This window comes from Fusibacter sp. A1, from assembly GCF_004125825.1.
Lineage (GTDB): Bacteria > Bacillota > Clostridia > Peptostreptococcales > Acidaminobacteraceae > QQWI01.
Genome location: NZ_QQWI01000004.1, coordinates 288,358 through 346,028, shown reverse-complemented (window position 1 = coordinate 346,028; position 57,671 = coordinate 288,358). Strand labels below are relative to the sequence as shown.

Here is a 57,671-nt window from a genome sequence, read left to right as displayed (position 1 = left end):
ATCTTGAATGCGATCAAGACAACCGGTAAGATCGACGATAAACTTGAAGCTGAGCTTAAATCTGTCGTTGAGGCATTTAAAGTCATCTTTAAAGAGCGCGAGGAAAAACGTACGGATATTGCGTAAGTTTCCCAACCTGATTTTAGGAGGTACTAAATGGCTGGAATGGGTGCGCGCGATATAAAGCGTAAAATCAAAAGTGTCAATAGTACCAAGCAGATTACTAAGGCGATGGAGCTGGTTTCAACGGCTAAGCTGAAGCGCAACAAGGACATACTCGAACACACAAAACCTTATTTTGAAAAGGTGCTCGGTACGGTTCAACACATTCTGACGAATGAGAAGAACATAAAACACGAGTATCTGGAATCACGCCCTGTGAAGCATACGCTTTACATCGTGGTGACAGCTGATAGAGGGCTTTGCGGTGGCTACAATGTCAATGCGATCAAGCAAGTCGTCACTGATATCGACGATGCTTCAAAAGCTAAAATAATTAGTATTGGTAAAAAGGCGACGGATTTCTTTAATAGACGTGAAGCGGACGTAGTTGATTCCTTTATCTATATTTCTGAAAAACCGACGTATCAAGACGCTCAAGATATTGCCAACAAGGCACTTCGCTTGTACGCGCAAGAAAAAGTAGACGAGATCAAATTCGTCTATACAAAAATGGAGTCCACAATTTCACAGGTTCCTACGATGATCCAGCTTTTGCCGGTTGTCATTGAAGAGACCGAGGTTGTCGAACTTGAAGAATTTATCACTTATGAGCCATCGCCGGAAGCGGTGCTTGGCTACTTGATACCAAAATATATTGAAAGTACGATTTATGGTGGTTTAGTTGAATCAGCAGCTTCAGAGCAGGCTGCTAGAAGACTTGCGATGGAAAGTGCAACTGATAACGCACAAGAAATGATTGATGACTTATCACTGACATACAACCAGGCAAGACAGGCAGCAATCACACAAGAGATCTCAGAAATTGTCGGTGGAGCGAATGCCCTCGAATAATCAATTTTCCGAAGGGAGTGTAACTAGATGGCGCAGAATAAAGGTAAAGTCGTTCAGATTATCGGTGCGGTTATTGACGTCCGATTTGAAGCGGGCGAACTTCCGAATATCTACGACGCAGTACGTGTAGATTATAACGATATTCACGTCGTTGCAGAAGTTGCCCAACATACAGGTGACAACACTGTACGTTGTGTAGCTATGTCGTCGACAGATGGTTTGGTAAGAGGTATTGATGCCATCAATACCGGCAAACCGATTTCAGTACCGGTCGGACCTAAGGTTTTAGGAAGACTGCTTAATGTATTAGGTGAGGCTGTTGATGAAAAGCCGATGGAAGGTGTGGAAGAACGCTGGTCCATTCACCGTGAGGCACCTGCATTTGATGAACAGCAAACTACAACCGAAATCTTTGAAACAGGGATCAAGGTTATCGATCTGCTTTGCCCTTATGTTAAGGGTGGTAAGATCGGCCTATTCGGCGGTGCCGGCGTAGGTAAGACGGTTCTTATCCAGGAACTGATCAACAATATCGCAAAAGAACACGGTGGTCTTTCTGTATTTGCCGGTGTTGGTGAACGTACTCGTGAGGGTAACGACCTTTATCATGAGATGATAGAGTCAGGCGTTATCGACAAGACTTGTATGGTGTTCGGTCAAATGAACGAACCGCCGGGAGCTCGTATGCGTGTTGGTCTTACAGGACTTACAATGGCCGAGTACTTCCGCGACAGAGAAGGAAAAGACGTACTTCTATTTGTAGATAATATCTTTAGATTCACTCAAGCGGGTTCTGAGGTATCGGCGCTACTTGGCCGTATGCCGTCAGCGGTTGGTTACCAACCAACGCTTGCTACTGACATGGGTGCTCTTCAGGAGCGTATCACGTCAACTAAGAAAGGGTCGATCACTTCGGTTCAAGCGGTTTATGTTCCTGCCGATGACCTGACAGACCCAGCACCAGCGACTACGTTCTCTCACCTTGATGCTACGACAGTACTTTCTCGTAAGATCACTGAGATGGGCATCTACCCTGCGGTTGACCCGCTTGATTCTTCTTCAAGAATCCTGTCGCCAGCTGTAGTCGGTGAAGAGCACTACAAAGTCGCACGTGACGTTCAAGTAATCCTTCAGCGTTACAAAGAACTACAGGATATCATTGCGATACTTGGTATGGATGAGCTTTCTGATGAAGATAAAGTCGTCGTTGCACGTGCAAGACGTATTCAAAGATTCCTATCTCAACCCTTCCACGTTGCTGAGCAATTTACAGGATTTAGCGGCAAATACTGCGCACTAAAAGATACTGTACGTAGCTTTAAAGAAATCCTTGATGGTAAACATGATAACTTGCCTGAATCAGCGTTCCTGTTTGTTGGTGCGATTGAGGAAGCAGTTGAAAAGGCTAGAAACCTTTAGGGGGGAAGTCAATGAGCAAACAACTTAAGCTTGACATTGTAGCCCCGGATCAAAACTTATTTAGCGACTTGGTGGATATGGTAATCGTAAGAACTACAGAAGGCGATGTCGGAATCATGTATGACCATGAACCGACGGTCGCTCCACTCGCGATTGGTGCCCTCAGAATCATTCAAGGGGAAACTCAAAAGGTGGCTGCATGTTCCGGTGGCTTTATCAACGTTGAAGAAGATAAAATCACCATTATCACCGATGCTGCGGAATGGGCTGAGGGTATCGACAAGGCAAGGGCCGAAGCTGCGAAAAGCAGAGCGGAAAACAGACTTGTGCACGAAGACAAGGAAATCGACGTCAACCGTGCCAGAGTTTCCTTGAGAAGAGCGATCAACCGCATCCACGCTGCAGACACACACATACGTCACGAAAATCTATAACAATCAAAAGGCCTTCGGGTCTTTTTTTGTTTGGTGAGAAAGGCTTATTTTTAAAAACCACACTAAGGGTTCTTTTTATGCAACTTTTCTAATACCTGGCGCGTAGTCATTTAATACAAAGCTGGTACTTTTCATTTGAACATGTACTTTTAAGGCGCTGCGCTTCAAATGCAAGGAAAGATAGGTAGGTGAGGAATGTTTGCCTTGCTTTTGGAGCGGAGCGTCTTAAAGAAAGTGCGAAGGAAGATGGGGTTTATTGAATGGCGGTTAGTTGATTAGGTGAATAAAGAGTTGTTATGACCAACCCTTAGTGTGGTTTTATAGATAGCACCTCTCTTAATACTCTGATGAAGAGATTGGAGAGCAATGCATATTTGGAAAACCACACTAAGGGTTCTTATTATGCAACTCTTTTACTACCTAGCGCTTGTTCATTTGATGCCAACTGACATTTTTCAATTGTACATGTATTTTTAAGGCGCTTCGCTTGAAATGCAAGGAAGGATAGGTAGGTGAGGAATGTTTGACTTGCTTTTGGAGCGGAGCGTCTTAAAGAAAGTGCGAAGGAAGATGGGATTTATTGAATGGCGGTTAGTTGATTAGGTGAATAAAGAGTTGTTATGACCAACCCTTAGTGTGGTTTTATAGATAGCACCTCTCTTAATACTCTGATGAAGAGATTGGAGAGCAATGCAATTTTGGAAAACCACACTAAGGGTTCTTTTTATGCAACTCTTTTACTACCTAGCGGTTGTTCATTTGGTGCCAACTGACATTTTTCAATTGGACATGCATTTTTAAGGCGCTGTGCTTGAAATGCAAGGAAGGATAGGTAGGTGAGGAATGTTTGCCTTGCTTTTGGAGCGGAGCGTCTTAAAGAAAGTGCGAAGGAAGATGGGATTTATTGAATGGCGGTTAGTTGATTAGGTGAATAAAGAGTTGTTATGACCAACACTTAGTGTGGTTTTATAAATAGAATCTCTCTGAACAAGAAATTACAATCGACCTCATTAGACTTTCATTTTATTAATCGTAAAATTGTGTTATAATGCTTTGGTAGTCTGTCTATAAATAAAACATAAATTTAATATTACAATAAATTGATAGATATGAGAGCATAATTCGTTGAGGGAGGCCTATTCAAGTGGCAAAGTATATTGTTGAACCTGTAAAAAAACTAAGAGGCGAAATTCGTGTGGACGGTGCGAAGAACGGTGTTTTACCACTGATGGCCGCAGCGCTTCTTACGGATGAGATGTGTGAAATCCATGATGTTCCAAACTTAAGGGATGTGGGTGTCATGTCTGAAGTGTTGAGATCGCTAGGTGCCGAGGTGAATCGAAACGGATCCTCCATGCAAATCACCACACCTAAAATCACCTCGAATGAAGCACCTTATGAATATGTCTCTCAAATGAGGTCGTCATTTGATGTTATGGGACCGCTTCTTGCAAGAACAGGACTGGCAAGGGTTCCGATGCCAGGAGGATGTGCGATTGGGGAAAGACCGATCGATCTTCATATCAAAGGATTCAAAGCGCTTGGCGCAGAGGTTTCTTTCGGGCACGGATTTGTGGAAGCCAAGGCGAAAAAACTTGTTGGCGCTTCTATCTATCTGGATTTTCCGAGTGTGGGCGCTACAAAAAACATCATGATGGCTGCGACGCTTGCAGAGGGAGTGACACATATCGAAAATGCGGCTAAGGAGCCTGAAATCGTCGATATCGCGAATTTTTTAAATAAGCTTGGCGCCAAAGTACAAGGTGCCGGTACCGATACGATTAGAATTACGGGTGTGGACGTCTTAAAAGGCGCCGCACATACGGTTTTACCGGATAGGATCGAGGCTGGAACTTATCTTATCATGGCTGGAATGCTCGATAGCGATCTTAAGATCAACAATATCGAACCAAGCCATTTAAAGCCTGTCATCGCTAAGCTTAGAGAATGCGGAGTGACTCTTGAAGAGGACGAGGACTGCATTTATGTGAAGAGCTCGGGTAAGCTTAAAGCCGTGGATATCACGACACTTCCTTATCCAGGTTTTCCAACAGACCTTCAGGCGCAGTTTATGGCGCTTCTCACTAGAGCAGAGGGTAGCAGTGTTGTGATGGAAACCGTTTTTGAAAACAGATTCATGCACGTCAGCGAACTTAACCGAATGGGCGCCAATATAAAAATCGAGGGTCACAGTGCTATCTTGAGCGGTGACTGCAACCTTCAGGGGGCACAGGTTAAGGCGACTGACTTAAGAGCGGGAGCTGCGCTGATCATGGCGGGACTTGTGGCGGAAGGAAACACTGAGATTCACGATATCTACCATATTGACCGTGGATACAACGATCTTGTAAATAAACTTCGTGGAATCGGCATCAAGATCACACGAGTAGAAGAATAAAAGGAGGCCCTAAAATGTTTGGACTAGGAACTGAAATTGGAATAGATCTTGGAACTGCGAATGTTCTTGTATACATTAAGGGTAAGGGCATTGTTTTGCAGGAACCGTCTGTAGTCGCGATCGACAAGGATACGGACAGGGTCTTAGCCGTGGGTAATGATGCCAGAAAAATGTTAGGCCGTACTCCTGGCAATATCGTAGCAATCAGACCCTTGAAAGACGGTGTGATTTCGGATTATGATGTAACAGAGAGAATGTTAAGATACTTCATCAATAAGACGTGTGGCAAAAGAAGATTCTTCAGGCCAAGACTGATGGTCTGTGTTCCGAGCGGCGTGACAGAAGTCGAAAGAAGAGCGGTTATCGACGCTTCTACAGAGGCTGGCGGCGCAAAGACCTTCTTGATTGAAGAACCTATCGCAGCTGCTATCGGTGCGGGACTTGATATTTATAAACCGGATGGAAACATGATTATCGATATCGGCGGCGGTACGACGGATATCGCTGTCATCTCTCTGGGTGGCGTAGTGGTAAGTAAATCGATTAAAGTCGCCGGCGACAAGTTCGATGAGGCAATCATCCGCTATATGAGAAAGAACCACAACCTTTTGATCGGTGAGCGTACTGCTGAAGAGATGAAAATGAACATCGGGACTGCTTCACCTAGAGTGAAGTCGCTGATGATGGACTGCAGGGGCCGTGACTTGATCACAGGGCTTCCTAAAAACAAGACGATCAGCTCCGAGGAGATGATGGAAGCCCTGCAGGAGACAGTGAACGCCATCAGCGACGCTGTTCACGCGGTACTCGAGAAAACACCGCCAGAGCTTGCTTCTGACATCAGTACCCGTGGTATTGTCATGACTGGTGGAGGCGCGTTACTTCACGGGCTCAACAAGCTTCTTGAAAAAAGAACCGGCATCCCTGTGTATATCGCAGAAGACGCTGTGAGCTGTGTCGCTATCGGCACGGGTATGTCTCTTGAGCATATGGATCTTTTAGAAAGCGCCCAAAGCATGCACCGCGCAAGAAAATACAAGTAATCTAAAAGACTCCCATAGGAGTCTTTTTTTTAGTTGAACTATATAGGATATGTGCGAACCGACAGGTGAATATTCATAAAAAAAACGTTAAGTTATACGGAGTTCCTGCCGATAACTTACTTAGCAAATTACTAGTGTTGGAGGGTGTTATGTTAAGAGGACTATATTCGGTATCGACGGTGTTAGAACAAAATACGAGATCCATCAACGTGATGTCGAATAACCTAGCAAACGTGAACACCCATGGTTATAAGAGAGACCTTGCCCTTTACGAGGAATTCAGCGCCAAGCTTCTCACGAAAATGGGTGGCAATTACCCGACAACCAGTGGCGGTAACGCGACTGTGAGTGTGAAAGATACCGCCGAGACAAAGATCGCAACGACTTCAAACGGCTACTTCAGGGTTGAATCGGACGGAGGCATTTCGCACAACACTTCAGTAGAGTTTAGAGTTGGAGATGACGGATTTTTACGTACAGTATATAGAAACGGTTATCAGAACATCATCAAGGATGCGGGACAAAAGGTGCTAGGCGCTAACGGACCCATCCAAGTAGGCGATCAGGATTTTGAAGTGGATGAGTCCGGTAATGTGCTCGTCGGCGGTCAAGTGATCGACTCGCTTGTCTATCAGGCACCAAAAGGCGTGATCGGAACCTTAAGCGGTGGTATCAAGTTCAACCGCGTAGTGACAGATCTGGAACAGTCCGATCTTCAAAGGACTGAAAGTACGCTTGATTTCGGTCTTAATGACAAGGGCTTCTTTAAGGTTCAGACTCCACAGGGCGAAATGTATACCCGAAACGGACAGTTTAAGATCAACAGCAATATGGAGCTTGTCACGGATGAAGGATTCAACGTGATCGGCATAGACGGACCGATCGTTCTGAACGACAGGGACATCAGCGTCAACAAGTTCGGTGAGATCGCCGCAGGCGGCGAATTAATAGATAAGTTTAAGATTGTGAATCCTACCAATGTGGAACGACTAAAGAAAATCGGTGCTTCTGTCTACCGTTTTGACGGAGAAATGACAGAAGAGCCTTACGGCGGAGAGATACTTCAAGGTTTTCTAGAGGGATCCAACGTGGATTCGCTTAAGGAAATGATTCAGATTATGGAAACGTACAGATCGTACGAAAGCGCACAACGTGTAGTCAAGTCATATGACGAGACACTTGACAAGGCCGTGAACGAAGTGGCACGTGTTTAGTAGGGAGGAAGTAAAATGAGAGCGTTATGGTCAGCAGCAACTGGGATGAAAGGCTTGCAATTAGCTATCGATACAATTTCAAATAACCTTGCTAACGTAAACACAACAGGTTATAAGAAGCAGAGAATTGAGTTTAAGGACTTATTATATGAAAAATTGGATAACAAGGACGGTTCTGACGGACTGGGCGCACCGGTCAACCTAGAAGTGGGTCATGGTGTCATGTCGTCGGCAACTGTTAGAAATTTTGGTCAGGGTAACATTCAGGCGACGGACAATCAACTCGATGTTGCGATTCAGGGACCTGGTTTTTTTGAGATCATCGACGAGAACGACAATGTGTTCTATTCGAAGGACGGCTCTTTCAAGCTGGGACTCACAGAACAGGGCAAGCGACTGGTCACTTCTGAAGGCTTTATCGTAAATGGAGTGGACGGACCCATTGATCTTGAAGGTGATATCGCAGATCTTAAGATCGAACAGAACGGTGATATCACGGTTAAGTATGCTGATGCCGAAGAGGGTGAATATATCTTGGTCGGAACCATCAAGGTAGTGAAAATTCCGAATCCTCCAGGACTTGAAAGTAAGGGTCTTAACCTATTTAAAACATCCGAGGCATCGGGTGAGGCGCTGCTTGTGGACGACGGCACCGCGGGAACGCTGATGCAAGGATTTTTAGAAACATCGAACGTACAGGTGGTCGAAGAGATGATCAACTTGATTTCGATGCAGCGCGCTTATGAAATCAACTCAAAAACAATCCAGACATCCGACCAGATGTTAGAACTTGCCAACAACCTCAAGCGATAGCATTTGAGTGACAAAGCCCAAGAGGTGAAACCATGAACATATCAAGCATCAATCCGACCGTTCAAGCGGAACAGTTAAAAGCGGAAATGAATGGCGAAGCAAAAGCCGCAGAAGGTTTTCAAGAGGCGCTGCAAAAGGCTGCCGAAAGCGGAGACGTCGAGAAATTAAAAAAAGTCGCCACAGATTTTGAAGAAGTGTTTGTCAATATGCTGTTAAAAGCCATGAGAAGCACCGTTGTGGACAGCGGACTAACTGAAAAGAGCAACCAGAGAGATATTTTCCAGGGCATGCTCGACGAGTCCTTTGCAAAAGAAATGGCAGAGGCTGGCGGAATAGGCATTGCTGACATGATGGTAAAACAGCTTGAAAAATATATCGCTCATGAAGCCGATGAAACTAGAGAACCCTTTGATCTTAAAGGCTAAGACTGCGAAAGCGGTCTTTTTTTATTGTGCGGATTATTAGATGAGATAGATGGTAGTGATAATTTTAAAAACCACACTAAGGGTTCGTACTTACAACGCTTCATTCACCCAAAATCCTTCCTTGTATTTCAAGCGCAGCGCCTTAAAAGTACATGTCCAGATGAAAAGTGCCAGCCAACACCAAATGAACAACCGCTAGGTAGTAAAAGAGTTGCATAAAAAGAACCCTTAGTGTGGTTTTAAAAATAAGCATTGCCCTCCAACCTCTTCATCAGAGTATAAAGAGAAGTGCCATCTATAAAACCACACTAAGGTTTGGTCATAACAACTCTTTATTCACCTAATCAACTAACCGCCATTCAATAAATCCCATCTTCCCTCGTACTTTCTTTAAGACGCTGCGCTCCAAAAGCAAGGCAAACATTCCTCACCTACCTATCTTTCCTTGTATTTCAAGCGAAGCGCCTTAAAAATACATGTACAAGTGAAAAATGTCAGTTGGCACCAAATGATCAAACGCTAGGTAGTGAAAGTGTTGCATAAAAAGAAACCTTAGTGTGGTTTTAAAATAATCCCTACCTTTAGCCTTCTACAATCTCTTAGCACTAGCTACTAATATGTGATATAATAATTTTGAAAACGATTATGATGATAATGAGGTGACTTATGATTTTAGAAGCTAAAGATATTCAAAAGATAATTCCGCACAGGTATCCTTTTTTGCTAGTGGACAGGATCATCGAGCTTGAAGCGGGTGTGAAGGCTGTGGGAATCAAGAATGTTACGGTGAATGAGCCGTTTTTTCCAGGTCATTTTCCGGGTAATCCGATCATGCCTGGTGTCTTGCAGGTTGAGGCCCTTGCTCAGGTAGGTGCTGTGGCTTTACTTTCTCAAGATGAGTTTAAGGGAAAACTTGCTGTGTTTGCAGGGATCGACAACTTAAGATTTAAAAAACAGGTGCTGCCTGGCGACACCTTGAGACTTGAAGTTGAAATCGTTTCGATTAGAAGAAATATCGGTAAGGGCAATGCTGTCGCTTATGTAGGAGACAAAGTCGCTTGTAAAGGCGAGATCATGTTTGGAATCACAGATGTAGAATAAAGGCCATGCTGGCCTCAGACTGTTGACAAAGCCCAATTTCTGCGTCATTTCAAAAAAGCAGCACGCTTATGTATGTCTAGATACACTGCGCCCGCTGCTTTTTCTTATTCCTTGAACTTGAACTTTGTCAACAGTCTGCGATTTTGTTGACTTTGTAAACAACCTCAGGCCATGCTGGCCTTTTTTTGTTTGTCAGATTCTTTTAGCACAGTGTGAGACGATAGGTCTTTTAGTGTTAGAATAATGGGGTATACTATTAGAAGGTTTATAAAGGATAATTTTGAAGAATAAGAAGGTGGCTTATGAGGGCATTAGTACTGGAGGGCGGCGGTGCCAAAGGCGCTTACCATGTGGGCGCGTGGAAAGCGCTTGATGAACGCGGCGAAAAATTTGATATTGTGACAGGCACATCGATAGGGGCCCTCAACGGATCGCTTTACGCCCAAGGCGATTTGGAACTTGCCATTGACCTTTGGAGCAATCTTTCTGCAGAACAGGTCGTTGCAGGTGACACTGAGTTGTTGGAAAAACTGATTAATTTTAATGTGACATCTGAGGATTTTTTACCCGCCATCTACTATTTACGTAGTGTTATTGGTAAAATGGGACTTGATATATCGCCGCTGAGAAAACTTGTCAAGGATACGATTGACGAGGAAAAGGTGAGAAATTCCAAAACAAAGCTTGGAATCGTGACGGTATCCCTTACGGATTTCAAACCGATTGAAGTAGGAATCGACGAGATTCCAAAAGACCTTTTACATGAGTATCTGCTTGCGAGTGCCAACCTGCCGATATTCAAGATGAACCGAACCCAAGGCAAGATCTATATCGACGGTGGGTTTTATGACAACCTGCCCATCAATCTTGCAAAACGGATGGGGGCGACTTCCTTTACCACGATAGAACTTGGCGCGATCGGTATCAAACGTATTCCAAAAAATATCGAAAGGCGAAGAATTGTTCCTGTAGACAATGTAGGTAAAATTCTGGAATTCACCACCGACAACGCAAAGAAGAATTTGAAGCTTGGATATTTTGATGCGATAAAAGTGATGGACGAGCAGCTAGGCATTAGGTACTATATTGAAAAGGCAGTCGATGATAAGCATGTGTTTGAGTCGCTGATGGGACTGGATAAGATGGCGCTTTCGAATCTGGCACGTGTGATGGGATATGACGGGATGGATCCGAGAAGGTTCACCTTTGAAAAACTGACCCCGCATCTTGCGGAGATGCTTGGACTGGATTCTAAATCGAGCTATACGGAGATCCTGATCGCTCTTCTTGAAAATATCGGAGACAGCGTGGGGATGGAAAGATTCAAGGTAAGAAAAATGAGTGACTGGATACAGGAGATTCACAATTTGTACAAACCTGGCGGTATCCGGACAAATGAACTCAACCTATTTGAAAAAATGTTCTTTCAAGTGAATGTCATGTCCGACGCACAACGGAACATATTTTATAAAACAGTCTATGAAAAATTGATGTATGAGGTGAAATTATGACTTACAAAGAGATTTATGCTGCATGGCTTAAGGATGAGAGCTTTGACGAGGCTTTCAGATTGGAACTTGAAGGTCTGAGCGATGAAACTGAGATTGAAGATAGGTTTTACAAGGACTTGTCTTTCGGTACGGCGGGAATGCGCGGTATCATCGGCGCGGGAAGAAATAGAATCAACAAATACATTGTAAGAAAAGCGACTCAGGGATATGCCAATTACCTGCTTTCTAAAGATCCCGATGCGACATGTGTGATCGCCTATGACAACAGACGTATGTCGATTGAATTCAGTGAAGAGACGGCTGCTGTATTTGCCGCCAACGGTATCAAGACTTACCTTTTTGACTCGCTAAGAACGACGCCGGAGCTGTCATTTGCCATCAGAGAGCTGGAAACCACAGGCGGTGTAGTGATCACTGCCAGCCATAATCCTCCAGAATACAACGGCTACAAGGTATATGGACCGGACGGCGCGCAGCTGATTCCTGTCGAGGCGGATAAGGTGGCTGATGCTGTGAATGCGGTGACTGACTTTAGTGAGGTCAAGTACATGGACTTCGACCAGGCGATTGCTTCCGGTAAAATAGTAATGATCGGACAGAAGATCGACGACTTGTTCCTTCATGCCGTAAAGAAACAGATTGTAAACAAAGAGGCTTATCAGACTCCGATGACCATCGCCTATTCACCGCTTCACGGCACAGGTGGCATGATCATTGAAAAGCTGATGGGAGAACTTGGTGTTGACGATATCCGATTTGTCAAAGAGCAAATGGTCGTGGATACTGAATTTACGACTTGCAAGCAACCGAATCCCGAAAACCTGGAGGCTTTTGAAGTGTCCATGGCCTTCGGTGAAACAGTGGATGCCAAGCTTCTGATCGCGACAGATCCTGATGCGGACCGTGTGGGCGTCGTCGTAAGAGATAGAGACGGAGTTTATGTGCCGCTAAACGGCAATCAGATAGGCGCTTTGCTGACGAATTATGTTCTAAGCACCAAAAAGAACCTGCCTGAAAACGGTATTATCGTAAAGACTGTGGTCACAAGTGATCTGGGTCCTAAAATCGCTAAGGATTTCGGGGTGGATTTCGTTGAGACACTGACAGGATTCAAGTTCATCGGTGAGAAGATCAGAGGCTACGAAGAGGATGGAACCAAGAACTTCATCTTAGGATTCGAAGAGAGTTACGGCTACCTGATCGGCACACATGCCCGCGACAAGGACGCCGTCGTCGCGACGATGTTAGTCGTTGAAATGGCCAAGTACTTTGAAGCAAAGGGTAAGAACCTGCTTGAAGTACTGGACGAACTATATCAGAAGTATGGCTACCATCTTGACCATATGGTTTCTAAGACCCTTGCAGGTAAAGCGGGTATGGAACAGATCACAGAGATCATGGCAGGCTTCAGGACGGGTGCGAAGGCTTACTTTGGCGACTTGAACCTGGTTAAGTTCGACGATTTTGAAAAACGGGAAGCCACAGACCTGAACACTGGTGCTGTGACTCAGCTTGAACAGCCGAACTCGGATGTGCTCAAGTATTACCTTGAAGACGGTTCGTGGTTTGCAGTAAGACCATCCGGTACAGAGCCGAAAATCAAGTTCTACTGCTCGGTACAAGGCGAGACAAAAGAAAAGGCCGAAACGCTGATTGAGAAGCTCGAAAAGACGATTCTAGCGTTTGTTGACCATATTATTGAATAAGTTGTTGAGTAAGGGCGCCTATTATGGGCGCTCTTTTTAGATGAAGGGAGGAGACATCTATAAAACCACACTAAGGGTTGTTACTTGCAAACCTTTATTCACTTAATCAACTATCCACCACCCACTTGAACTCACACACTCCTGCATTTTCTTTAAGACGCTCCGCTCCAAAAGCAAGGCAATAATCACTCACCTACCAATTTTTCCTTGCATTTCAAGCGAAGCGCCTTAAAAATACATGTCCAAATGAAATGTTGCAACCAGCACCGAATGATCAACCGCTAGCTAATAAAAGAGTTGCATAAAAAGAACCCTTAGTGTGGTTTTCAAAATATGCACTGCTCTTTAAACTCAACATCAGAGGATAAATGAGAAAAGCTATCTATAAAACCACACTAAGGGTTGTTACTTGCAAACCTTTATTCACTTAATCAACTATCCACCACCCACTTGAACTCACACACTCCTGCATTTTCTTTAAGACGCTCCGCTCCAAAAGCAAGGCAATAATCACTCACCTACCAATCTTTCCTTGCATTTCAAGCGAAGCGCATTAAAAATACATGTCCAAGTGTAATGTTGCAACCAGCACCGAATGATCAACCGCTAGCTAATAGAAGAGTTGCATAAAAAGAACACTTAGTGTGGTTTTCAAAATATGCACTGCTCTTTAAACTCAACATCAGAGGATAAATGAGAAATGCTATCTATAAAACCACACTAAGGGTTGTTACTTGCAAACCTTTATTCACTTAATCAACTATCCACCACCCACTTGAACTCACACACTCCTGTATTTTCTTTAAGACGCTCCGCTCCAAAAGCAAGGCAATAATCACTCACCTACCTGTTTTTCCTTGCATTTCAAGCGAAGCGCCTTAAAAATACATGTCCAAGTGAAATGTTGCAACCAGCACCGAATGATCAACCGCTAGCTAATAGAAGAGTTGCATAAAAAGAACCCTTAGTGTGGTTTTAAAATAATCATTTCTCTCAATTCAAACCGAAAATCACCCCAGGGACTTTTAGTGTAGGGGATATTCTGATACAATGAAGTGCTTGAAGGAGGTGTGTTATGAGAGTTAAACATTGTTTTATGACGAAGACCAGACTGATGGGTGTGGTTGCTGGATATATTGTATATGAGATGGACGAGGTGGAGATTGCGGAGTTTTACCATATCGAGTTTGAAGAGTATGGTATCGACCGGTTTGAGAAACTTGAAAACCCGAGCGAGTTTCAGATGAAACAGATGAAACTGGAGATATTCGGTGGACTCGGCGGACCGCTTGTGGAACTGTCGGAACCGATGTTCAGACAGGTGCTGCTTGCAGGACACTTGGTCAACAAGGAATCCGAGGACCATGAGATGGCCTACTGCGAATCCCCATGGTACAGGCAGAAAACAGGCTTTGACAGTGAAACCTTCAAGGAAGGCATCTTGCTTGTCACGGAGAATCTTAGAAGTCCCCATGAGCTGATCCATTATTTTTTGATGAGATATGTCGGTATTGATCTGATCTATCTAAGGTACTGCACCAATCAATATAATTTTTTGGATAAGCGTTATTCGCTGCTACGCAATCATATTGAAAAAATCGAAGGGGAAAAATACAGTTTTTCAGCCCTTCTTTTAGAGGAATCCTATACGATCATCGAAGGCGAGATTATGCTTGATGATGGTGTCGTGGTCGACTTTGAAATAAAGGCACAGCTTAAAATCAGCGACTTAGAAGCGGCGCTCATGCTGAGAAAAACCGAATACATCTATCTATACGATGTGGATACTGAACTTGTCGAGCAGATGCTCGTGCTGGAGCATAAGTATCTGGCTACGACCTTGTATCCCCACGGAAGGTTATATACTTGTTATCATGCCAACAACAATCACGTGAACAAGCGGACCTTCTATTTGAGTGGAGACGTGGAAGCTTACTTTTATTTTACGGACTCGGATCAGCTGCTGCTTGCAAGCAGCGACCTTAAGGCCATGCTCAAATGGGACGATAAGCTGACAAGTCGGTTTGGCGGAGACATCGAAAAGTATGAGGAATGGGATTTTGAAGAATCCATTTTATATGATTTTATCGATAGTGATTTTGTGGACTTTGATGATTTTTTAGCATACCAGGATTAGGAGTCGGATATGAGTGTGATGGGTCAGATTTTTGTGCTGTTCATGTTGATCATGATCGGTTTTGCTATTAGGAAGCTTGGAATCGTAAGCAGTGCGATGAACAAGGAAGTAAGCAGTTTTGTGCTGAATGTGGCACTGCCTGCGTTTTTGATCTCGTCGATGGATTTTCCATTTTCGATGGATGTGTTGATCGATAGCGGTCTTTTGATACTAGTTTCTTTTGCAGTATATGGGGTTTCGATCCTTATATCGAAGATTTATTCAAAAGTAATGGGAAACACGGGCAAGTCAAAGGATGTGATGGAGTATGTCATCATCTTTTCCAACTGCGGATACATGGGTTACCCCGTGGTTTATGAGATTTTCGGTGAAAAAGGAGTCTTTTACGCCGCGCTTTACAATCTGTCGTTTAGCATTCTGATCTGGAGCTATGGTGTATACCTTCTAAAATCGGATGACGCGGTGAAGAAGATATCGATAAGGGCTAGACTCAAGCGGGTCGTGAGTCCCGGACTTGTGGCGATTGTAATCGGCTATTTCATGTTTTTAACTGGTCTTTCCTTCCCGGAGCCTGTCAAAGTGATCTTGGAAATGGTTGGTGATACCACAACTCCGCTTTCGATGATGTTCATCGGATTTATCCTTACGGAAGTGAAGTTTAAAGAAGCGATGCAAAATACACAGGTATGGTGGATCTCCTTGCTGCGCCTTGTGGTGATTCCGGTGCTTACTTATACCGCGCTTACACTTTTAGGATTTAAAGGGTTGACATTATATATTCCTGTGATCATTTCTGCAATGCCAGCTGCCGCCAACACGGCCATATTCGCTTCGCAGTTTAACAGCGACTACAAATTTGGTTCGCTCCTTATCTTTGCCACTACACTGCTAAGCTTGGGTACGATACCGCTTTTGATGATGTTCATCAGATGAATTAATTTTTGAAAAAATGATATAAAAAAACGCTTGCAATCTTAAATGACAAGTGATATAGTTTATCTTGCATTTACAATTGAATGAACTTTTATGTGTTAACCTAATGGTTTAGGGTATTACATAAAAGGACCTTATGAAGAGTGACTGAGGGATAGGCCCGATGACGTCCGGCAACCGGTTTTTAACACGGTGCTAAATCCTACAGATTAAATTCTGGAAGATGAGGAGAAGCGACTGCGCCTTATCTTTATGAAGCGCATTTTTTTATGCGAAAATTAACTTACTGAACATTCTCACCACCCAAAGATGACTTCAAGGGCTACGAGATTGGGATAGAAAAACATCTACCTGATTCGTCAGGACACAACACTAGGAGGTTTTACAATGAGAAAAAGATTTTTTACTTCTGAGTCTGTGACTGAAGGCCATCCAGATAAAATCTGTGATCAAATTTCTGACTCAATTCTTGATGCGATTTTTGCACAAGATCCAAACGCAAGAGTTGCTTGCGAAACATCGGTTACTACAGGTCTTGTACTTGTAAGTGGTGAGATTACTACTGACTGCTATGTTGATATTCAAAAAACAGTAAGAGAAACTATTGCTGGAATCGGATATGACAGAGCTAAGTTCGGCTTTGACGCGCACACTTGCGGTGTTCTTGTCGCTCTTGACGGTCAATCGCCTGATATCGCACAAGGTGTCGACAACGACCTTGAACATAGAACAGGTGAGGAATCTGATGCTGAGTCCAACACGGGTGCCGGAGACCAAGGTTTGATGTTCGGTTTCGCATGTAATGAAACACCTGAACTTATGCCTTTACCGATCTCTCTTGCACACAAACTTGCTAAAAGACTGACTGATGTAAGAAAGAATAATACACTTGACTACTTGAGACCAGACGGTAAAACACAGGTTACTGTGGAGTACCTAGGTGACAAGCCTGTTAGAATCGACACAATCGTAATCTCAACTCAGCACGGTCCAGAAGTCGAGCACGCTCAGATCGTTGCAGATCTTAAGAAGCACGTTGTTGCTCCTATCGTTCCGGCTGAACTTCTAGATGAGAAAACAAAATACTTTATCAATCCTACTGGCCGTTTTGTTATTGGCGGACCACAGGGTGATGCAGGTCTTACAGGTAGAAAAATCATCGTTGACACTTACGGCGGCTACGCTCGTCACGGCGGTGGTGCTTTCTCTGGTAAAGATCCTACAAAAGTTGACCGTTCTGCTGCATACGCTGCAAGATACGTCGCTAAGAACATTGTTGCAGCAGGCCTTGCAGACAAATGTGAGATCGAACTTGCATATGCTATCGGTGTGGCTCATCCTGTTTCTGTTCTTGTAGAAACACACGGAACTGGCAAAATCACTGAGGAAAGAATCGAAGAGCTTGTTGCAAAACACTTCGACCTTCGTCCGGCTGCAATCATCAGAGACCTTGACCTAAGAAGACCTATCTACAAACAGACAGCGGCTTACGGCCACTTCGGTAGAACAGATATCGATCTTCCATGGGAAAAAACAGACAAAGCGGACATCCTTAGAGCTGAAGCTGGATTATAATAAATCAAAAAACGCCTTCGGGCGTTTTTTTGTTTTTATTGGCGCAAATTAAGAAATACTATCTAATTTGACATATCCTATTTATGATGCTTACCCAACGCTTTTGCGGGTATGCCCACGTGAACGTCGTGTGTATGGATATCCTTTGTGACGACAGCTCCCGCGCCGATGGTGTTGTATCCGCTTATCGTCAAGTTAGGCAGGATCGCCGCATGGATGCCTAAGAAGCAATGCTCACCCACGATGACGTTTGAACCAGTTGTCGCTTTGGGTCCGATATGTGCATAACGTCCGATGATATTGTCATGCTCGATCAAGGCACCTGTGTTGACGATCGCGTGTTTTCCGATGATGGAGTTGGCGTTGATGATCGCTCCTGCTGACACGAAGGATCCTACTCCGAGTGTGACATTGCTCCCGAAAATCGCGCTTGGGTGGATGATGGTTGCATAGTGGATGTCATATCCGTCGGCGATTTCCTGTCTGATCCTGTTGCTGCCGATTGCGATGATAAAGTGTGCGTCAGGGTACTTACGGATCGTGGAGTAGTCACCTAAGTAGGGTAGAGGCAGCTCTTCGCCTGTGTAGTCGGTCTGCAGGTCGATAAAACCGATAGGTCTGTAATCTCCTGCGGCGATCACTGCGTCATAAACAACCCTAGCGTGACCTCCGGTTCCTAGTATGATTAATTCTTTTGACATAAGGCACCACCTTTCTCGTATTTAGTATAATTTTATCATACATAATGCGATAGGTGTAGTTACGTTGCTACATTTAAAGGGCATTATATGCTATCATTAAGGCATACAAAATTTACTAGTCCGAATTGGAGTATTTATGATCATTACAGGTGAAATCGTTACTGTCATTTATCAGAACGAAGAAAATCATTATCATATATTGGTCGTCGACACAGGCGAGGAAGAAGTGACTGTCACAGGTACTTTTACAAAGCTTGCGATGGATATGCAATATGAGTTTCATGTGGTTGAGAAAGAACATGCGCTCTACGGTAAGCAGTACCAGGCAGAGGCATACAAGCTACTGCTCCCAAGCGGCAGCAATAAGATCAAGGACTTCTTGGCATCAGGTCTGTTTGAAGGTATCGGAGAATCCACCGCCGAGCGTATTGTCGCGAAATTCGGAGAGGACACCCTCGATATCATGCGCTATAATCCCGATAGGCTCAAGGAGATCAGCGGTATCGGTGACTCTAAATTCGAGAAGATCCACGCCTCTTTTCAGTCACACCTTGAGGCAGAGGAGATCCTGTTCTTCTTGAACCAGCTGGGACTCAGTGTCAAGCAATCCTTTAAAATCTACGAGGCTTACGGCACCCACACGATAGAAAAACTCAAGAGGAATCCGTATTATATCTTGAAGGATGTCAAACGCATCGGGTTTAAGACGGTGGATGAGGTCGCAAAGAAACTTGGATTTGACGATCATGCCGCGGAACGTATCGAATCGATCATCGTCTATCTGCTTGACCAGGAGGCGATGAACGGTCATATGTTTCTCAGTAGGTCTGAACTTTTAAGGCTCCTAAGGAGCATGGCAAACGTGCCTGAGGACCTGTTTGATGTGGCGGTTTCTGATCTTGCGGTTGGTGGGGATATCCACGTCGAGAAGGTGGAAACCGAAATCAGAATTTATGCGATGAACATGCATAAGACCGAGATAGGAATCATCAGGGAGATCGCAAGACTTCAGCACGGAATGCCCAAGGATCTGTCCTATAAAGGCAATTTCAGCAAACTGGACCTGACGATGGAACAGCAGATTGCTGTCGATCAGGCATTTATAGAACCCATGTATATACTCACAGGTGGTCCGGGAACAGGAAAAACCACGATACTTAAGGAACTGGTCCTGAGGATGGAGGCAAGTGAGATAAAATATGCGCTCGCGGCACCTACTGGAAGGGCTGCGAGCAGAATGGAAGAGGTTATCGAGAGACCTGCTTCGACAATCCACCGGCTGCTTGAATACATGTATCAGGAAGATACGAGCTTCTTGCACTTTCAAAGGAACTACGAAAATCCGCTGGAGGTCGATGCGATTGTCATCGACGAGGTGTCGATGATGGACGCCCCTTTGTTCTTAAAGCTTCTGGACGCCGCAAAGACGGGGACTAGGATCATTTTGATCGGGGACGTGAACCAGCTCCCTGCCGTGGGACCCGGCAACATACTTAGGGATCTGATCGATTCTGGTGTGATACCGACAAGCGAGCTGTCGCAGATCCACAGACAGGCGGCGGGAAGTCTTATCTTGACCAATGCCCATGCGATCTTACATGACGGTGAGCTTGGGGTGAACCAAAAGGGAAAGGATTTCTTTTTCATTCAGGAATCCAGGCAGAACAAGATTCTCGATACCCTTCTTGATGTGATTTCGTTGAGACTGCCGAAGTACTATCATATAGATCCGATAGAGTCGGTTACCATTTTGACTCCGATAAGAAGTGGAGCATTGGGCGCTGAGGGCCTTAATATCGCTTTGCAGGCCAGGCTTAATCCCCAGAGAGGGGACAAGGTCTTCGGTCGATTTTTGGTTGGGGACAAGGTCATGCAGAACAGGAACAACTACAGCATCAAATGGACAAGAATCGGAACCCTTGAAGATGGAGACGGTGTTTTCAACGGTGAGATCGGCAAGGTGGAGACGGCGGATAAGAGAGGCATGGTCGTCGTGTTTTCTGACGGCAAGCGGGTGGAATACTCTAAGGAACTAAGCGATGACCTGGTGCTTGCCTATGCGATGACCATTCACAAAAGTCAGGGCAATGAGTTTGACTATGTCATCATCCCGATGTTTCATATGCCTGAACCCCTTAAGTCTATCAATCTGATCTACACTGCGATCACAAGGGCGAAAAAGCAATTGACGCTCATCGGAGACACCAGGGTCTTTCAGGACCTTGTTCATTCCCAGCGAGTGGTGATTAGAAGATCAAGTCTTGCAGAAAGGTTGAAAAAAGTATATGAAGGAGCATTTAAGGACGATAAAGAATAATATACTCGATCTGTTTTTTCCGCTCGATGAGCAGTGCATGTTATGTGAAAAAGAAGAGAAACTCGATGCGCCCTACCTTTGTAAGACTTGTCTTAGCAAGCTTGAGGAGATGCCTTTTTCCCATAATAGGGAGATTCCTGTTTATAAACAGGTAATTAGTGGGTATCTACTTAATGAAACAGCTAAAAAAATCATCTATAAACATAAATACGGTCATAAAAGATATATGAGCCATGTGCTTGCCCATCTTCTGGCAGAAAAAATAGTAGAGGAAGGGTTGGAGTTCGAAGTGATCACCTCCATCCCATCCGGAAAAAAAAGAAACCGGATGCGCGGATGCGATCATGCCTATGACATCGCTGTGGAACTTGGACATATTGTGAAAAAACCTGTGAGGAGGATGCTCAAACGTGTGCATCACGAGTCTACCCAGTCCGAGCTGTCAAAACTTGAGCGATACGGGAACATGGCGGACGCCTTTAAGCTGATTAATGGCACCATCACTGAAACCGAGATACTTGTGATAGACGATATCTATACGACAGGTGCGACAATGGAAGCTGCGGCAAGGCTGTTAAGTTCTGAGGACAGGAAGCTCATCGGTGCTACTGTTTTTTATACACCTATTCAGAAGTGACGTTGAAAGGAGCGGCAGTATGGAAGCTAAAATCATAAATTGCAAGGAGTGTGGGCGATTATTCAGTTCTGTGGGCGGAATCAAGGTCTGCACAAGGTGTCGCGACACCCACGAGAAGGAGTTTCAGACCGTGAGGGAGTATCTTTACGATAATCCCGATGCAAGTTTAAAGGATGTGGAAGACGATACTGGCGTTTCTCACGAGTCGCTGATGACATTTTTAAGGGATGGAAGACTGGAGTTTAAGGGCGAGAATCTGCTGTTAAACTGCGAACGCTGTGACAAGCCTATCGCGACCGGACGCTACTGCGAAGAGTGTCAGGCGCAAATGGCAAAAGCGCTTGGCGCCGCCGGAAAAGAGATCGCAAGTTCGATTGATGCATCCTCAAAAAAGGAGCATAAAACCTCGTTCCACTCGAAAAAATAAATTAAATCATAAAAAGTGTAAAGTCACCCCCTGATATGCCGATATAATTAGTAAGAAATCGGAGTAAACGGGGGTGTTCTTATGAAGATCTATGGTAATGTAAATGTACAAAATGCCATGAAGACGTATGTTAAACCAGTGAACAAGACTGAAAAAGCGACTGGAATCAAGGTTACAAAAGACAAAATCGAAATATCTGACGCTGCAAGAGAAGTACAAGTCGCTACTAAGGCGATCAAGAATCTTCCAGACATTCGAGAAGACTTAGTGCAAGAACTGAAAGCTGCTATCAAGGACGGTACGTACAAGCCATCCAGTGAAGACATTGCGAAGAAAATCTTAGGTAAATAGCACGCGGCACGGCGATTTGAAGGATCAGGTCGTTGTGCTGGCTATGAGCCTATGACTTTGCATCGAGGTGAAAAATGAAGAATTATTTTAATGATCTGATAGAGATTATTCAGAAAGAAGTCAAACTTTATTCTGAGCTTAAAAAATTAGAGGAAACAAAAAAGAATGTGATCATCAACAACGATGTAAAGGCATTGGACGCCATCACCAAACAAGAACAAGGATTTGTTAAGACCATCGTACAGTTGGAAACGTTAAGAACTCAAGCTGTAGATGGTCTTTGTCGTGAAAAGGGTTATAAGAAAATCGACAAGCTCTCAGAACTGTATGATATGCTAAACAGCTTTGAGGCGCAGCAGCTTAGGGTCTTTGAAAACAAGTTGGTCGATGTGATAGAGGATATTAGGGATGTAAATCAGTTGAATGAAAAATTGATCACCCAATCCCTCGAATACATCGACGTTACACTAAGCTTAGCCAAATCCTTAGGTGTCGAAGAAGCGGGATACGGAAAAGGTGCCAAGGATCGCGAAGTTAAGGCAGGCAAAGGTTTATTTGATGCAAAAATTTAAGGTGGGGATACTATGTCGTCAACATTTTTTGGTTTAAATATTGCAAAATCAGGACTATTCGCTTCGCAGAAAGCGTTAAATGTGGTGTCACACAATATCGCCAATGCAAATACCGAAGGCTATTCCCGTCAAAGGGTAACCATGAAGGCGGACCGTCCGGACGAACTACCTGGAATTCAGGGATCGCTTGGAACCGGAGTGGACACCGAACAGATCATTCAAATTAGGGATGAGTTTTTAGATTTCAAGTTCCGTGGTGAAAGTGAAAAGTTGGGTGAATGGGAAGCTCGAATGGATGGCATGGAGACTATCGAGTCCATATTCAATGAGCCTTCTGATTCTGGTATCAGGGAACTGATGGATCAGTTCTATTCTTCCTTGCATGAGCTCAATAAGAACCCTGAGAGTTTGACTACAAGAGCTTTAGTACGACAAAGGGCCATCGCGCTGACAGGTGGACTGAACAGCATGAGCGAATCCCTTAAGAAGTTCCAAAAAGATACGGATTTTAATGTTCAAGTTACGGCTACCCAGGTAAATAGTTATGCGCAGCAGATCGTAGACCTGAACCGTGTGATCTACAATTCAGAACTCTCAGGCGGTACGGCAAATGACCTTAGGGACCAAAGAAATCTGCTAGTCGACAAGCTGTCAGAACTTATCGACATCGATTACTTTGAAGACGACATGGGAAGATTTTTCATCAATGCATCCGGAACAGCGCTTGTTTCGCACTACCGCTACGATGAGTTGATTACTGTTACGCGGACTGAGCTGCTAAATGAAGGCGATGCGCCATACCTTAATGATATCGCGTGGAAATCTGGAAGCACCTTTATCAGAAACGGTGGAAAATTAAAAGCCTTGCTCGATTTACAATCCAACGCCTCTGGAGATTCAAAAGGTGTTCCTTACTATATTGAAAAATTGAATGAGTTTGCAGATACCATGACAAATGAGTTGAATAGGATCCATAGTTCTGGCTTTGCCTTAAGTGGTGATTCAGGGATTAACCTGTTTACCATCGATGGCATGTCGACGGATGAATACAATGATTATTTATTGCAATTCGGCCTAAATGGAGGTAATGCGATTGATGTTACCGATTCGGTGATTGTAGGAGTCTCTGAGGACAATACAGAAACAGAAAACGATTTGATTGTCGTTCGAAATATGAGCGCTGTGCTTAAAAACACAGCCGGATACGAAAAAAAATCGATCAAATACATTGATGGACGGTATTATATCACCGATAGGATGGATACAACGTCCTTGACAATTTCAAAAGAAGTGGATGAGGATTTAGATTCACTCGCTACTGCAGAATATCAAGAAGGCTTACCAGGTGATGGAACCAACGCCTTACGACTGGCTGAATCGAGACATAATGTTGAGTTATTCGCATGGGGTTCACCAGACGATTTTGTCAAATCCTTAGTCGCAAACCTTGGTGTGGACACCCAAGAAGCGATTCGAATGAGTGACAACACCTCAAACCTAAGAACGCAGATAGATATCAACAGACAGTCGATTGCAGGGGTATCCTTAGATGAGGAAATGAGTGAAATGATCAAGTTTCAGCATACCTATAATGCCAGTGCGAGGTTGATGACTACGATAGACAGCATGCTAGACACAATCATCAACCGATTGGGATTGGTCGGTAGATAATTTTTTTAGGAGGTGAAATGATGCGTGTTACAAACAATATGATGGTTGACCAGTTGAGACGGAATTTAATCTTGAACCAGCGAAGCATGTACACGAAGCAAGATCAGTTGGCGACCGGTAAACGGATTCAACGTGCTTCGGATGATCCAATTTTATCGTCAAAAATATTAAAATTCACTTCGGATATATCTGAGTTAAATCAATACGATAGAAACACCACGGATGCACTTGCTTGGCTTGAAGTCACTGAATCAGCTGTCTATGATAACGTTGGGTTGCTTCAGCGGGCGAGAGAACTTGCGGTACAAGCAGCAAATGGTACCAATACCACTGAAGATAGACAGAAACTTTCTAATGAAATAAATGGGTTAAAAGAGCAATTGATTACGAATGGTAATGCTAATTTTGCCGGGCGATACGTTTTTTCAGGGTATGAAACAGATAAGAAATTCTTTAATCCGGATGGTAGCTTTAATATTGATGTTACGCAGTTTACAATAGATAATCCACCAGTTACAAAGTACGAAGTAGGAATCGGAACCAGCATCAACATTTCATCAAATGGATTAGATATTTATGGTTATAAGTATATAGACGACGCCTTTACTCAAACTTCGGTGGAAGGTAGCACTGAGGGAGTAGAAGCAAAACAATCGATTTTAAGTGGGAATTTTTCATTGACAGAAGATTATTCTGTTCCTGTTGATGAGTTAAGCTTAACGATTGACAATGGTGTTCCACGTGTGTTTGATATCGACGAGAGCACCCTAAACGGATCTATCTATCCTATCACGAAAGAAACCGTGTTGAAGGCCTATCGGGAAGCCAGTGACGGTACAGTGGCATTGTCAGAAATTGCAGATATCTATTATAATATAAATGACGAACTAGTCGTTAAAATGAAGGAGTACGGCAATGTCGCCATGTCGACAGCAAGTACTAAATTTGTACCAACTGTTGAGGCAGGTGCGGATACTATTGAAGCGTCTGTAACGGCTTCGACAGCTTTAACAGATGCGGCCATAGCGCTGGACCCGGGCGTTTTTGAAAACAGGGAAGTTATCGTCACAGTAAATGGAAGCAGGCAAAAAATCACATTATTTGACGCAGGAGTACTGCCCAATACGGTAGATGATGTCGTCACAGAGATGAATGCAAAGTTTGATGCTGTATTTGGACCAGGCAAAGTAGTTGCTAGCGGTACCGACGGTGTTCCGATTCAGATTACTACAAGTGGAGTAGTTGCAGAAGGGAAGGTTCAGACCCTTACCGTAGAGACCATCAGATCAACCGAGAGTGAATTAATCAGCGATTTTAATTCGGTGTTTGACGCTTTGCAAATTGGGGATGATGCTGGTATTCAAAGCTTTTTGGGTAAAGTAGATGAACACCTTAACAATATCTTATCATTACAAGCGGATATTGGAGCACGTGTGAATCGACTTGAGTTAATCACCAATCGAATTGCAGAAAATAACATCACGTATACAAGGCAATTATCGGATGCTCAAGATGCCGATATCGGTCAAGTAATTATGGATCTAAAAAATTCTGAAAATATATATAAATCTTCTTTATCAGTTGGTGCGAGGGTTATACAACCATCGCTTGTGGATTTTTTAAGATAGAATTTAGTTAGTTGAAATGAGGTGATCTTATGGCAATCGGTCAAGTTAATATTTCAACAACACCGGCCATACTTTCTATCAATCGAACTCGTGGGCAACAAACCATTACACAAGAACAATTTACTTTAGATATTCAAACTGAACATCCAAAGGTGTTTATTGAATCAACCTTACCCAAAGTTGAAATAGATCAGTCTCGGGCGTTTTCTGAAGCGGGTCTAAAAGATGTGTTTGAACTAACAAGAGAGTTGGCAGCATATGCTCTTAATGAAATGGTGGCAAGTATAGGTAGAATTGCTGAACAGGGTACACAACTCACCAATGTTCATAGTAATCCAAATGCAATTGCTGACCAAGCTTATTACAACGCGTTTGAACAGTTTGATAGTGATTGGAATATCGATTTTATACCTAAGTCACGGCCGACGATTACTTTAATTGAAGGACAAAATGATATAAGGGTTCAAGAAGGACATATTATAAACAATACACAGAAATCAAAAGTAGAACATCAGTATACCCCTTCGCAAGTGAAAATTGCGATGCAAAGTTACAATACAATTGCTTTTAATTATCAATCAAAAGTAGATAAACAGGTATAGGAGCTAATGATGGAAACTCAAATTATAGGAGTAGGAAAAGTAGAGTATCAAGAAGAAAATATTTTGCATTTTACAAATGGTATGTATGGATTTGAAAATCTCACAAGGTATATTTTTGTAGCCGCTGCAGAACCAGAATTCCCATTCTTCTATTTAAAGAGTTTAGAGCGAGATGATTTACAATTTATTGTAACTAATCCGTTTCTATTTGTTGATAAGTATGATTTTGAACTGGCAGATGCGGTTGTTGAAGCTTTAAAAATTAAAGAGGTTTCTGATGTTTCTGTCTACAACTTGGTTGTACTTTTAGATGATGTAGCTAAAACTACAATCAATCTTAAAGCACCAATCATTGTTAATCACAAAAGCATGTTGGCATCACAAGTTATTTTAAAAGAAGAGTATGCTTTTAAACACCAATTATTTGTAAATCAAGGTGATGAAGATGCTTAGTTTAACTAGAAAATTGGAAGAAAGTATCATCATTAATGGAAACATCGAAGTGAAAATCCTTGGTGTTTCTGAAGGTAAAGTAAGACTAGGTATTAGTGCACCAAAAACGATTGAAGTTCATAGAAAAGAAGTGTACGAGCAGATTCAAGAAGAAAACAAGGCTGCAGCACTAAGTGCAGAAACAATTGATGTTCTAAAAAAGAAATTATACCCAGAAAACAAATAGAATATTAGTACTAATTTGTTGATTAGTCAATGATATTTTTCTGAAATTTGGGGTAAATAGAAACTGGGAGGTGAAAAAATGATAGTAAACACTTATTTTTTCGGCGAGTTGGAAGTACCAGAAGAAAACATTATTACATTTACTAGTGGTCTGATGGGATTTGAATCACAGAAGCATTTTGTGATTGTAAAGAACAACGATACTGAAAAACCGGTTCCATTCTTTTGGTTACAGTCAGTAGATGATGTTGATTTAACCTTTGTTTTAACAGTGCCATTTATTTTTAAACAAGATTATGAATTTGATTTACCAGAAGAAGTTGAAAAAAAATTAGGCATAGACGCTAATAGTGAAATTGGTATTTATAGCATTGTGACAATTCCTGATAAAGTTGAAAATTTTCATTATAATTTGCTTAGTCCTATTGTTGTAAATTACTCTAATAGACAAGCAGAACAAGTGGTCTTATATAACGAAAACTTTTCAATGCATGAAACATTCAAAAAAAAATAAATAATTATTAAAGTATTTTATTTAAGTGCCGATAAAATAAACAGGTATATAAAACCAGCGGCCGTAGGTTTTAATACTACAACTGTAGCAAGGATGCTACCTATGTAAACAATTCAAGGAGGAATTGATTATGAGAATCAACAATAACTTAATGGCAATGAATACGCACAGACAATTGGGTATTAACTCAGATAACGGTGCAAAGTCAATCGAAAAACTATCTTCAGGTCTTAGAATCAACAGAGCTGGCGATGATGCAGCTGGACTATCAATTTCAGAAAAAATGAGAGGTCAAATTCGTGGTTTGAATCAAGCATCTAGAAATTCTCAAGATGGTATATCTTTGATTCAAACAGCTGAAGGGGCATTAAATGAAAGTCATGCTATACTTCAAAGAATGAGAGAGTTGGTAGTTCAAGGTGGTACGGGTACTAATGAGGCGGATGATTTAGCTGCAATCCAAGCTGAGGTAGATGCATTAAACGAGGAATTAACAGGAATTTCAGATAGAACTGAATTTAACGGAACAAAACTTTTAGATGGGACTTTGGCTGTCGATCTTCAAATAGGAGCTAATGCAGGTCAAACTGTTGATGTAACTGTTGCAACCTCAATGGATGCTACAACTTTAGGAGTTGATGTTATTGCCGTTGATGGTACATCCGCTCAATTTGATATAGATATTGCTTTAGTTGATACAGCAATCACTACAGTATCAGAAACTCGTTCTGAATTAGGTGCGCTACAAAATCGTTTGGAACATACAATCAAGAATTTAGACAATGGTTCTGAAAACTTACAAGCTGCTGAATCGCGTATTAGAGATGTAGATATGGCTAAAGAAATGATGAACTTCACTAAAAATAATATTTTGCAACAGGCTGCTCAAGCTATGCTTGCTCAAGCTAATCAAGCACCTCAAGGTGTTTTACAACTACTTAGATAATACATTAAGTAAGTAATTATATGAGGTTCTAGGTCAATTGCTAAGAGTGGGATTTCTTTGAAACCCCACTCTTTTCTTGTTTTAGGCATATTTACGAGTGCACATCAAGAGATACAATTTATAAGCATACTCAATAGACTAACGTGCTGTTAGTCTATTTTGTGCATTAAGCAGCGCTATACGATAATGAGTGAAAGTCCCTTATGTGTTAAATGGAAATTTTCTAGATAACGTATAATAAGTTGCGCAAATAAAAATGGACATGTGTCCGATAACGTATAATAAGTTGCGCAAATAAAAAAGGACATGTATCCAGTGCCGTTTGGTAAAATAAAGTTACCACACAAAACCCTACCAAGGAGGCACGAACCATGGTGGGTAACATTATACAACTAAATGAACAGGTAATCAAAACCGAGCTTAAGGATCTTGTAAGAAACAGTGTTGAGGAAACACTCAATGCCCTTCTCAATCAGGAAGCCGATGAGCTGTTGAATGCTTCCAAATATGAACGTTCTGATGAACGCAAAGGATATCGGGCTGGTCATTACATACGAGGACTTACAACCACTTCGGGTGATGTGAAGTTGAACGTACCCAAACTTAAAGGGATGAAATTTGAGACTGCAATTATAGAACGCTATCACAGAAGAGAATGTTCCGTGGAAGAAGCACTGATTGAAATGTACCTTGCAGGCGTTTCCGTCCGTCGCGTTGAAGACATCACGGAGGCTTTATGGGGTACAAAGGTTTCGCCAGGTTCGATTAGCAACCTCAATAAGAAAGCCTATGAACACATAGAAACATGGCGTAATCGCCCTCTCACAGGTGGAGAATACCCTTATGTCTATGTAGATGGTATCTTCCTCAAACGATCATGGGGTGGCGAATATGAGAACGTTGCAATCCTGATTGCTATTGGTGTAAACAAAGAAGGACACCGTGAAATCCTTGGTGCCGCTGAGGGCATGAAGGAAGACAAAGAGAGTTGGTTATCCTTCTTTAACTGGCTCAAATCACGTGGCCTTTCAGGTGTTAAGCTGATAATCGGTGATAAGTCTCTTGGTATGCTTGAGTCTATTCCCGCAGTGTTTCCAAACGCTAAATACCAACGCTGCACGGTCCACTTCTATAGAAATGTCTTCTCAGTAACGCCTCGTTCAAAGATGGGTCATGTGACTAAAATGCTCAAGGCAATCCATGCAAGTGAAGACAAGAAAGCTGCAAGGATCAAGGCTGCTCAAGTCGTTGAAAAACTCAAAGAAATGAAGCTGCACCAAGCGGCTAAGAAGGTGGAAGATAGTATCGAGGAAACCATTACATACATGAGTTTTCCCCTTAAACACTGGACTAGAATACGAACTAACAACACCATTGAACGTCTTAATCGTGAGATTAGAAGGCGCACGCGCGTTGTTGGAACATTCCCTGATGGCAATTCTGCACTTATGCTTGTCTGCGCTAGATTACGGCATGTTGCAGGTACACAGTGGGGTATGAAGCGTTATCTAAACATGAATCATCTAGATCGTATGGAACTAGATGATCCAAATGATTCCATTGCTATATAATCGTCTTTAACCAGGCGGCTAAACTAATTTGCGCATAAATCTTGACGGTACCATTTTCTAGTTGAATAATAGTGTCTTCGTGTGGAGGGGGACGGAGGATTGTTAAGGATAGGTATTTTCTTAATACTGTACTGGGATGTAGGAGACAGTCTGTGGAGTGGTTTTAAAAACTTAGTCTATTAAATTTAATATCTATCTACGAGGATTACCACCCCAAAAGAGGATAATCGTGGAGGAGATGGATGCATTGGTCAGTACGTTTGGGACTTTAAAAAGTGGCTGTAATTAAACAGGAATATAATTCCATAAGCAACTCGCCTGATTAACTCAAGGTATTCCATTCGAATACCTTGTTTTTATTTGCACTTTTGTCATCCTCAGTTGAATCATTAGTTACTAATATTTATGGTGGTATAATATTGTTATAAGACAATATTGCACATGAGTTGTATACAACAATGAGGACTCAATTCAACTCGCGTTTCATTACGATCACGGATATGATTTACCTAATGATGCACCTGTACGCGTTTTTCACCAAATCATGAACGAACTATCTATGTATCACTTCTACGACTTGCACTCTTGTATCGGACGTCCGCCATACCCACCACGAATACTTTCAAGAATCACACTCTTTGGTCATATGATTGGTATCACAGGCGGTCGCGCGATTGAGCAAGCGTGCTTGTATGACCTACGTTTTAAATGACCCCTTGAAGGTTATAAAATTCCTGACCATAGTACAATCAACCGTTCATGTCTGATGAGAATCTAGATGCTATCGGTTTTAGGAGCGTCACAAAACGAGGGGTAAAAAAACACCCATATCCAGTGTTTAATATATGCCTTCTTTATGAACGTCAACATGCTACTCTCAAAAACCACTCATGGCAAGAACGGCGAAATGCTCATCAACCCCAAGGCGGCTTAAACTCAGAACCGGCAGTCTCTTATCAAGATATTGAAGGGGATGCTTCTGTCTGATGGGAGTCGTCTAGTGACGAAGCCGCGATCTTTAGGAATCTGGGAACTGAAGACCCGTGCTTAGGGCATGACACCCGTAGATCCCAGTTAGAAATGGAGGTCGAGTTTGGCAGTTAGGATCTGGAGTGAGCCGTATTCGGACTTGTGGTCTGAGGAATGCTGCACCGATCAGACAGGAGCAAGACCGCGTCTTCATTGACTCTTCAAGTGCATCCCTCATATGATCTTGCAACATGCCTAAAAACGCACTTGATTCGTTCTTGTCACGAGCGATTATGATTGATTGAGTGTGACTTTACAGGATGAAAAAAACAGTTGCAAATGATTTGTTTATCATTTTTGGAAAGCACCCTACTCAATTTATTGACTCAAGGTTATTAACCGCAAATATGCACTATTCTATTTCTGAAACGACTAAAATTTTAAGCGAGGTTAGAAAGATGTTTAAGAACCTTTATTTTACAATTACACACCTCGGTAAGACAGTTTTATAAAAATATTTGAAGGCGCTAAGTGTTTCATTGTACCGGTTGTGATATGCTGTACTATACAACTCAAATTTCTGATTCGTTTTGATTCTGTATATCCAATCCACGTTCTATATACTTTTCATTGTTGCATATAAAGCATTTAATTTTACAAAAAGTAATAGATTTTTATGTTCCATTTCAATGTTTATTATGTGGCCTTTATTTATTAAAGTTTAAATAGATTATGCCGATAAACTAACTAGAAAGAATTTGCTTATGGAGGTGTGATTATGAAAATTGATGGTGTGATATCTGTAAATGCTTCAACAGCTTCCATTCAGTCAAAAGGAAAAGCAGATAAATCTGAAATTGTAAATTCAAGATTGAATGGTTTATCATTGCAAGAAAATAATCAAACGAATAGCGAAGTGGATGTTGTAGAACATAATGAGGATTTATTAAATAAATCAGTTAAACAAGCAAATAAATCCCTAGAGCAATTTGATAAAATGATTGAAAGAACCATTCATGAAAAAACTAAAACAGTTATGTATGTACTCCGTGATACAAAAACCCATGAAATCATTAGTGAGTTTCCACCAAAAAAAATACAGGATATGATTGCAAAAATGTGGGAACTTGCTGGTCTTTTCGTTGATGAAAAAGCTTAATACTTTATGAAAGGTGGTTAACTATGAGCACGATGAGAATTACAGGTTTATCATCTGGATTTGACACCGACCAAATGATAAAAGATTTAATGAAAATAGAGCAATCACGTGTAGATACGGTTGTAGCTCAAAAGGTGAAAGTGGACTGGACGATTGAATCTTACCGTGAAACTTCCAATGTGTTAAGATCTTTTACTGATTCATACTTTGATGTATTAAAACCAACTACTAATTTACGTTCTGCTAGTTTTTTTGATGTGTATGCTGCAAAATTAACTGCTGGTGGTGTTACTAACTCCGCGATAACAGCAGACCCACTAGCTGGTGCTACTGCTACAACTGTTAGTTTTGAATCGATTACACAGCTTGCAACTAAAGATAGTTGGAAAAGCCAAGGTGTTACCGGAGATTTTAGTGGAGATTCTGACCCTACTTTTACACTTAACTTAACTACTATTAATGATGCAATTACTAGTGGAAAAAATACATTTAAATTTTCATTCGATGGAGTTGAAAAAACAATTACCTTAGATGGTGGATATGTTGGATTAGATGGTGACCCATTAGTTGATGGATCCCCACAGTTTACCACGGAGTTAACAAGTAAATTGAATACTGCATTTGGTACTGGCTTTTCTGCTTCAGTTGTAGATAATAGATTAGTTATTGGAAATAGTGAATCAGCCCATGAAATGAAAATAAGTGGTGATTTAATTGGTGAACTTGGATTTACTGCTAACCAAACAAATTATTTGAATGTTAATGAAACAATACTTGGAGCATTTAATTTAGCTGGTGATCAAAGCTTTAGTATTAATGGTGTTGATTTTACTTTTAGTGAGACAACAACAATTAAAGATATGATGGCTGAAATAAATAATAGTAACGTTGGAGTTTTGATAAGCTATAGTACTATTTCGGATGGTTTTACATTAGCATCTACTCAAACTGGAGAAGCGTTTAATATTGACTTAAGAGATGCTAATGGCAATGTCCCTGATGGTTCAGGAAATAGTTTTCTTGAAACCGCATTAAAATTAGATACTACTGGAAGAACAGCTGGCCAAAATGCAATCTTTTCTGTAAATGGAGTTCAAACAAGTAGAGCTTCGAATACTTTTACGCTTGAAAATGTTCAATATACTTTAAATCAAACTTATACTGAGGTTGATGCTATCAATGTAAATATCACTGCTGATAATACAGATACCATCATTGAAAATATTAAAGATTTTGTAGAGAGCTACAATAAGATAATTGATGATATTAGCGGTAAAATCAACGAAAAAGCATTGCGAGATTTTCAACCTTTGACTAGTGAGGAAAAAGAAGCACTATCAGAAGATGAAGTGAAATTATGGGAACAAAAAGCCAAAGCTGGCCTCTTGAGTAATGATCCAATTTTGAGTAAAATTTTATCTGACTTAAGAACCGTTTTTTATGAACCTATAGATGGACTTAACATATCAATGAAGGATATTGGTATTTCTACTTCATCAAATTATAAAGATAATGGAAAACTTGTGATAGATGAAGCAAAATTAAAAGATGCTTTAGTTAATAAAACCGATCAAGTGATTGAACTATTTACTAAGCAGTCGAGTACCACGTATTCGGATACTGATAGAGCAACCCGTAAAAGCGAAAACGGTATTGCCTACAGAGTATATGACATTTTACAAGATAATATAAGAACAACAAGATCATCTAGCGGAAAAAAAGGTTTTTTGATTGAACGTGCAGGTGTGAAAGGTGACACTACTGAATTTGTCAACGAAATGCAAAAGAGAATTAAGGAATATGATTCAAGAATTGCGGATTTGTTGGATTCACTTTCAAGTAAAGAAGAATCCTACTATAGACTATTTGGTAACATGGAAAGTGTATTGTCACAAATGGATAGCCAGTTTCAGGCGTTCTTAGGTCAACTTGGTGGCTGATATGAAAAAAGCGGTTAAAGAATTTATTGAAACAACAGAAGCGATATTCGAACTTAGCAAAAAGAGCCCAACAAACGATGTGTTAAATGAAATAGATCGATTGCTTAAGTTAAGGGAAACACAGTTGACAGAGTCATTTGATAAAGATGACTTTTCGGAAGAAATATTAAGCTACTTGAAAACGATTCACCATGATTCGATGATGAATATTTATGAGATGAAAAAACACGTTTTAGAAAGTATTAAAGAGTTGAATTCAAAAAAGAAAATTGCGATACAATCAAAAAAAGCGTCTAGAAGCTACCATAAGATTATACCGCAAAGTGATGGTTACTATATTGACGACAAAAAATAAGTAGATTAAGGGGTGTATTATGGCGATGTTGAATCCTTATAATTATAGCAAACCAGCTGCAAAAGCTGTATTACGGTCACCGAATAAGCCATTGGTTCATCAGGCTACTAAGCAAAAATCGCAACATGATGCGTATTTAGAACAGAAAATACTTACTGCCAGTCCTCAGGAGTTGACCTTGATGCTTTATGAAGGCTTGATAAAATTTATCAAGATGGCTAGGCTATTTAATGAACAAGGCAATATTGGAAAAACAGGTGAGCATTTAATAAAGGCCCAGGCAATTGTGTCTGAATTGCAGTCGACACTCGATATGGATTACGAAATAAGTAATGAGTTTGATGCTTTATATGATTTTATCTATGATAAACTGGTAGAAAGCAATGTTGAGAAAAATGAACAGCATATGTTGGATGCGCTTGTAATTGCAGAAGAAATGCGAGATACATGGAAAGAAGCTATGTCACTTCTTTAGATGTTCTCATAGAAAGGATGTGGTCTTTTGAATATCAGTTCTCAGATGGCTGCGATGACCTATAGTCTACAAAGTGCAGTAAGAATGAGCATGATGCAAAAGGTAATGCATCAGGATGTCCAGTCGATGGACGCTATCATGGAAATGTCGAAAGATGTGGCCAAAATGACAGGCAAAGGACAGAGTTTGGACATCAAAGTGTAGCAGCGCCAGGGGTGCTGCTTCCTTTTTTGCAAGATTGCAATAGTTTATTAAACTTGGTATGATAGGACTAAAGGAGAAAGGGGGGTTATGATGCAATCCGTTGGGGAATTTCGACCTACTGGTTCCGGGATGGAACTAACCAAAGTGATCGCATCAATGCCAGAAGCTCGAAGCACAAAACACAATGAAAAGACACAAGGTGCACTCAGAAGTGAGAGAGACAATGAGACTGAGTACGAGCCTGGTGTAACCGCAGCCCTTGATAGAGCTAATCGACAGATGAAAATGTTCGATAAACGCATTGATCGTTCAGTACATGAAGTGACTAAGACCGTGATTTATACGGTTGTGGATACTAAAACGGATGAAGTCATCTCTGAGTATCCATCAAAGCGGGTTCAAGACATTCTTGCCAATCTGATGCAAATGAATGGAATTGTCCTAGATAAAAGAATCTAGAAATCGAATGTCGGAAACAAAAGAGGTGAGGGTATGAACCTTATTGAGAACCTGATTACATATAATAACGAGAAGCTCGAATTTCTTAATGAGTATCTGGCAGCCAACGAGATGATTGAATCCATGTCTGCTGATCAGAACTTTACGGCGATTCGAAGTCTTGTGGACAAGAAGAGAAGTATGATCACAAGCATTCATGTGATTGATGACAAAGTCATGTTCGGAATCAAAAAACTGAAGGAAGAACTAGGTGTAAGCGACCTTTCTGAGCTAAATGCTGAGAACCATCCAGAGCTTAAGACCTTAAAAGGAATATCAGGAAAAGTGCTAAAGCAGATGGTTCAGGTTAAAACATCGGATGAAAAGGTGAGTGGACTGATCAGTAACGCATTTGAGCAGTTGAAGACCAATCCGAAGCTGGTGGACAAGAACAAGATGTACTATTACACGAATAGTTATTTTGACAAATAGAAATCAACATTAAAAAGATCCCAATTAAGGGATCTTTTATTTTTTATACGTATGGCTCGATTAAGCCAAAATGTCCGTCTTTTCTATTGTAAACAACATTCACTTCTTCAGTGTTTGCGTTGAGGAATACGAAGAAGTCATGATTGAGCATTTGCATTTGAAGTACTGCTTCCTCAGGATCCATAGGTTTCACTGGGAATTTCTTTTCTTTAACGATTTTACTTGTCTCTGTGGCTTCCTCCGTATCTGGAATATGTTCGAAACGAATCGTATCATGTTTTCTGTAACGCTTGTCAAGGGCTGTCTTATGTTTCTTCATCTGTTTACTCAATCGGTCTACCACTCGATCGATTGAATTTGGCATTGTATCAGAAACTTCTTCAGCTCTTAGGATTACTCCATTTTTTAGAGGAATGGTTACCTCTACGACTTGCTGGTCTTTAATGTGACTAAAAGTAGCAAATGCTTCGACATCGCTATTGAAGTAGCGGTCGAATTTCGAAAGCTTTTCGTCAATTAATGCTTTAATGTCGTCTCTTACGTGTAGGTTTTTTCCGCTTACGATTACTTTCATAGATCCAACTCCTTTCGATATTTCCTTGATGGAAATTCGATTTTTTTTAGTGGTATTAACTAGATACCCTAAAGTTTTGGGATGTAACAAAACAAATCAAAAAAAATGAAAGGTTAAAATGTTGTTATTTTACTTGACTTGAGGGAATGTTTGGAAATTGGTAAGTTAAAACTAGTCTTTAACGATATGCTCTTAATGATAGAAGCGGTATGTGATGAGGTAAAGCGGATTTGAAGAAGAGGCGATAGCATATTTAATGGTTCTTTAATGGTTATTGAATGGTTTAAAAAGAGGTTGAACACTGCAGGTATTGCAGTTTTCAACCTCTTTTTATTGGCATGTCATTTGCAATAGTGATAGATATCTAAAATAGGAGGGGTTCTAGGATGAAAAAAACAGTCAGTATCGTTCTAATAGTGCTTATGGTCATGGCAACATTTGCAAGTGCGGCGGAAGCCAAAAAGGGAAGTTTGCTCATAGTGGGCGGTGCCTTGAGGCAGGACAATGACGCGGTTTATGAAAAATTTGTTGAGCTTGCAGGCGGAGTGGATATGGCAAAGGTGGCGATTGTGCCTGCTGCGAGCGGTAGTCCTTATAAATACAGCCAGATGTTTAAAGAGGATATGCTTGCCCATGGATTAAAAGAAGAGCAAATTGTCATTTTGCCACTGGCTGTCAAAGACGATAAGAAGTCAAAGGATATTGACGAATCCTTGTGGGCGGAAAACGGCAACAGCACAGAAGTAGCAGGCATGCTTGATGGCGTGACTGCGGTGTGGTTTGTAGGTGGCGATCAGATGAGAATCACCGAGGTGCTGTTGAATGTAGACGGTAGCCCTACAAGCGTACTGGAGGCGATCTGGAAGGTTTATGATGCCGGTGGTGTTATCGGTGGAACAAGTGCCGGTGCCGCCATTATGAGTGATCTGATGATTGCTGGGGGTGATAGTTTAGGCGCTCTCACTTTAGGCGAGGTGAGCGACTTTGACGATTCGACACTTGATTACCAGAACCAAGGCGGTCTTGTGACATCCAAGGGGCTTGGCTTCTTTGACAAGGGGATTGTCGACCAGCACTTTGATCGAAAAGGTAGGCTTGGAAGGCTTGTTGTTGTAGCCTATGAAAACAAAGCGATTTCAACTATGGCTTATGGAGTTGAGGAGAACACAGGTCTTGTTTATGATAGAGCTACAGGAAGAATTGAAGTGGTAGGAACTGGTGGTGTCGTCGTCGTCGATGTCACTGACGCCCAGATGAAAGGGAGTTCGTATACAGGCATAGAAGTGTCTTACCTAGAAAATGTAGATGCCTATGATACTGTTAATGATCAGTTTGATATGGATGCGGATAAATATACCACTATAGGTTATGAGTACATGTACACTGAAAATCCGACGCATACAGGTTCGGTGTCAGCCAATCAGTCCTTTAAGAACATGATTGCCTTTGACCTAGTGGACAACGAGGCGGCAAGCAAGATTAAAACCTATCTATATGACGTGGGTGGAAATGGTTTTGCCTTTGAATTTTATTTAAAGGACAACACGGAGGGATACTGGGGGCAAAGTGGTGCCGTTGACTTGTATTCCTTTGAGAGGGTCGGGATGGATATCAGACCGATAAGCGTACTAATCACTTATGAAGATGAAACGAATATGGTTCAAGCTGCAGTTAAGACCTATGTCGTCAAAGAAGGTGACCGTCTTTGGAAAATCGCCAAGGACTTCAATATGGATCTACAGGAACTGATCGAACTCAATGAGCTTGTAAATCCGAATCTAATAAGAGTAGGCGACGAGCTACAGGTAAAATAACGATCAGGTTTGAACGGTTGACAGCTACCCGATAAAGAGGTTGAAATGTTTTTTAAAAATGATAAAAAGGCAAAACCCGCTGGAAAAGTGAAATTGGAACGTCATGGATCATTTTCCGAGCCGGTCGTAAAACATACTTGGGTTGAATCTTTAATTAAAATTATGAATACGTATATTTTTTCGGTTGACGCGCTTTATATGGACATGCAGTCTGTGATTGATAAGAGCAGTCGACTACATTTCAACTCAAAAAAGCAAAATGATCATTTAACAGCGATGTCATCAAGATTGATGGAGGTATACGACAGTTTGGATGCTCAATCCGAACTATCGTCGCAAGCATCTATGGCGGCTCAGGATACTTCGAGAACGATAGAGGTTGCTGCTCAGGATCTATTTGTTGTAGTGAACGCCTTTGATCAAATCAATCTTGAAATTAAGGAGCAAAGCGATTGGGTTGAAACGATGTCAGGCAGTGTAGTTGAGACCTATCATATGATCGACCGTGTGAAACGGCTTGCAGCCCAGACGGATCTACTCGCTCTAAATGCCGCCATAGAAGCGGCTCGTGCAGGTGAACACGGTAGGGGATTTGCTGTAGTTGCAGAAGAGGTATCCAAGTTATCTAAAGATACTTCTTCGGTGATCGATGAAATGCAACGGGTCTTACAGGAAATCAATCAAGCCAATGAGAAGATCAAGCATAAGATGACAGAAACCAGTGAGGCTATTCATATTCAGTCCGGGGTTTTGGAAAATCAGATTGGAATGATGAAAACAACGAATCAAGTAGCGAAGCATGCCAGTTCGTTAAATGTGAGTCTCACTAACAGGGTCGAGAACATCACATTGCAGGCAAAAGAGGTAAGCGACGTATTTGACCAGGTGTTTGAACTAAATACTCAAATGGTTAGTGAAATCGATGAGATAAGCCTTGCGATAGAGCATGAGACAAAAGCGGTGAATCAGTTAAGCGAGGCATCCACAACCTTTGAACATCTGAATTTGGACTTGATGAATCGTTTTGAGGTGTGGGACAAGGAAACCTTAATCGTTGTAAGCTCGCCGTATGAACCGTTTGTCTTCTATGATACCGCGACTGATAATGTCTCTGGGATCGATGTTGAGCTGTTGCGGCAAATATTCTACGACTATGCGCTGAAATTCGTGATTGTTCCTTGGGATGTATCGATTGAAATGATTAAGTCGGGAATAGGTGTAATCCTGCCTGCCATATCCTATAATGAAGAGAGGGAAACCTATTTGGAATTTAGTGATAACTACAGGCATGAGGAGCGATATCATTTTTATACCAAGGATACACGGTTAAAGAAGGTATCTGGCCTTGAATCACTTAGAGGGCTCAGAATAGGCGTTGTGAAAGGGTATAGCTATTTCAACGCTTTTGACAAAGCAACGAATTACACACGTGTCAGTTCATCAAGTGAAAAGGACCTATTTGAAAAGTTGAAAAATGACCAGTTGGACATGTTGATAGCCAACGGATATGTTGGAGACCATTTGCTGTCTGTCTATTTTGGAGACGATGGCATTGAAAAGGGAACGCTCGAATACGTTACACAAAAGGCGGATACACGAATGGGCTTTTCTAAAGCCTATGGGTCTGAAGAATTAGTCCGGCTATTCAATGAAAGAATAAGAGACGGACGTATTACGGGTAATGTAGAAGAGCGTTATGATAAAGAGTCTACTTAAGGAGCATGTTATGTATTTAGTTAAGAATGGTGAGATCTATCACCGCGGTGAGTTTATGAAGAAGGACATCCTGATCGGTGGAAAACAGATCTTGCGTATCGCGGATTCGATTGATTTTGAGGACTCACTAGCCATAAAAACGATCGACGCAGCTGGTAAAAAAGTGCTTCCCGGGCTTATCGACGGTCATGTCCATATCTGCGGCGGCGGTGGTGAGGGAGGATTCAAAACGAGAACTCCAGAACTTAAAATGACCGATATGATCAGGGCGGGTGTCACCACGGTGGTGGGATGCCTTGGAACCGACGGTGTATCCAGAAGCATGGAAGGCCTTGTCGCAAAGATGTACGGATTAAGGGAAGAAGGTGTAAGCGCTTATTGTTATACGGGTTCCTACAGGTTGCCCCTTAAGACAGTTACAGGAGATATCATGAAGGACATCATGATGATTGAAGGGATTATAGGAATCGGAGAGGTTGCGATCAGTGACCATAGGAGCGCGCATGCCAGCAGGCATGAGTTTGCCAAGGCTGTTTCGGATGCGAGGGTTGCAGGCAAGCTGGCTTCAAAGTGCGGAATATGCAATGTTCACCTAGGTGACGCGCAAAGCGGTCTTGACCCGATTCTTGCACTTTTAAAGGATACGGCCATTCCTATCACGCAGTTCCTACCTACCCATATGAATAGGAACCAGCATTTGTTCGACCAAGCGATCGGTTATGCAAAAGATGGCGGATATGTCGACTTTACCACTTCCACGACCGAAGCCTTTATTGAAGAAGGTGAGATCGCAGCGCCTGAAGCCATGAGTAGGATGCTGGATGCCGGTGTTCCGGTTTCGAGAATGACGCTCACCTCTGACGGTCAGGGAAGTTTGCCGGCTTTTGACGCTGATGGAAACCTGACAGGGCTAACAATTGGAAGCCTCGCTTCACTCTTTGATGCTGTTAAGAGCTGCCATGATCAGTACGGGGTGGCATTTGAAGAGGTGATAAAGACGGTGACTGAAAATCCCGCTACAATCTTAAAACTAAAGGGTAAAGGATTCTTAGAGGAATCCTATGATGCGGATATTTTGATCGTGGATGAATCCTTCGGTATTGAAACGGTAATTTCCATGGGGCAGCTGATGATGTTCTCAGGTGAATTGCTGGTGAAAGATACCTTTTAACCATAGCAGTATGTAAAAGTGAGTACTTTTACATACTGCTATTTTGCCTTTATCCTAATGGAAAGGGTATAATAGAGAAATAATGTAGGAGGTGTGGTCATGGTTAAAAAATCGATGACAATCGTAGCTGGATCGATGAATACGGCAAGGGCGATCCATGAGCAACTAAAGGAACATATCAAGGACCAGGCGGTGACTTTGCTTGCCTATGAAAACGGGATCTGTACAAAAGTGAGCGACGACCTCGTGTTGCTTTCCAGTGAGCTGACCAAGGATGACCTCTTGGCCTTAGGTTGCTTTGACGAAAATTCGGAAACGATTATTGCAGGAAGAACGATCAATTACGATTTTATCGACCAAATCGTTTCTATACCCAGCGGTACTCCGGTACTGCTTGTAAACGATGTGCCCGAGACTGCGACGGCCATGATCGACAATCTGATTTCATTGGGAATCGACCACCTGGAGTATCAGGCCTTTTGCCCAGGCATGGAAGCGCCGGACCGAAAGTTTAAAGTGGCTGTGACTCCAGGGGAACCGGACAAGGTGCCGGAATCCGTCGAGCTGATCTATGATATAGGTCCCAGGCTGCTTGATTTTTCGACGGTGACGAACGTCTTGATGTCACTGGACACTTTGGGAAATCAGGCAGGGCGGTATTCGAGTGTCTACCTGCAGAAAATCATCAAAATCGCCAAACGACTTGCCGCATCCAGACAGGAAATCGAAGGACTGAACAGTCAACTGAACCGTCTGATCGATTCTCTAAAAGAGGGCTTGATGGTGATCGATGAAACCGGACGCATTAAGGTGATGAATGAGTATGCGCTGACGTTTTTTAACAGCAGGCACTATCAGGTGATTGGAAAAATGGCCAAAGACGTCATCTACAATGCCGAACTGCTGGAGTTCATTTACGAATCAAGCGGACTAGGCAGTGACTTCATCGAAATCGAAGGGCATTCCGTTGCGATCAATAAGATGAAAACAAAGACGGGAGAATACATCCTGTCTTTTAGACGACCGGAATCCATTCTTGAAGATCACATGAGCATCAAACAGGAGTTTGCAAGACGGGGCTACACCGCCAAGTATCAGTTTGAAAACATCATCGGCAAGAGCGCTGCGCTGACCAGGGCTAAGACGCTGTCGAAAAAACTGGCGAAGTCGGAGCTGACCATTCTTTTTCACGGCGAAAGCGGAACGGGTAAGGAATTGTTCGCAAGTTCGATCCATAGGGAATCGGCTAGAAAAAACGGCCCTTTCCTAGCGATCAATTTCAGTTCGCTTCCGGATGAGCTTGTCGAAAGCGAACTCTTCGGTTATGAGGAGGGCGCCTTCACCGGTGCTAAAAAGGGTGGAAAGGCAGGACTATTCGAACAAGCGGACAGTGGAACAATCTTCCTGGATGAAATCGGTGATGTTTCACCCAAGGTTCAGGCAAGACTCCTAAGAGTTTTGCAGGAGGGCGAAATCATGCGTGTGGGTGGAAATGAGATCAAGCGGATCGACGTAAGGATCGTAGCGGCGACCAACAAGGACTTGGCGCTTCTGGTTTCGCAGGATAAGTTTAGAGAAGACTTATACTACCGACTTCAAATGGGTTATATCAAATTGCCGCCGCTTAGGGACAGAAAAGAGGACCTAAGATCCTTGATAGAACATCACCTGCATATGGGCGCGATATCGAAAATGAGTATCGATGAAGATGTGATTGAAATCTTCAAGGCGCACAACTGGCCGGGCAACGTAAGAGAGCTTAAGAACTGCCTAGGCTATATGTCCGCGGTTTCTGAATCAAACCAGCTGACGACAATGGATTTGCCGGAGTATCTTCAGCATGTCCAGAAAAATACTGCGGAGGTTTCTGTTGCGACAGATGGTCTCGCAGGAGAAGAGCTGTTTATCCTAAAGGCGATCGCCCTCTTTGAAAAGCGAAAGGAAGCTTGCGGACGAGAAAAGCTTGCCACCTACTCCATTGGAACCGCTTTTGAAATGACCAAGTATCAGATGCGCAACAGGTTGGAGCATTTAAAGGAGATGAACCTGATTTCTTTGGGGCGTGGAAAAGTGGGTGCCAAGCTGACAGAACGTGGAAGACATCACGTGATGACCATTAAGTAACCATTAAACAACCAATAAAAGAGTCAAAAGAGGGGCTTGTCATCCTACTCGTGCGTAGAGGCAGCTGATAAAGCGTGAACTTTGAGTATTCAGACTCTTTTGAAAAAAAGTGAGGATTTTGAGAAAGTTGGCATCTGGCTTGCAATAGTATTAGGTTGTAATCTTAATACTATTTCATGAGGGGGACAAAAATGTCAAAGGAACAAAAGAAATGGCAGATGCCGGACACGTATGTGATCATATTTTTCATCGTAGTCTTAGCAGCACTTCTAACATGGGTTGTACCGATGGGGAAATTCGATATCGCCTATGAGGTTTTAGGTACGGATAACAAGGTAATAAGCACAGTGGCAGACGGTCAAGTTGTCGATGTGACCGCAGCAGACGTAAGTTATACCATTGACGCGTCAGATGAAAGTCGGGTCTATGTCTTTAGCGGGGAAGAAGAATTAGGCAACACAAAAAAATCTAAAGCAAAGGCGATTGAACTTGAAAGCTTTAAAGTCGTTCAGGTTTACGGTAAATACATTACGGATGGGGAAACATCCGATATCAAGATATTCGAAAAATGGGGCGGAGTCGGCTTCCTGAACTACGTGTTCGAAGGTTTTGTATCCGGTGACAAATGGGGTTCTGCCGTAGGTGTAATGGCATTCATCCTAATCGTCGGCGGATCATTTGGAATCGTGCTTAAGACCGGTGCTGTTGAAAACGGCATCTTGAATATGATCAAGTACACAAAAGGGTATGAGATTCTAATTATTCCAGCGATGTTCATCCTGTTTTCAGCAGGTGGCGCAGTCTTCGGTATGGGAGAAGAAGCGATTCCCTTTGCCCTTATCCTTGTGCCGATCATGATTGAACTGGGTTATGACGCCATCACCGGTGTGATGGTGACTTATGTGGCGACACAAATCGGTTTCGCCGCATCTTGGATGAATCCATTCTCTGTGGTTATCGCACAAGGTATCGCCGGTGTAAGTGTCGGTCAGGGACAGTTCTTCAGGATGAGCATGTGGGCCTTCTTCACACTACTTGGAATCGCCTTTACCATGTGGTATGCAAGCAAGGTCAAAAAGAATCCTGAAAGTTCGTTGACCTATGAATCCGATGATTACTTCAGAAACGACTATAAGGAAAAAGCGCAGAAGAACACAAAGTTCGGAATAGGACATGTTCTGGTCCTCTTGACTGTGGTAGCCGGTCTGTTCTGGATTATTTGGGGAGTCAACGCTTACGAGTACTACCTACCTGAAATTGCTTCTATCTTCTTTACGATGGGACTTGTTGCCGGTATCATCGGCGTCATCTTCAAGCTTGAGGGTATGAGAACCAATGATATCGCAAGCTCGTTTAGAACAGGCGCTTCAGATCTTTTAGGTGCTGCCATGGTTGTTGGTATGGCTAAGGGGATCGTCCTTGTGTTAGGTGGTACCGGTGCCGGTGAAATGACAGTGATGAACACGATTCTAAACGGTATGGCTAATACGCTGACGGGATTACCGGCGATGATGATCGCTTGGGTGATGTATGTGTTCCAGTCGATCTTCAATTTCTTTGTGGTTTCAGGATCGGGTCAGGCTGCTATTACAATGCCGCTGATGGCTCCGCTTGCTTCAATCGTAGGGGTATCCAAAGACGTTTCTGTACTTGCCTTCCAGTTGGGTGACGGTTTTACGAATCTGATCGTACCGACATCTGCTTCACTGATGGGTTGTCTGGGTGTCGCTAGAATCGAATGGACGAAATGGTTCAAGTTCCAAATCAAGTTCCAAGGAATCCTGTTTGTATTCGCCTCTGTGTTTATTGTCTTAGGCGTGATGACAGGCTTGTAAGTTAGTCGCTTCATAAGAATCGATCAAAACAGTCTCTGGCAGCAGAGGCTGTTTTTTGTGTGAATTCGGGGCGTGGGTAGGCTAAAAAACCTGCTTGTTCTATCGATAAGTAATTGATATAATGCAATCAAGCATCATGACGACATCGAAACGGAGGCTACTATGCGTCTTAATAAATATATCGCTGAAACAGGCCGCTGCTCCAGAAGAGAAGCAGATAAGCTGATTGAAGAGGGGCTCGTCTATGTGAACCATCACATCGCTGTAATGGGTCAACAGGTGAACGATGAGGATGTTGTGGTCGTTGATGGACAGATGCTTTCAAGAGTCACAAAAAAAGTGTATCTCGCACTGCATAAGCCGGTAGGTATCGAATGTACGACCAACAAGAAGATTACAAGCAATATCATTGATTTTGTCAATCATAAGGAAAGGGTTTTTCCTGTGGGAAGACTCGATAAGAATTCGGAAGGGCTTATCTTACTGACCAACGACGGTGAGCTTAGCAATGGGCTGATGAAAGCCGCACACTATCACCAGAAGGAGTATATCGTCGAGGTCGAAAAACCGGTCACGGACGATTTTATCGCTAGAATGAGCAGCGGGGTACATATTCTCGATACATTCACCAGACCATGTACTGTCGAAAGGCTTGGAAAAAGGCGGTTCAAAATCATATTGACCCAGGGGCTCAACAGACAGATCAGAAGAATGTGCGATGTGCTCGGCTACCATGTGATCACACTCAAAAGGGTCCGCATCGTCAACGTGCTGCTTGGAGACCTTAAGATGGGCAAATGGAGAGAACTCAGTGAAGCTGAGGTTATCGAACTGAAAAAAACTGTCGGATCATAATAATAAGAAGCAAAACAAGAAGCAAAACAAAAAGACCTCAAATTCAAGGTCTTTTATTTTTTATAGCAGGAGGTTGAGTGAATTGCCCTCATGCTGTTGCTGCAATTTTTGAATGCTTAACTTATACTGCTGGTTGATGTTCTGCTGGCTAAGTCGTGAAAACTCTTTTGCGACATCCGCATCCCTCAACCTGGAGTTGGCGGCTGTGGTGTTCACTCGCGCGATCTCGTTGCTACGTATCGTACTTTCAAGGGCATTGGTCTGAGCACCGATCTGTCCTCTGTTTTCGCTGACTCTGCTGATCGCCTGGTCGAGTGTTGAAATATCAAAGCTGCCTGTGACATCGAAATTTTCGATACCAAGTTCTGCTAGCGTCGATCCTGCGACGCCGACAGTCGCACCGGAACCATCCGGTTGAGTGCCTGTCGCTATGTCTCTAAAGGAACCGTCGAGTAGCTGCTTGGTGTTAAACTGAGTATTTCTCGCCTGATCGGTGATGCCTTCTTTGATCTGGTCGATTTCAGTTTGTATGATCTTACGCTCGTCGCTTGTTAAGATTCCATTTGATGCCTGAACCGCAAGTTCCCTCATTCGGTTCAGTGAATCGCTGATTCCGCCAAGTGCTCCTTCTGCGGTATTAAGGGCATCTGCGCTCTGCCTGGCGTTTCTTACGCCTTGGTCAAGGCCACTCTCTTGAGACGTCAACTTTTGACTAATTGCAAGGCCTGCCGCATCATCCTTGGCGCTATTGATTCTTAATCCGCTTGCGATTCTAGCGGTAGTGCCATCGATTTTCATAAAATCCCCACCTCATCTATGGTAAAAAAACTATTATAAGCCTGTTAAATTTATACCCCTGATTTGATTCGTTAAACCTAGTAGCGTGGGAAGCTGTTTTTATGATAAACTTTAAACATGAAAAGGGAGGATTTATCATGAACACTTACATAGAATCAACTAAGGAAAATCTTTATGAGACACTATCAAGCCTGCTTAAGTTCAGGAGCGTGCTTGACTCGTCAGATAGTGAGAATCATCCATACGGAGCGGCGAATACAAAAGCGCTCGAATATATGCTTGAGCTTGGAAAAGAAGCGGGATTTGAAGTAAAGAACATGGACAATCAGGTCGGCTACATACAGCTTGGAGACCAAGAGGACTATGTCGGCGTGCTTTGCCATTTGGATGTGGTGCCCGAAGGCAACGACTGGACGTTCGAGCCCTTCGGCGGAACCATTGAGGAAACAAGAATCATCGGACGCGGGGCGCTTGACGATAAGGGACCTGCGGCGGCAAGTTTTTTTGCACTAAAGGCGATCAAGGAGTCCGGTGAAAAGCTAGATAGGAGCATCAGACTGATCTTCGGACTCAATGAAGAGACAGGGTCGAAATGCGTGAAGCACTATCTGACAAAAGAAAAGCCACCGGTCACCGGTTTCACTCCAGATGCTGATTTTCCTGTGATCTATGCGGAAAAAGGAATCACGACCTTCAATCTGAAAAAGACATTCGCAGAGGCCATCGACGATGGCGGTATCAGAGTTGTCAGCATAAATGGCGGAACGGCAGTGAACATGGTTCCTGACTATGCGGAGGCCTTTATCGAAGAGACCATGGATATCACAGACATGGTCACAAGCTTCAACAAGGATTTTGAGTGCAATGTGACGATCGACCGGTCTAAAGAGCTTACAAGGCTCAGTGTCAAAGGCGTTTCTGCACATGCATCGACCCCAGAGGCTGGAACCAATGCCATATCCCTTCTGATGAGCTGTCTTGATGTGCTTGACCTTCAAATTGGAGACGCTTCGAGCTTTGTAAGAGCCTATGTCAGAAGAATCAACATGCTCACGGGCGGCGAGGGTATAGGCATGGGAATGGAAGATGACATTTCTGGCGCGCTGACCTTCAATGTAGGCACAGTCCTCATGAACGAGGCTGGGGGAAGCTTAAGCGTCAATGTAAGGTATCCTGTGACAAAGTCGCTTGAGGACGTATACAATAGTGCATTTAAGAATATCATCGAACTGGAGAGATTCACCTACGATGTGGTAAGCTCTGTGGACCCTATCGTGCATGACAAAGACGGTGAACTGATCAAAACCCTGATGGATGTGTATAAGATACACACAGGCGATGAGAAGGCGCAGCCGATCTGCATCGGCGGAGGAACCTACGCGAGAAGCATGCCCAACATCGTCGCATACGGCCCTTTGTTCCCGGGCGCGCACGATACGATGCACCAGGCGGATGAGTACATCGTGAAGGACGATCTTGTGAGGATGACAAAGATCTATGCGGATGCGATTTATCGATTGGCAAAATAGAAGAGAGAAAATATAAGAATGAATTAAAAAAAGTTGGACAGGTGTCCAACTTTTTTATTTAGTTCTTCTTGTAAGATTCTTTTCAATTTCAACTCACCTCTACGTCATCTGAAATGCAAGCTGACTGGCCGGTGGGGCGGAATAAACAAAATGCGTTTATTCTTATTCGAATTTATCATAGTAGATGAAGGCTTCTTCCATTCCTATCTCGACCAAGGCCTCTGCCGCTGAATCGATCATTTTGGGGCTACCGCACATGTAGGCTTCTTTGTTTGCTCCGTTTTCAAGATACTTCTTAATCAGATCAGGCACTCTGACCTTGTCGCCTTCCCATTGGTCTTCGTCGGTGGCTCTTGTGAGGGAATAGATGAATTTGAAGTTAGGCATGTCCTTTTCAAATTCCGCGATCTTATCCATCATATAAAGCTCCTGTTTGTTCCTGGCACTGAAGAAGAAGGTGCATTTTCTGTGGATCTTGTTTTCGTGCATATGTCTCAGAATAGACATGATCGGAGCCATGCCTGTTCCTATGGCCACCATGACCATCTCCCTCTCGCTTTCCCTATAATAGAAATCACCAAAGGGACCGACAACGGTCAACTTTTGACCCTCTTTTAAAAGCGTGTGCACATAGGTCGTGCATATACCCTCAGGTATGAGACCGATAAAGAGTTCGATCGTATGCTTCTGGCTTGGAGGCGAGGCAAGGGAATATGCCCTATAGACCTCTTCATCGTTGCCCTTATAGGTCGGGGTCAGTATCTGAATGTACTGGCCGGGCTTGAAGTCGATTTCTTTTCCGGCAGGCAGATCAAGAACCAAGTGTTTGATTGTTGAATTGACTAGGTTGTTCTGTTTTACCGTATAGTCATACTGCTTCACATTGAAGAGTTCTTCGGGTATCTCAATGGAGATGTCTTCTTTGACTTTACACTGACAGCTTAGTCTAACTCCACCGTCCTGATCTTCTTTTGTCAGATAACCAAGCTCTGTAGGCAGGACTTCTCCGCCTCCTTCAAGCACCTTGACCTTGCAGTAGCCGCAGCTTCCCTTGCCGCCACATGCGGAGGGAATGAAAATTTCGTTCTCGATCAGCGAGCTGAGCAGTGTGTCACCGCCGTCGACGATCAGTTCCTTTTCGTTGTTGATCAGCATCTTCTTGTCGCCGTAGTTGGCAATGGTCCTGTTCGCAATGGAAAGCAGGAGAGCGAGGGTTCCAGAAATTGCCGATATGGAGATAACGGTTGTTAGAATGTCATTCATCTCGTAACCTCCTATTGAATTTGCACAATGCCACTAAAGCCGATAAAGGCCAGTGCCATCAGGCCGGTTATGATTAGCGTGATTCCAGGACCCTCAAGGCCTTTAGGAATAGGATTGTTTTTAATCTTCTGTCTGATACCCGCCATAGTGACAATGGCAAGCGTCCAGCCAAGACCCGATCCTACGCCGAATGCGAGTGACTGCATCAGGTTGTAGTCTCTGATGATCATGAACAGCGATACGCCAAGGATCGCGCAGTTTACAGTGATCAGCGGTAAAAAGATACCTAACGCATGATAAAGCGTAGGGAAGTATCTGTCGATGATCATTTCCACCAGCTGGGTGAAGGCGGCGATGACGATGATGAACACGATGTATCTCAAGTACTCGATACCGAGCGGTACGAGTATATAGTGATAGACCATGTAGTTTAAGAGCGTGGTGAAGGTCAGAACAAAAGTCACTGCCTGTCCAAGGCTAAGCGAGGTCTTGATCTCACTGGATACTGCGATAAAGGAGCACATTCCAAGGAAATTGGACATGATCATGTTGTTTGTGAAGATCGCTGCGAAGAAGATGATTAGAGGATTGATTTCTAGCATTATTTTGCACCACCTTTCGCGTCGGTCGCTTCAACGTCAGGGAAGACGTTCTTGCTGATCCAGATTACGATTCCAAGCATGAAAAATGCTCCAGGAGGCATGATCATGAGTGTCCAGTTGACCCACGCATCGCCGAGTATGTTGATTCCAAAGAGTGAACCGAAACCTAGAAGTTCTCTGACAGTCGCGATTGCAAGCAGAACGGCCGCATAGCCGCCACCCATGGCCAGACCGTCTACAAACGAGATAATCGGAGTGTTGTTTTGCGCAAAGGATTCCGCACGGCCCATGATGATGCAGTTTGTAATGATGAGACCGACATAAGGTCCAAGCGCTTTGCTCATTTCTGGCATGTAGGCCTTGAGTATGATGTCTACGATAATCACGTAGGCGGCGATGATAAGTGTCTGTACCATCATTCTTATATGTTTTGGAGTGAACTGTCTTATCAGCGATACGGTAAGTGATGAGAAGGCGGTTACGAACATAAGGCCTATTCCCATAATCAGCGAGTTCATCATCAGGTTGGTTACAGCGAGTGCCGAACAGATACCCAAGATTTGTCTGAAGACGGGATTGTCCTTGATGAGTCCCATATGAATCACTTTCTGTGCTTTAGAAGCCATTATAAATCACCCCCGTAGTTTGTGATGAAATCGATGATGTCCGTGTTGATGATCACCCGAACCGACTCGGAAGTAAGCGTCGCACCCGTTATGGCGTCGACATTTCCTTCAGGGGCGGGTCTAAATACGGCGGAGTCGGAATCTTTAGAAATGGCGATTCCCCTAAATTGGTCCTTGAACCAGTCCTCGTCGACCCTGCCACCTAAGCCCGGTGTTTCAGAATGGCTCACGAAGCTGATTCCAAGAATCGCATCTAAGTCGTTTGATACTGCCGCGTATCCTGTCATGGATCCCCAAAGACCGGGGCCGCTGATGACAAAGGCGTATCCCAACTGTGTTCCGTCCTTACTGGCATAGAAGACCTGCTGGTCCACGACTGATTTTTCCTCGATATAAAGATCATATGCGGCTTCAGTGGCTTCGGGCGTCGGGTCGTGTGTCAAACCGAACACATATAGGATGTTCTCTTTTACTTTTAGCGCTTCTTGCTTAGCGATAATCTCTTTTGTAGCCTCATTGATGACCGCAAGCGCGCTTACAAAAATCACGGTGATCAGGATCATGAAGAAAACAGGGTAAAGGATTTGCTTTTTCTTTTTAGCCATGGACTCACCCTCTTTCCTTTTTTCTCTTTTTAAGGTATTTGACCGTCTCATCCAATATCGGTGCGAAGGTGTTGCCGATTAAGATGGCGAACATGACTCCGCCTGCGAAAAGGGCGAACCCCCTTATGACGACTGTCACAAGCCCTATGATGGCTCCGTAGATGAACTTGGCCTCTTTTGTCTTTGGTGAGGATATCGGATCTGTCGCCATAAAGACCGCCGCGAAGAGGATTCCTCCGGAAAGTAGTCCGAATAGCGGGTTAGGAACCGCCTCGGCGCCTAATAGGTAAAACGCGCTATTGAAAATCAAAAAGCTTAGCAGCGTCGAAAGCATGGTTTCCCATGAGGCTGTTTTTGTTTTAAGGAGGTAAAGCCCTGCAAGTAATATAAGTACAGCGCTTGTTTCACCAAGCGATCCGGAGATATTGCCTATGAAAAGTTTTGAAAGATCGGCCATTTCACCTGTCGCCCTAAAAATCAACATGGGTGTCGCAGAAGCGAGGTCGTCGATCGGTGTGCCCATGAATTTTGTGAATCCTCCAGCAATGTCTGTGAATGGTGCTGTCCACTGGCCGGTTAAAAACGCGGGAAAACTGACATAGACAAAGGCCCTACCCACAAGAGCCGGATTGAACACGTTACGTCCAAATCCACCGAAAACCTCTTTGCCGAATACGATGCCAAAGATCATCCCGACAGCGACGATCCAAAGCGGCGTTCTGACCGGTAGGGTAAGCGTGTATAGGATTGCTGTCACATAGACCGCTTCCGATACGGGTTTGTTCTTTTTCTTTTCGAAGATCCATTCGGTCAGTACGCCGACGGCAGAAGCAAGCGCCATCATTACAATCGAACGCCATCCAAAAAAATAGATGGATGCGATAATGATTGGAACAAGCGCATAGACCACCTTGCGCATCATTGCTTGCTTTAGGAACTTGATGCCTAGTAGTTCGTAAATAATAATCACCCCTTATCTCTCTTATTTGATTATGATGTACAGGAAACGTTTTCATAAGAAGCGTCCCTCTCTGTTGTAATTATACCTTATTATCTAATTGACAAACATTTTCAGTTGATTTTTTTCCTTTTTTTTAACGGTCTGAATTCCCACCCTGAAATAATCTTCTCAACTCATCCTGTCAAAGACTCGAAAGGGGCCAATTAGTTGTTCGGTCAGAGTAAAATCGGGGTATCAACTTAAAGGTTGTCGCATATGCCCCTTGATTTATACTGAATGCTTGATATAGTAATGTGTGAGGGAGTGTTAACAGGAGGAGTGACTATTAATGGATATCTATCAAATGGCAATGAACATGGAACTTGAAGGCAAGGCATTCTACCTTGATTTAAAAGAAAAAGCGACAGACCGCTCGATCCAGACCATCTTCGGACTTCTTGCAGAAGAAGAGCAGAAGCATCATGACCTGATCCGGGCGATGAAACAGAATACCGCACAGCTGCCTACAAGTGAGAAACTAGACCTTGCAGAAGGGTTCTTCAACGAACTTATTGTGAATGCGCTGAGTTTCACAACTCAAACTTCTGTGATTGACGCTTATAAGGAAGCGAAGCACTTGGAAGAAAATTCGATCGCATTTTACAAGCAGGAGATTTTAAAAGCAAAAAAAGCGATTGACAAGGCGGTTCTACTTAAAATCTATTACGAGGAAAAGAAGCACAAGTTACTGCTTGAAAATTTGATTGAGTTCTTGTCTGAATCGGAAATACAGATCGATTCGGCTGAATTTGATAGATTAGAGAGTAAGGATTACTTATAAAACAGGAAGGTGACAGTTGAAACATGAGTGAAATACATAGTTTGTTCGCACTTGCATTAAGGCAGGGAGAGTTTGTAGAGGCGGTTTTTTCAAACGTACGCAAAAAGTCGCTGGCGACCTACAAGAAGCTGCTTGTTCGACCGGTGGATATCAAGGGGAACTATCTGATTCAACTCGAGTATCACTACGACAAGAAGGTGATGCACGAAAATCTAGAACCAGGCGAGGCTGCCATAGTGCTTGAAGGCCTCATGGAAGGCTATTTCAAACAAGCGATGGTCCATACGGTGAACGCCGACTTCCACATGCTTTCGAATAAGAAGGCGGTTGTAAAGATACTGGAAAAGAAACCTACGAAATCTTTGGTGAGCTACGCGCACAATCAAAAAAAACAGTATGTGCTTGAAGAGGACGTAGCCCATGATTTTTTAGTGGAACTCGGAATCATGTCTGAAGAAGGCCAGGTGTTCAAAAAGAAATACAACAAGTTCAAACAGATCAACAGGTATCTTGAAATACTCGAAGATGCCATAAAGTCTGTGAAGTTTGACGAAGTTGTCAGGGTGGTCGATTTTGGATGCGGTAAAGCCTACCTGACGTTTGCCATGTACTACTATTTTGTGGTGCTCAAGAATCAGCCGGTAGAAATCATAGGACTGGACCTTAAGGCGGATGTCATCGCACATTTGACTGAAATCAAAGAAAGGCTTGGATATGATTCTCTGATTTTCAAGCAAGGGGATATCAAAAATTTTAACTGGGACAAACAACCCGACATCGTCGTATCTCTTCATGCCTGCGATACCGCAACGGATGAGGCGATCGGCAAGGCGATAGAATGGGATACCAAAGTGATCATGGCTGTTCCTTGCTGCCAACACGAGGCCTATACTCAGATCGCTCAGCCCGAACAGCAGCTGCTGCTTAAGCATGGCATATTGAAAGAGCGTTTCGCTGCGATGACAACAGATGCCCTGCGTGCGAATCTAATGGAGATCATGGGTTATCAGACCGTCGTGATGGAATTCATCGATATGGAGCATACGCCTAAGAACCTGATGATCCGCGGTATCAACTCGGGTGTCAAAAAACCGGAAATGCTTGATGAGTTCAAGAAGTTTACCGGGTACTGGTCCTTGAGACCTCATCTGGAAAGACTCTTGTCGAAACAATTGAAAGAAATGTTGATGGATAAGGAATAATAAAATATAAAAATTCGTTCATAATTTCACAAAATACGGCGATGAAGGCGAAGTTACAATTTTTGTGGAATCTTTAGTAAAAAAGTTGAAAAACATGAGTAGAACAATGTTACCCTTTGTGCATGGCTATTTTAGTGGACTCAGGATGGCAAAATGTTTTTTTTGTGTATTTTTGATACGTAAATTTTGCAAAACCAAGGAGGTGAAAACGTTTTCTTTTATGAGATTCATTCGCAAGACACAAGTTTTTATAAGGCGTTGACATACTTGTATATTGTATACTATACTTAATATGAGTTTACAAAGTATACACGTATGCTTCCCAATTAGTTTTGTGAGTGACACACGTTATATTTTCACATTGAAAACCAATATTATGGTAGGAGGAACGTATCCATGAGTAACAAAAAAGTTATGAAAACTATGGATGGTAATACGGCTGCTGCATATGTATCGTATGCGTTTACTGACGTAGCTGCAATTTATCCAATAACACCTTCTTCTAACATGGCTGAATTCGTTGATGAATGGGCAGCTAATGGTAAGAAGAACATCTTCGGACAAGAAGTTTTAGTTTCTGAACTGCAATCTGAAGGTGGCGCAGCTGGTGCTGTTCACGGTTCGCTTCAAGCTGGTGCTTTAACAACTACTTTCACAGCTTCACAAGGTTTGTTGTTAATGATTCCAAACATGTACAAAATTGCTGGTGAGTTATTACCTGGTGTATTCCACGTATCTGCTCGTGCACTTGCTTCACATGCACTTTCAATCTTTGGTGACCACTCAGACGTAATGTCGGCAAGACAAACTGGTTTTGCTCTTTTAGCTTCTAGTTCAGTTCAAGAAGTTATGGACCTTGGCGGTATCGCTCACCTTGCGGCTATCAAAACAAGAGTTCCTTTCATGCACTTCTTCGACGGTTTCAGAACTTCACACGAAGTTCAAAAAATCGAAACAATCGACTACTCAGTATTCAACGAGATGGTTGATCACGAAGCGATCAAAAGGTTCAAAAACAATTCATTGAATCCTGAGCGTCCTGTTACAAGAGGTACAGCTCAAAACCCTGATATCTTCTTCCAAGCGAGAGAAGCATCAAACACTTACTACAACAACGTACCTGCAGTAGTAGCTGATTACATGAAACAAATCAGCGAAGTGACAGGTAGAGACTATAAGCCATTCAACTACTACGGCGCACCAGATGCTGAGCGTGTTATCATCGCGATGGGTTCTGTATGTGAGACAATCGAAGAAACAATCGATTACCTGGTAGCTAAAGGCGAAAAAGTTGGTCTTGTCAAAGTTAGACTTTACAGACCATTCGCTACAGAATACATGATGGAAGTTCTTCCAAAAACAGCTAAGAAAATCGCTGTTCTTGACAGAACAAAAGAGCCGGGTTCAATCGGTGAGCCTTTATACCTTGACATCAGAACAGCCTTCTACGGCAGCGAAGACGCTCCAACAATCGTTGGCGGTCGTTACGGTCTTGGTTCAAAAGACACGACTCCATCACAAATCAAAGCTGTTTACGACATGCTTGGCACTGAGCCAAAAAACAACTTCACAATCGGTATTAACGATGACGTTACTCACCTTTCTCTTGAAGTTAAAGAAAAAATCGTTACTGAGCCAGCTGGCACGGTAAGATGTAAATTCTGGGGTCTTGGTTCTGACGGTACTGTCGGTGCGAACAAATCTGCTATCAAAATCATCGGTGATGAAACAGATATGTACGCTCAAGGTTACTTCTCGTATGACTCTAAAAAATCTGGTGGTATCACTGTATCTCACTTAAGATTCGGTAAACAACCAATCAGATCGACTTACCTGATTGATGAAGCTGACTACATCGCATGTCACAACCAATCATACGTATTCCAATATGATCTTGTAAAAGGTCTTAAAAAGGGTGGTACTTTCGTACTTAACACACTTTGGAATAAAGAAGAGTTGGAAGCTAACTTGCCAGCGTCTCTTAAAAACTACATCGCTAAGAACGAGATCAAATTCTACACAGTAAACGCTACTGCGATTGCTGAGGAAATCGGTCTTGGTAACAGAATCAACATGGTAATGCAATCTGCATTCTTCAAACTTGCTAAAGTTATCGAGCTTGACGAAGCGGTTAAATTCCTTAAAGGCGCAATCGTTAAATCATACGGCCTTAAAGGTGAAAAAATTGTTAACATGAACTATGCAGCAGTTGATAAAGGTATTGAGTCAATTGTTGAGATCGAAGTTCCAGCTGCTTGGGCTAGTGCATCTGATTTTGCAGAAGCTAAGAAAGAAGAGCCAGATTTCATCACAAACATCCTTAGACCGATCTCTGAGCAAAAAGGTGACGATTTACCGGTTTCTACATTCAAAGATATCGAAGACGGTACTTTCGAAAACGGTTCTGCCGCATTCGAAAAACGTGCTATCGCTGTAAACGTACCGGAATGGATCGCTTCAAACTGTATCCAATGTAACCAATGTTCATATGTATGTCCACATGCTGCGATCAGACCTTTCCTACTTGACGAGTCTGAAGAAGCTGCTAAACCAGAAGGCTTTGAAACACTTAAGGCTATGGGTAAAGGTTTTGACAACGTAACGTACAAAATCCAAGTTTCATCTATGGACTGTACTGGTTGCGGTAACTGTGCCGATATCTGTCCTTCTAAGAACAAAGCATTAGTGATGAAACCGATCGAGTCTCAATTGACTCAAGAAGTTCCTAACTGGGAATATGCAATGAAACTTACAATCAAAGACGATATGATGGATAAGGGCACTGTAAAAGGCAGCCAATTCGCTC

The 57,671-nt window shown here is 42.8% G+C and carries 53 protein-coding genes, 1 pseudogene and 1 riboswitch (2 of these 55 only partly in view); of the genes and pseudogenes, 46 read left to right on the top strand and 8 right to left on the bottom strand.

Features of this window, described 5'->3' with window-relative positions; translation table 11 throughout:
• The 15 genes from atpA to metK all read left to right on the top strand — a co-directional run.
• Positions 1–126, top strand: the 3' portion of a protein-coding gene (gene atpA / locus DWB64_RS07405) for a F0F1 ATP synthase subunit alpha (RefSeq protein WP_129487576.1). It extends 1,410 nt beyond the left edge of the window; the window shows 126 of its 1,536 coding nt (coding positions 1,411–1,536); its start codon lies beyond the left edge, outside the window; the stop codon is at positions 124–126.
• A 30-nt stretch (positions 127–156) separates the two neighbouring features.
• On the top strand, positions 157–1,014 hold the full coding sequence (gene atpG, locus DWB64_RS07400) for an ATP synthase F1 subunit gamma (RefSeq protein ID WP_129487575.1): 858 nt from the start codon (positions 157–159) through the stop codon (positions 1,012–1,014).
• Positions 1,015–1,041: 27 nt separating this feature from the next.
• On the top strand, positions 1,042–2,433 hold the full coding sequence (gene atpD, locus DWB64_RS07395) for a F0F1 ATP synthase subunit beta (RefSeq protein WP_129487574.1): 1,392 nt from the start codon (positions 1,042–1,044) through the stop codon (positions 2,431–2,433).
• A gap of 11 nt (positions 2,434–2,444) precedes the next feature.
• On the top strand, positions 2,445–2,867 hold the full coding sequence (locus DWB64_RS07390; protein ID WP_129487573.1) for a F0F1 ATP synthase subunit epsilon: 423 nt from the start codon (positions 2,445–2,447) through the stop codon (positions 2,865–2,867).
• A 1,144-nt stretch (positions 2,868–4,011) separates the two neighbouring features.
• The gene (murA, locus tag DWB64_RS07385; RefSeq protein ID WP_129487572.1) at positions 4,012–5,265 is read left to right on the top strand and encodes a UDP-N-acetylglucosamine 1-carboxyvinyltransferase; all 1,254 of its coding nucleotides are present in this window, start codon (positions 4,012–4,014) and stop codon (positions 5,263–5,265) included.
• Between the two features lie 14 nt (positions 5,266–5,279).
• A complete protein-coding gene (locus tag DWB64_RS07380) occupies positions 5,280–6,308 on the top strand; it encodes a rod shape-determining protein (RefSeq protein ID WP_129487571.1) in 1,029 nt (342 codons plus the stop codon).
• Positions 6,309–6,457: 149 nt separating this feature from the next.
• A complete protein-coding gene (locus DWB64_RS07375; protein ID WP_129487570.1) occupies positions 6,458–7,522 on the top strand; it encodes a flagellar hook-basal body protein in 1,065 nt (354 codons plus the stop codon).
• Between the two features lie 15 nt (positions 7,523–7,537).
• Entirely contained in the window at positions 7,538–8,335 is a 798-nt protein-coding gene (gene flgG / locus DWB64_RS07370) for a flagellar basal-body rod protein FlgG (RefSeq protein WP_129487569.1), read from the top strand.
• 32 nt (positions 8,336–8,367) lie between these two features.
• Entirely contained in the window at positions 8,368–8,760 is a 393-nt protein-coding gene (locus DWB64_RS07365) for a rod-binding protein (RefSeq protein ID WP_129487568.1), read from the top strand.
• A 669-nt stretch (positions 8,761–9,429) separates the two neighbouring features.
• Positions 9,430–9,861, top strand: coding sequence for a 3-hydroxyacyl-ACP dehydratase FabZ (fabZ, locus tag DWB64_RS07360; RefSeq protein ID WP_206736654.1), 432 nt, complete (start codon positions 9,430–9,432; stop codon positions 9,859–9,861).
• A gap of 302 nt (positions 9,862–10,163) precedes the next feature.
• Positions 10,164–11,372 (top strand): patatin-like phospholipase family protein, encoded by a 1,209-nt coding sequence (locus DWB64_RS07355; protein ID WP_129487566.1) that lies wholly within the window; start codon positions 10,164–10,166, stop codon positions 11,370–11,372.
• Positions 11,369–13,078 carry a phospho-sugar mutase gene (locus DWB64_RS07350; protein ID WP_129487565.1) on the top strand — a complete coding sequence of 570 codons (1,710 nt, stop codon included), beginning with the start codon at positions 11,369–11,371 and terminating at the stop codon, positions 13,076–13,078. The genes DWB64_RS07355 and DWB64_RS07350 overlap by 4 nt, the downstream gene beginning before the upstream one ends.
• A gap of 1,075 nt (positions 13,079–14,153) precedes the next feature.
• Positions 14,154–15,215 carry a hypothetical protein gene (locus DWB64_RS07345; RefSeq protein ID WP_129487564.1) on the top strand — a complete coding sequence of 354 codons (1,062 nt, stop codon included), beginning with the start codon at positions 14,154–14,156 and terminating at the stop codon, positions 15,213–15,215.
• A 9-nt stretch (positions 15,216–15,224) separates the two neighbouring features.
• Positions 15,225–16,148: an AEC family transporter gene (locus DWB64_RS07340; RefSeq protein WP_129487563.1), complete on the top strand. Its 924-nt coding sequence runs from the start codon at positions 15,225–15,227 to the stop codon at positions 16,146–16,148.
• Positions 16,149–16,279: 131 nt separating this feature from the next.
• Positions 16,280–16,378: riboswitch (SAM riboswitch) on the top strand.
• Positions 16,379–16,535: 157 nt separating this feature from the next.
• Entirely contained in the window at positions 16,536–17,723 is a 1,188-nt protein-coding gene (gene metK / locus DWB64_RS07335) for a methionine adenosyltransferase (RefSeq protein WP_129487562.1), read from the top strand.
• A gap of 77 nt (positions 17,724–17,800) precedes the next feature.
• Here metK and DWB64_RS07330 read toward each other — a convergent pair whose 3' ends face one another.
• Positions 17,801–18,424 carry an acetyltransferase gene (locus DWB64_RS07330; protein ID WP_129487561.1) on the bottom strand — a complete coding sequence of 208 codons (624 nt, stop codon included), beginning with the start codon at positions 18,422–18,424 and terminating at the stop codon, positions 17,801–17,803.
• A gap of 136 nt (positions 18,425–18,560) precedes the next feature.
• On the opposite strand from DWB64_RS07330, the gene DWB64_RS07325 reads away from it, so the two are divergent.
• The 21 genes and pseudogenes from DWB64_RS07325 to DWB64_RS07230 all read left to right on the top strand — a co-directional run bounded on the left by DWB64_RS07325 (position 18,561) and on the right by DWB64_RS07230 (position 36,370).
• Entirely contained in the window at positions 18,561–20,741 is a 2,181-nt protein-coding gene (locus tag DWB64_RS07325) for an ATP-dependent RecD-like DNA helicase (protein WP_129487560.1), read from the top strand.
• Positions 20,710–21,378, top strand: coding sequence for a ComF family protein (locus tag DWB64_RS07320; RefSeq protein WP_129487559.1), 669 nt, complete (start codon positions 20,710–20,712; stop codon positions 21,376–21,378). The genes DWB64_RS07325 and DWB64_RS07320 overlap by 32 nt, the downstream gene beginning before the upstream one ends.
• A 19-nt stretch (positions 21,379–21,397) precedes the next feature.
• Positions 21,398–21,805 (top strand): hypothetical protein, encoded by a 408-nt coding sequence (locus tag DWB64_RS07315; protein WP_129487558.1) that lies wholly within the window; start codon positions 21,398–21,400, stop codon positions 21,803–21,805.
• Between the two features lie 81 nt (positions 21,806–21,886).
• The gene (gene flgM, locus DWB64_RS07310) at positions 21,887–22,156 is read left to right on the top strand and encodes a flagellar biosynthesis anti-sigma factor FlgM (protein WP_129487557.1); all 270 of its coding nucleotides are present in this window, start codon (positions 21,887–21,889) and stop codon (positions 22,154–22,156) included.
• 74 nt (positions 22,157–22,230) lie between these two features.
• A complete protein-coding gene (locus tag DWB64_RS07305) occupies positions 22,231–22,728 on the top strand; it encodes a flagellar protein FlgN (protein WP_129487556.1) in 498 nt (165 codons plus the stop codon).
• A 12-nt stretch (positions 22,729–22,740) separates the two neighbouring features.
• The gene (gene flgK / locus DWB64_RS07300) at positions 22,741–24,399 is read left to right on the top strand and encodes a flagellar hook-associated protein FlgK (protein WP_129487555.1); all 1,659 of its coding nucleotides are present in this window, start codon (positions 22,741–22,743) and stop codon (positions 24,397–24,399) included.
• A 17-nt stretch (positions 24,400–24,416) separates the two neighbouring features.
• A complete protein-coding gene (flgL, locus tag DWB64_RS07295) occupies positions 24,417–26,027 on the top strand; it encodes a flagellar hook-associated protein FlgL (protein ID WP_129487554.1) in 1,611 nt (536 codons plus the stop codon).
• A 29-nt stretch (positions 26,028–26,056) separates the two neighbouring features.
• Positions 26,057–26,629: a DUF6470 family protein gene (locus DWB64_RS07290; protein WP_129487553.1), complete on the top strand. Its 573-nt coding sequence runs from the start codon at positions 26,057–26,059 to the stop codon at positions 26,627–26,629.
• Between the two features lie 9 nt (positions 26,630–26,638).
• Positions 26,639–27,082 (top strand): flagellar assembly protein FliW, encoded by a 444-nt coding sequence (fliW, locus tag DWB64_RS07285; RefSeq protein ID WP_164980299.1) that lies wholly within the window; start codon positions 26,639–26,641, stop codon positions 27,080–27,082.
• The gene (csrA, locus tag DWB64_RS07280; RefSeq protein WP_129487551.1) at positions 27,075–27,308 is read left to right on the top strand and encodes a carbon storage regulator CsrA; all 234 of its coding nucleotides are present in this window, start codon (positions 27,075–27,077) and stop codon (positions 27,306–27,308) included. Before fliW (DWB64_RS07285) ends, csrA begins: the two co-directional genes overlap by 8 nt.
• 78 nt (positions 27,309–27,386) lie before the next feature.
• A complete protein-coding gene (gene fliW, locus DWB64_RS07275; protein ID WP_129487550.1) occupies positions 27,387–27,821 on the top strand; it encodes a flagellar assembly protein FliW in 435 nt (144 codons plus the stop codon).
• A 130-nt stretch (positions 27,822–27,951) separates the two neighbouring features.
• Positions 27,952–28,767, top strand: a complete 816-nt coding sequence (locus tag DWB64_RS07270; RefSeq protein ID WP_129487549.1) for a flagellin — start codon at positions 27,952–27,954, stop codon at positions 28,765–28,767.
• 365 nt (positions 28,768–29,132) lie between these two features.
• A pseudogene (locus DWB64_RS07265) lies at positions 29,133–30,338 on the top strand (IS256 family transposase); the annotation flags it as partial.
• Positions 30,339–30,882: 544 nt separating this feature from the next.
• The gene (locus tag DWB64_RS19610; RefSeq protein ID WP_129487547.1) at positions 30,883–31,050 is read left to right on the top strand and encodes a transposase; all 168 of its coding nucleotides are present in this window, start codon (positions 30,883–30,885) and stop codon (positions 31,048–31,050) included.
• A 1,035-nt stretch (positions 31,051–32,085) separates the two neighbouring features.
• The gene (locus DWB64_RS07255; RefSeq protein ID WP_129487546.1) at positions 32,086–32,466 is read left to right on the top strand and encodes a flagellar protein FlaG; all 381 of its coding nucleotides are present in this window, start codon (positions 32,086–32,088) and stop codon (positions 32,464–32,466) included.
• A gap of 23 nt (positions 32,467–32,489) precedes the next feature.
• A complete protein-coding gene (gene fliD / locus DWB64_RS07250; RefSeq protein ID WP_129487545.1) occupies positions 32,490–34,406 on the top strand; it encodes a flagellar filament capping protein FliD in 1,917 nt (638 codons plus the stop codon).
• A gap of 1 nt (position 34,407) precedes the next feature.
• Positions 34,408–34,761: a hypothetical protein gene (locus DWB64_RS07245; RefSeq protein ID WP_129487544.1), complete on the top strand. Its 354-nt coding sequence runs from the start codon at positions 34,408–34,410 to the stop codon at positions 34,759–34,761.
• 19 nt (positions 34,762–34,780) lie between these two features.
• Positions 34,781–35,236 (top strand): flagellar export chaperone FliS, encoded by a 456-nt coding sequence (gene fliS, locus DWB64_RS07240; RefSeq protein WP_243118957.1) that lies wholly within the window; start codon positions 34,781–34,783, stop codon positions 35,234–35,236.
• Between the two features lie 27 nt (positions 35,237–35,263).
• On the top strand, positions 35,264–35,440 hold the full coding sequence (locus DWB64_RS19235; RefSeq protein ID WP_164980297.1) for a hypothetical protein: 177 nt from the start codon (positions 35,264–35,266) through the stop codon (positions 35,438–35,440).
• Positions 35,441–35,527: 87 nt separating this feature from the next.
• Positions 35,528–35,899 (top strand): flagellar protein FlaG, encoded by a 372-nt coding sequence (locus DWB64_RS07235; RefSeq protein WP_129487543.1) that lies wholly within the window; start codon positions 35,528–35,530, stop codon positions 35,897–35,899.
• Between the two features lie 33 nt (positions 35,900–35,932).
• A complete protein-coding gene (locus DWB64_RS07230; RefSeq protein WP_129487542.1) occupies positions 35,933–36,370 on the top strand; it encodes a hypothetical protein in 438 nt (145 codons plus the stop codon).
• Positions 36,371–36,413: 43 nt separating this feature from the next.
• Here DWB64_RS07230 and hpf read toward each other — a convergent pair whose 3' ends face one another.
• Positions 36,414–36,944, bottom strand: a complete 531-nt coding sequence (hpf, locus tag DWB64_RS07225; protein ID WP_129487541.1) for a ribosome hibernation-promoting factor, HPF/YfiA family — start codon at positions 36,942–36,944, stop codon at positions 36,414–36,416.
• Positions 36,945–37,330: 386 nt separating this feature from the next.
• Between hpf and DWB64_RS07220 the strand changes: the two genes are divergently transcribed.
• From DWB64_RS07220 to DWB64_RS07195, 6 genes are all read left to right on the top strand, one after another.
• Entirely contained in the window at positions 37,331–38,758 is a 1,428-nt protein-coding gene (locus tag DWB64_RS07220) for a cyanophycinase (protein WP_129487540.1), read from the top strand.
• Positions 38,759–38,803: 45 nt separating this feature from the next.
• Positions 38,804–40,474: a methyl-accepting chemotaxis protein gene (locus tag DWB64_RS07215; RefSeq protein ID WP_129487539.1), complete on the top strand. Its 1,671-nt coding sequence runs from the start codon at positions 38,804–38,806 to the stop codon at positions 40,472–40,474.
• Between the two features lie 10 nt (positions 40,475–40,484).
• Complete coding sequence (iadA, locus tag DWB64_RS07210; protein ID WP_243118956.1) at positions 40,485–41,645, top strand: beta-aspartyl-peptidase; 1,161 nt, start codon at positions 40,485–40,487, stop codon at positions 41,643–41,645.
• 99 nt (positions 41,646–41,744) lie between these two features.
• Positions 41,745–43,769, top strand: coding sequence for a sigma-54-dependent Fis family transcriptional regulator (locus tag DWB64_RS07205; RefSeq protein WP_129487537.1), 2,025 nt, complete (start codon positions 41,745–41,747; stop codon positions 43,767–43,769).
• A gap of 191 nt (positions 43,770–43,960) precedes the next feature.
• Positions 43,961–45,604 (top strand): putative basic amino acid antiporter YfcC, encoded by a 1,644-nt coding sequence (gene yfcC / locus DWB64_RS07200; RefSeq protein WP_164980296.1) that lies wholly within the window; start codon positions 43,961–43,963, stop codon positions 45,602–45,604.
• Between the two features lie 162 nt (positions 45,605–45,766).
• Positions 45,767–46,459, top strand: a complete 693-nt coding sequence (locus DWB64_RS07195) for a pseudouridine synthase (RefSeq protein WP_129487535.1) — start codon at positions 45,767–45,769, stop codon at positions 46,457–46,459.
• Between the two features lie 60 nt (positions 46,460–46,519).
• Here DWB64_RS07195 and DWB64_RS07190 read toward each other — a convergent pair whose 3' ends face one another.
• Positions 46,520–47,257 (bottom strand): flagellin, encoded by a 738-nt coding sequence (locus tag DWB64_RS07190; protein ID WP_129487534.1) that lies wholly within the window; start codon positions 47,255–47,257, stop codon positions 46,520–46,522.
• Between the two features lie 137 nt (positions 47,258–47,394).
• Here DWB64_RS07190 and pepV point away from each other — a divergent pair, with 137 nt between their 5' ends.
• On the top strand, positions 47,395–48,786 hold the full coding sequence (pepV, locus tag DWB64_RS07185; RefSeq protein ID WP_164980295.1) for a dipeptidase PepV: 1,392 nt from the start codon (positions 47,395–47,397) through the stop codon (positions 48,784–48,786).
• A 162-nt stretch (positions 48,787–48,948) separates the two neighbouring features.
• Here pepV and DWB64_RS07180 read toward each other — a convergent pair whose 3' ends face one another.
• From DWB64_RS07180 to DWB64_RS07160, 5 genes are read right to left on the bottom strand one after another with little or no spacing between them, the layout of a single operon-like run.
• Positions 48,949–50,049 carry an NADH:ubiquinone reductase (Na(+)-transporting) subunit F gene (locus DWB64_RS07180; RefSeq protein WP_129487532.1) on the bottom strand — a complete coding sequence of 367 codons (1,101 nt, stop codon included), beginning with the start codon at positions 50,047–50,049 and terminating at the stop codon, positions 48,949–48,951.
• Between the two features lie 11 nt (positions 50,050–50,060).
• The gene (locus DWB64_RS07175; protein WP_129487531.1) at positions 50,061–50,651 is read right to left on the bottom strand and encodes an NADH:ubiquinone reductase (Na(+)-transporting) subunit E; all 591 of its coding nucleotides are present in this window, start codon (positions 50,649–50,651) and stop codon (positions 50,061–50,063) included.
• Positions 50,651–51,277: an NADH:ubiquinone reductase (Na(+)-transporting) subunit D gene (locus DWB64_RS07170; RefSeq protein WP_129487530.1), complete on the bottom strand. Its 627-nt coding sequence runs from the start codon at positions 51,275–51,277 to the stop codon at positions 50,651–50,653. The genes DWB64_RS07175 and DWB64_RS07170 overlap by 1 nt, the downstream gene beginning before the upstream one ends.
• Entirely contained in the window at positions 51,277–51,882 is a 606-nt protein-coding gene (locus DWB64_RS07165; protein ID WP_164980294.1) for an FMN-binding protein, read from the bottom strand. Before DWB64_RS07165 ends, DWB64_RS07170 begins: the two co-directional genes overlap by 1 nt.
• A gap of 4 nt (positions 51,883–51,886) precedes the next feature.
• Positions 51,887–52,852: an RnfABCDGE type electron transport complex subunit D gene (locus tag DWB64_RS07160; RefSeq protein ID WP_243118955.1), complete on the bottom strand. Its 966-nt coding sequence runs from the start codon at positions 52,850–52,852 to the stop codon at positions 51,887–51,889.
• A 319-nt stretch (positions 52,853–53,171) separates the two neighbouring features.
• Between DWB64_RS07160 and DWB64_RS07155 the strand changes: the two genes are divergently transcribed.
• From DWB64_RS07155 to nifJ, 3 genes are all read left to right on the top strand, one after another.
• Positions 53,172–53,663 carry a ferritin family protein gene (locus tag DWB64_RS07155; RefSeq protein WP_129487528.1) on the top strand — a complete coding sequence of 164 codons (492 nt, stop codon included), beginning with the start codon at positions 53,172–53,174 and terminating at the stop codon, positions 53,661–53,663.
• Positions 53,664–53,686: 23 nt separating this feature from the next.
• Positions 53,687–54,865, top strand: a complete 1,179-nt coding sequence (locus DWB64_RS07150; RefSeq protein ID WP_129487527.1) for an SAM-dependent methyltransferase — start codon at positions 53,687–53,689, stop codon at positions 54,863–54,865.
• A gap of 396 nt (positions 54,866–55,261) precedes the next feature.
• Positions 55,262–57,671: the 5' portion of a pyruvate:ferredoxin (flavodoxin) oxidoreductase gene (gene nifJ / locus DWB64_RS07145; RefSeq protein ID WP_129487526.1), read on the top strand. It continues 1,115 nt past the right edge of the window; 2,410 of the gene's 3,525 nt are visible here — the first part of the coding sequence; the start codon lies at positions 55,262–55,264; the stop codon falls past the right edge of the window.

Excerpts from the sequence above, each read along its gene's own strand:
- DWB64_RS07270 (WP_129487549.1), top strand. The coding sequence starts at position 27,952 with ATGAGAATCAACAATAACTTAATGGCAATGAATACGCACAGACAATTG.
- DWB64_RS07340 (WP_129487563.1), top strand. The coding sequence starts at position 15,225 with ATGAGTGTGATGGGTCAGATTTTTGTGCTGTTCATGTTGATCATGATC.
- fliS (WP_243118957.1), top strand. The coding sequence starts at position 34,781 with ATGGCGATGTTGAATCCTTATAATTATAGCAAACCAGCTGCAAAAGCT.
- DWB64_RS19610 (WP_129487547.1), top strand. The coding sequence starts at position 30,883 with ATGAACGAACTATCTATGTATCACTTCTACGACTTGCACTCTTGTATC.
- DWB64_RS07220 (WP_129487540.1), top strand. The coding sequence starts at position 37,331 with ATGAAAAAAACAGTCAGTATCGTTCTAATAGTGCTTATGGTCATGGCA.
- iadA (WP_243118956.1), top strand. The coding sequence starts at position 40,485 with ATGTATTTAGTTAAGAATGGTGAGATCTATCACCGCGGTGAGTTTATG.
- DWB64_RS07215 (WP_129487539.1), top strand. The coding sequence starts at position 38,804 with ATGTTTTTTAAAAATGATAAAAAGGCAAAACCCGCTGGAAAAGTGAAA.
- DWB64_RS07170 (WP_129487530.1), bottom strand. The coding sequence starts at position 51,277 with ATGGCTTCTAAAGCACAGAAAGTGATTCATATGGGACTCATCAAGGAC.
- DWB64_RS07190 (WP_129487534.1), bottom strand. The coding sequence starts at position 47,257 with ATGAAAATCGATGGCACTACCGCTAGAATCGCAAGCGGATTAAGAATC.
- DWB64_RS07195 (WP_129487535.1), top strand. The coding sequence starts at position 45,767 with ATGCGTCTTAATAAATATATCGCTGAAACAGGCCGCTGCTCCAGAAGA.
- DWB64_RS07390 (WP_129487573.1), top strand. The coding sequence starts at position 2,445 with ATGAGCAAACAACTTAAGCTTGACATTGTAGCCCCGGATCAAAACTTA.
- DWB64_RS07350 (WP_129487565.1), top strand. The coding sequence starts at position 11,369 with ATGACTTACAAAGAGATTTATGCTGCATGGCTTAAGGATGAGAGCTTT.
- DWB64_RS07380 (WP_129487571.1), top strand. The coding sequence starts at position 5,280 with ATGTTTGGACTAGGAACTGAAATTGGAATAGATCTTGGAACTGCGAAT.
- flgG (WP_129487569.1), top strand. The coding sequence starts at position 7,538 with ATGAGAGCGTTATGGTCAGCAGCAACTGGGATGAAAGGCTTGCAATTA.
- flgL (WP_129487554.1), top strand. The coding sequence starts at position 24,417 with ATGATGCGTGTTACAAACAATATGATGGTTGACCAGTTGAGACGGAAT.
- DWB64_RS07150 (WP_129487527.1), top strand. The coding sequence starts at position 53,687 with ATGAGTGAAATACATAGTTTGTTCGCACTTGCATTAAGGCAGGGAGAG.
- DWB64_RS07320 (WP_129487559.1), top strand. The coding sequence starts at position 20,710 with ATGAAGGAGCATTTAAGGACGATAAAGAATAATATACTCGATCTGTTT.
- DWB64_RS07365 (WP_129487568.1), top strand. The coding sequence starts at position 8,368 with ATGAACATATCAAGCATCAATCCGACCGTTCAAGCGGAACAGTTAAAA.
- csrA (WP_129487551.1), top strand. The coding sequence starts at position 27,075 with ATGCTTAGTTTAACTAGAAAATTGGAAGAAAGTATCATCATTAATGGA.
- DWB64_RS07345 (WP_129487564.1), top strand. The coding sequence starts at position 14,154 with ATGAGAGTTAAACATTGTTTTATGACGAAGACCAGACTGATGGGTGTG.
- DWB64_RS07175 (WP_129487531.1), bottom strand. The coding sequence starts at position 50,651 with ATGCTAGAAATCAATCCTCTAATCATCTTCTTCGCAGCGATCTTCACA.
- DWB64_RS07205 (WP_129487537.1), top strand. The coding sequence starts at position 41,745 with ATGGTTAAAAAATCGATGACAATCGTAGCTGGATCGATGAATACGGCA.
- DWB64_RS07315 (WP_129487558.1), top strand. The coding sequence starts at position 21,398 with ATGGAAGCTAAAATCATAAATTGCAAGGAGTGTGGGCGATTATTCAGT.
- pepV (WP_164980295.1), top strand. The coding sequence starts at position 47,395 with ATGAACACTTACATAGAATCAACTAAGGAAAATCTTTATGAGACACTA.
- flgK (WP_129487555.1), top strand. The coding sequence starts at position 22,741 with ATGTCGTCAACATTTTTTGGTTTAAATATTGCAAAATCAGGACTATTC.
- atpG (WP_129487575.1), top strand. The coding sequence starts at position 157 with ATGGCTGGAATGGGTGCGCGCGATATAAAGCGTAAAATCAAAAGTGTC.
- DWB64_RS07165 (WP_164980294.1), bottom strand. The coding sequence starts at position 51,882 with ATGGCTAAAAAGAAAAAGCAAATCCTTTACCCTGTTTTCTTCATGATC.
- DWB64_RS07155 (WP_129487528.1), top strand. The coding sequence starts at position 53,172 with ATGGATATCTATCAAATGGCAATGAACATGGAACTTGAAGGCAAGGCA.
- DWB64_RS07255 (WP_129487546.1), top strand. The coding sequence starts at position 32,086 with ATGAAAATTGATGGTGTGATATCTGTAAATGCTTCAACAGCTTCCATT.
- atpD (WP_129487574.1), top strand. The coding sequence starts at position 1,042 with ATGGCGCAGAATAAAGGTAAAGTCGTTCAGATTATCGGTGCGGTTATT.
- DWB64_RS07305 (WP_129487556.1), top strand. The coding sequence starts at position 22,231 with ATGAAGAATTATTTTAATGATCTGATAGAGATTATTCAGAAAGAAGTC.
- DWB64_RS07330 (WP_129487561.1), bottom strand. The coding sequence starts at position 18,424 with ATGTCAAAAGAATTAATCATACTAGGAACCGGAGGTCACGCTAGGGTT.
- DWB64_RS07180 (WP_129487532.1), bottom strand. The coding sequence starts at position 50,049 with ATGAATGACATTCTAACAACCGTTATCTCCATATCGGCAATTTCTGGA.
- DWB64_RS07245 (WP_129487544.1), top strand. The coding sequence starts at position 34,408 with ATGAAAAAAGCGGTTAAAGAATTTATTGAAACAACAGAAGCGATATTC.
- fliW (WP_129487550.1), top strand. The coding sequence starts at position 27,387 with ATGATAGTAAACACTTATTTTTTCGGCGAGTTGGAAGTACCAGAAGAA.
- metK (WP_129487562.1), top strand. The coding sequence starts at position 16,536 with ATGAGAAAAAGATTTTTTACTTCTGAGTCTGTGACTGAAGGCCATCCA.
- hpf (WP_129487541.1), bottom strand. The coding sequence starts at position 36,944 with ATGAAAGTAATCGTAAGCGGAAAAAACCTACACGTAAGAGACGACATT.
- DWB64_RS07230 (WP_129487542.1), top strand. The coding sequence starts at position 35,933 with ATGAACCTTATTGAGAACCTGATTACATATAATAACGAGAAGCTCGAA.
- yfcC (WP_164980296.1), top strand. The coding sequence starts at position 43,961 with ATGTCAAAGGAACAAAAGAAATGGCAGATGCCGGACACGTATGTGATC.
- fliD (WP_129487545.1), top strand. The coding sequence starts at position 32,490 with ATGAGCACGATGAGAATTACAGGTTTATCATCTGGATTTGACACCGAC.
- flgM (WP_129487557.1), top strand. The coding sequence starts at position 21,887 with ATGAAGATCTATGGTAATGTAAATGTACAAAATGCCATGAAGACGTAT.
- DWB64_RS07375 (WP_129487570.1), top strand. The coding sequence starts at position 6,458 with ATGTTAAGAGGACTATATTCGGTATCGACGGTGTTAGAACAAAATACG.
- DWB64_RS07235 (WP_129487543.1), top strand. The coding sequence starts at position 35,528 with ATGATGCAATCCGTTGGGGAATTTCGACCTACTGGTTCCGGGATGGAA.
- DWB64_RS07290 (WP_129487553.1), top strand. The coding sequence starts at position 26,057 with ATGGCAATCGGTCAAGTTAATATTTCAACAACACCGGCCATACTTTCT.
- fliW (WP_164980299.1), top strand. The coding sequence starts at position 26,639 with ATGGAAACTCAAATTATAGGAGTAGGAAAAGTAGAGTATCAAGAAGAA.
- DWB64_RS07355 (WP_129487566.1), top strand. The coding sequence starts at position 10,164 with ATGAGGGCATTAGTACTGGAGGGCGGCGGTGCCAAAGGCGCTTACCAT.
- DWB64_RS07325 (WP_129487560.1), top strand. The coding sequence starts at position 18,561 with ATGATCATTACAGGTGAAATCGTTACTGTCATTTATCAGAACGAAGAA.